Origin of the sequence: Streptomyces roseolus (assembly GCF_014649855.1) — a bacterium.
In the GTDB taxonomy this organism is placed as follows: domain Bacteria; phylum Actinomycetota; class Actinomycetes; order Streptomycetales; family Streptomycetaceae; genus Streptomyces; species Streptomyces roseolus.
The window spans coordinates 1-47,929 of the sequence record NZ_BMTV01000045.1 but is presented as its reverse complement, the minus strand read 5'-3'; the positions used below and the strand labels follow the sequence as shown (position 1 = coordinate 47,929).

Annotated in this window: 37 protein-coding genes, 2 pseudogenes and 1 riboswitch; of the genes and pseudogenes, 23 read left to right on the top strand and 16 right to left on the bottom strand. The window is 74.1% G+C overall.

Translation table 11 applies throughout. From position 1 onward, the window contains the following. The 9 genes from IE245_RS34225 to IE245_RS34185 all read left to right on the top strand — a co-directional run. On the top strand, positions 1-3,714 hold a 3,714-nt coding region (locus tag IE245_RS34225), incomplete at its 5' end, for a non-ribosomal peptide synthetase (protein ID WP_189954892.1). Next, positions 3,714-10,868: a non-ribosomal peptide synthetase gene (locus tag IE245_RS34220; protein WP_189954890.1), complete on the top strand. Its 7,155-nt coding sequence runs from the start codon at positions 3,714-3,716 to the stop codon at positions 10,866-10,868. The genes IE245_RS34225 and IE245_RS34220, both read left to right, overlap by 1 nt. Positions 10,869-10,870: 2 nt before the next feature. Next, positions 10,871-11,107: an MbtH family protein gene (locus IE245_RS34215; protein ID WP_189954899.1), complete on the top strand. Its 237-nt coding sequence runs from the start codon at positions 10,871-10,873 to the stop codon at positions 11,105-11,107. Positions 11,108-11,221: 114 nt separating this feature from the next. Beyond that, the gene (locus tag IE245_RS34210; RefSeq protein WP_189954887.1) at positions 11,222-12,016 is read left to right on the top strand and encodes an alpha/beta fold hydrolase; all 795 of its coding nucleotides are present in this window, start codon (positions 11,222-11,224) and stop codon (positions 12,014-12,016) included. An 11-nt stretch (positions 12,017-12,027) separates the two neighbouring features. Continuing rightward, positions 12,028-13,026, top strand: coding sequence for a TauD/TfdA family dioxygenase (locus IE245_RS34205; RefSeq protein WP_189954885.1), 999 nt, complete (start codon positions 12,028-12,030; stop codon positions 13,024-13,026). Beyond that, a complete protein-coding gene (locus IE245_RS34200; protein WP_189954877.1) occupies positions 13,023-13,811 on the top strand; it encodes an FkbM family methyltransferase in 789 nt (262 codons plus the stop codon). The genes IE245_RS34205 and IE245_RS34200 overlap by 4 nt, the downstream gene beginning before the upstream one ends. Before the next feature lie 68 nt (positions 13,812-13,879). Beyond that, a complete protein-coding gene (locus IE245_RS34195; protein WP_189954875.1) occupies positions 13,880-14,839 on the top strand; it encodes a TauD/TfdA family dioxygenase in 960 nt (319 codons plus the stop codon). Beyond that, on the top strand, positions 14,839-15,900 hold the full coding sequence (locus IE245_RS34190; RefSeq protein WP_189954868.1) for an ATP-binding cassette domain-containing protein: 1,062 nt from the start codon (positions 14,839-14,841) through the stop codon (positions 15,898-15,900). The genes IE245_RS34195 and IE245_RS34190 overlap by 1 nt, the downstream gene beginning before the upstream one ends. Then, the gene (locus IE245_RS34185; protein ID WP_229851970.1) at positions 15,897-16,745 is read left to right on the top strand and encodes an ABC transporter permease; all 849 of its coding nucleotides are present in this window, start codon (positions 15,897-15,899) and stop codon (positions 16,743-16,745) included. Before IE245_RS34190 ends, IE245_RS34185 begins: the two co-directional genes overlap by 4 nt. A 64-nt stretch (positions 16,746-16,809) precedes the next feature. Here IE245_RS34185 and IE245_RS34180 read toward each other — a convergent pair whose 3' ends face one another. Next, a complete protein-coding gene (locus IE245_RS34180; protein WP_229851968.1) occupies positions 16,810-17,421 on the bottom strand; it encodes a DedA family protein in 612 nt (203 codons plus the stop codon). 962 nt (positions 17,422-18,383) lie between these two features. Between IE245_RS34180 and IE245_RS34175 the strand changes: the two genes are divergently transcribed. The 4 genes from IE245_RS34175 (at position 18,384) to IE245_RS34160 (ending at position 22,874) form a co-directional block, all read left to right on the top strand. Then, the gene (locus IE245_RS34175) at positions 18,384-19,325 is read left to right on the top strand and encodes a class I SAM-dependent methyltransferase (protein ID WP_229851966.1); all 942 of its coding nucleotides are present in this window, start codon (positions 18,384-18,386) and stop codon (positions 19,323-19,325) included. A 365-nt stretch (positions 19,326-19,690) separates the two neighbouring features. Further along, a riboswitch (cobalamin riboswitch) is annotated at positions 19,691-19,840 on the top strand. Positions 19,841-19,885: 45 nt separating this feature from the next. Continuing rightward, positions 19,886-20,920, top strand: coding sequence for an ABC transporter substrate-binding protein (locus IE245_RS34170; RefSeq protein WP_189954857.1), 1,035 nt, complete (start codon positions 19,886-19,888; stop codon positions 20,918-20,920). Further along, positions 20,917-22,032, top strand: a complete 1,116-nt coding sequence (locus IE245_RS34165) for a FecCD family ABC transporter permease (protein WP_189954855.1) — start codon at positions 20,917-20,919, stop codon at positions 22,030-22,032. Before IE245_RS34170 ends, IE245_RS34165 begins: the two co-directional genes overlap by 4 nt. Continuing rightward, positions 22,029-22,874, top strand: a complete 846-nt coding sequence (locus tag IE245_RS34160) for an ABC transporter ATP-binding protein (RefSeq protein ID WP_189954853.1) — start codon at positions 22,029-22,031, stop codon at positions 22,872-22,874. Before IE245_RS34165 ends, IE245_RS34160 begins: the two co-directional genes overlap by 4 nt. 64 nt (positions 22,875-22,938) lie before the next feature. On the opposite strand, the gene IE245_RS34155 is transcribed toward IE245_RS34160, so the two are convergent. After that, positions 22,939-23,370: a VOC family protein gene (locus IE245_RS34155; protein ID WP_189954851.1), complete on the bottom strand. Its 432-nt coding sequence runs from the start codon at positions 23,368-23,370 to the stop codon at positions 22,939-22,941. Between the two features lie 600 nt (positions 23,371-23,970). Here IE245_RS34155 and IE245_RS34150 point away from each other — a divergent pair. From IE245_RS34150 to IE245_RS37520, 3 genes and pseudogenes are all read left to right on the top strand, one after another. Further along, positions 23,971-25,149 (top strand): lycopene cyclase family protein, encoded by a 1,179-nt coding sequence (locus IE245_RS34150; RefSeq protein ID WP_189954849.1) that lies wholly within the window; start codon positions 23,971-23,973, stop codon positions 25,147-25,149. A gap of 89 nt (positions 25,150-25,238) precedes the next feature. Next, positions 25,239-26,786 carry an FAD-dependent oxidoreductase gene (locus IE245_RS34145; RefSeq protein WP_189954847.1) on the top strand — a complete coding sequence of 516 codons (1,548 nt, stop codon included), beginning with the start codon at positions 25,239-25,241 and terminating at the stop codon, positions 26,784-26,786. A gap of 244 nt (positions 26,787-27,030) precedes the next feature. Beyond that, positions 27,031-27,186 (top strand): annotated as a pseudogene (locus IE245_RS37520) (oxygenase MpaB family protein); the annotation flags it as partial. A 192-nt stretch (positions 27,187-27,378) separates the two neighbouring features. Here the strand turns inward: IE245_RS37520 and IE245_RS34140 are convergent. The 4 genes from IE245_RS34140 to IE245_RS34125 form a co-directional block, all read right to left on the bottom strand. Next, on the bottom strand, positions 27,379-28,350 hold the full coding sequence (locus tag IE245_RS34140) for a Rieske (2Fe-2S) protein (RefSeq protein ID WP_229851964.1): 972 nt from the start codon (positions 28,348-28,350) through the stop codon (positions 27,379-27,381). Positions 28,351-28,538: 188 nt separating this feature from the next. Continuing rightward, positions 28,539-29,546: a phytoene/squalene synthase family protein gene (locus IE245_RS34135; protein WP_189954843.1), complete on the bottom strand. Its 1,008-nt coding sequence runs from the start codon at positions 29,544-29,546 to the stop codon at positions 28,539-28,541. Continuing rightward, a complete protein-coding gene (gene crtI, locus IE245_RS34130) occupies positions 29,543-31,147 on the bottom strand; it encodes a phytoene desaturase family protein (RefSeq protein ID WP_189954841.1) in 1,605 nt (534 codons plus the stop codon). Before crtI ends, IE245_RS34135 begins: the two co-directional genes overlap by 4 nt. Then, positions 31,144-32,319: a polyprenyl synthetase family protein gene (locus IE245_RS34125; RefSeq protein WP_189954838.1), complete on the bottom strand. Its 1,176-nt coding sequence runs from the start codon at positions 32,317-32,319 to the stop codon at positions 31,144-31,146. The genes crtI and IE245_RS34125 overlap by 4 nt, the downstream gene beginning before the upstream one ends. 205 nt (positions 32,320-32,524) lie before the next feature. Between IE245_RS34125 and IE245_RS34120 the strand changes: the two genes are divergently transcribed. The 6 genes from IE245_RS34120 (at position 32,525) to IE245_RS34095 (ending at position 39,072) form a co-directional block, all read left to right on the top strand. Beyond that, positions 32,525-33,232 carry a class I SAM-dependent methyltransferase gene (locus tag IE245_RS34120; protein WP_189954836.1) on the top strand — a complete coding sequence of 236 codons (708 nt, stop codon included), beginning with the start codon at positions 32,525-32,527 and terminating at the stop codon, positions 33,230-33,232. A gap of 332 nt (positions 33,233-33,564) precedes the next feature. After that, a complete protein-coding gene (locus IE245_RS34115) occupies positions 33,565-34,053 on the top strand; it encodes a 2Fe-2S iron-sulfur cluster-binding protein (protein ID WP_229851972.1) in 489 nt (162 codons plus the stop codon). Then, positions 34,050-35,030, top strand: a complete 981-nt coding sequence (locus IE245_RS34110; protein ID WP_189954832.1) for an FAD binding domain-containing protein — start codon at positions 34,050-34,052, stop codon at positions 35,028-35,030. Before IE245_RS34115 ends, IE245_RS34110 begins: the two co-directional genes overlap by 4 nt. 13 nt (positions 35,031-35,043) lie before the next feature. Continuing rightward, on the top strand, positions 35,044-37,164 hold the full coding sequence (locus tag IE245_RS34105) for a xanthine dehydrogenase family protein molybdopterin-binding subunit (RefSeq protein ID WP_189954830.1): 2,121 nt from the start codon (positions 35,044-35,046) through the stop codon (positions 37,162-37,164). Positions 37,165-37,729: 565 nt separating this feature from the next. Beyond that, positions 37,730-38,173, top strand: coding sequence for a peptidase inhibitor family I36 protein (locus IE245_RS34100; protein WP_189954829.1), 444 nt, complete (start codon positions 37,730-37,732; stop codon positions 38,171-38,173). After that, positions 38,158-39,072 (top strand): hypothetical protein, encoded by a 915-nt coding sequence (locus IE245_RS34095; protein WP_189954827.1) that lies wholly within the window; start codon positions 38,158-38,160, stop codon positions 39,070-39,072. Before IE245_RS34100 ends, IE245_RS34095 begins: the two co-directional genes overlap by 16 nt. Before the next feature lie 2 nt (positions 39,073-39,074). Here the strand turns inward: IE245_RS34095 and IE245_RS34090 are convergent, their stop codons facing one another. The 7 genes and pseudogenes from IE245_RS34090 to IE245_RS34060 form a co-directional block, all read right to left on the bottom strand. Continuing rightward, complete coding sequence (locus IE245_RS34090) at positions 39,075-40,079, bottom strand: ArsR family transcriptional regulator (protein ID WP_189954824.1); 1,005 nt, start codon at positions 40,077-40,079, stop codon at positions 39,075-39,077. 443 nt (positions 40,080-40,522) lie between these two features. Further along, positions 40,523-40,771 carry a hypothetical protein gene (locus IE245_RS34085; protein ID WP_189954822.1) on the bottom strand — a complete coding sequence of 83 codons (249 nt, stop codon included), beginning with the start codon at positions 40,769-40,771 and terminating at the stop codon, positions 40,523-40,525. A gap of 374 nt (positions 40,772-41,145) precedes the next feature. Further along, the gene (locus tag IE245_RS34080; RefSeq protein ID WP_189954820.1) at positions 41,146-41,493 is read right to left on the bottom strand and encodes a PRC-barrel domain-containing protein; all 348 of its coding nucleotides are present in this window, start codon (positions 41,491-41,493) and stop codon (positions 41,146-41,148) included. Between the two features lie 208 nt (positions 41,494-41,701). Further along, positions 41,702-41,875: a CsbD family protein gene (locus IE245_RS34075; protein ID WP_189954818.1), complete on the bottom strand. Its 174-nt coding sequence runs from the start codon at positions 41,873-41,875 to the stop codon at positions 41,702-41,704. A gap of 209 nt (positions 41,876-42,084) precedes the next feature. After that, a complete protein-coding gene (locus IE245_RS38200) occupies positions 42,085-42,489 on the bottom strand; it encodes a DDE-type integrase/transposase/recombinase (RefSeq protein WP_373305450.1) in 405 nt (134 codons plus the stop codon). A gap of 129 nt (positions 42,490-42,618) precedes the next feature. After that, a pseudogene (locus IE245_RS38195) lies at positions 42,619-42,786 on the bottom strand (IS3 family transposase); the annotation flags it as partial. A 190-nt stretch (positions 42,787-42,976) separates the two neighbouring features. Continuing rightward, entirely contained in the window at positions 42,977-43,204 is a 228-nt protein-coding gene (locus tag IE245_RS34060) for a condensation domain-containing protein (protein WP_189954902.1), read from the bottom strand. Positions 43,205-43,880: 676 nt separating this feature from the next. On the opposite strand from IE245_RS34060, the gene IE245_RS34055 reads away from it, so the two are divergent. Then, positions 43,881-45,749, top strand: a complete 1,869-nt coding sequence (locus tag IE245_RS34055) for a glycoside hydrolase family 18 chitinase (protein WP_189954813.1) — start codon at positions 43,881-43,883, stop codon at positions 45,747-45,749. A gap of 500 nt (positions 45,750-46,249) precedes the next feature. On the opposite strand, the gene IE245_RS34050 is transcribed toward IE245_RS34055, so the two are convergent. From IE245_RS34050 to IE245_RS37515, 3 genes are all read right to left on the bottom strand, one after another. Continuing rightward, positions 46,250-46,852 (bottom strand): class F sortase, encoded by a 603-nt coding sequence (locus IE245_RS34050; RefSeq protein WP_189954811.1) that lies wholly within the window; start codon positions 46,850-46,852, stop codon positions 46,250-46,252. A 6-nt stretch (positions 46,853-46,858) separates the two neighbouring features. Next, a complete protein-coding gene (locus tag IE245_RS34045) occupies positions 46,859-47,536 on the bottom strand; it encodes a DUF4142 domain-containing protein (RefSeq protein ID WP_189954809.1) in 678 nt (225 codons plus the stop codon). A 189-nt stretch (positions 47,537-47,725) separates the two neighbouring features. After that, the coding region (locus IE245_RS37515; RefSeq protein ID WP_229851962.1) for a hypothetical protein at positions 47,726-47,929 on the bottom strand (204 nt) is incomplete at its 5' end.

The following is a 47,929-nucleotide window of genomic DNA, read 5'->3' as shown; positions in this document are numbered from 1 at the left end:
GAGTTGCTGGAGCGGGTGCGGGCCACCGACCTGGGGGCGTACGCGCACCAGGACCTCCCCTTCGAACGCCTGGTGGAGCTCCGCGATCCGGAACGCTCGCTGGCCCGCCACCCGCTCTTCCAGGTCTCGCTGAACTACGACACGGCCGAGACGGCCCGGGCACGCGACGCCGCACCGGAACTGGACGGGCTGACCGTGAGCGGGCGGCGGCTCGGCGTCACCACGTCCAAGTTCGACCTCACCTTCGCGCTCACCGAGACCCGTGCCCACGACGGCGGCCCCGCCGGACTGCGCGGGGTGCTGGAGTACAGCACCGACCTGTTCGACCGCGGCACCGCCGAGCGCCTGGCGGAGCGGTTCGGCCGGGTCCTCGAAGCCGCGGTGGCCGCGCCCGGCGCCCGGCTCGACGAGATCGACGTCCTGCTGCCGGGCGAACGCGCGCTCCTGGAGGGCGCGTGGAGCGAGCCCGGCCCCGGAGCAGTCGCCCCCGCGGACGACGCCCGCTTCCCCGACCTGTTCGAGGCGCAGGCCGCCCGCACCCCGCACGCCCCCGCCGTCCGCCACGGCGACCGGGAGGTCTCCTACGCCGAGCTGAACGACCGGGCCAACCGGCTGGCCCGGCTCCTCGCCGCCCGTGGAGCGGGCCCCGAGGACACCGTCGCCGTCCTGCTGCCGCGCGGCCCCGAACTGATCACCGCCCTGGTGGCCGTCCAGAAGGCCGGGGCCGCCTACGTCCCCCTGGACACCGAGCTGCCCGCCGAGCGGATCGCCCACATGCTGGAGGACGCCCGCCCGGTGCTCGTCCTCGCCCACACCGGGACCCAGGACTCCCTCCCGGCGGGAGCCGGCCCCGTGGTCCGCCTCGACGCCCCGGCCACCGAGGCGGCGCTCGCCGGGCTCGACGGCGGCGACTGCACCGACGCCGACCGCCGCGCACCGGCCACGAGCCACGACCCGGCGTACGTCGTCTACACCTCCGGGTCCACCGGCACGCCCAAGGGCGTCGTGGTCGAACAACGCTCCCTCGCCGCCTTCCTGGTCCGCTCGGCCGCCCGGTACCGGGGAGCCGCCGGAACCGCGCTGCTGCACGGCTCGCCGGCCTTCGACCTCACGGTGACCACCCTGTTCACCCCGCTGATCGCCGGCGGCTGCGTCGTGGTGGCGGACCTCGACGCACCGGAGCGGGACGCCCCGGCCCGCCCCGACCTGCTCAAGGTCACCCCCTCCCACCTCGCCTACCTGGACACGATCGCCTCCTGGGCGGCACCCGCGGCCGACCTGGTCGTCGGGGGCGAGCAGCTGACCGCGGCCCGTCTCGCCCGGCTGCGCCGGGCGCACCCGGACATGCGCGTCTACAACGACTACGGTCCCACCGAAGCCACCGTGAGCTGCGCGGACTTCGTCCTGGAACCGGGCGACGCCCTGCCCCCCGACATCGTGCCGATCGGCCGCCCCCTGGCGGGACACCGGCTGTTCGTCCTGGACGAACGCCTGCGCCCGGTCCCCGCCAACGTCCCCGGCGAGCTGTACGTCAGCGGCGTCGGGGTGGCCCGGGGCTACCTGGGCCGGCCGGGACTGACCGCCGAGCGGTTCGTGCCCTGTCCGTTCGGGGAGCCGGGGGAGCGGATGTACCGCACCGGCGACCTCGCCCGCCGGCGCGCCGACGGCAACCTCGAGTACCTGGGCCGCCGCGACGGCCAGGTGAAGGTGCGCGGTTTCCGCGTCGAGACGGGCGAGATCGAGACCGCCCTGCTCGACCGCCCGGAGATCGGCCAGGCCGCCGTCGTCCTGCGCGGCGAACGCCTCCTCGCCTACGTCACGGCCCCGCCGGAGCGGTTCGACCTGGACGCCCTCCGGCAGGCGCTCGCGTCCCGGCTGCCCCGGTACATGGTCCCCGCCGCGTTCGTCCGGCTGGACGCCCTGCCGCTGGCTCCGGGAGGCAAGCTCGACCACCGGGCGCTGCCCGAGCCGCCGGCGCCCGCCGGCACCCCGCACGCGAGCAGGCCGCCGCGCGACGCGTGGGAAGGCGTGCTGTGCGAGGCGTTCCGCGAGGTGCTGGGGCTCGCGGAGGTCGGGACCGACGACGACTTCTTCACCCTCGGCGGCGACAGCATCGGCTCCATCCGGCTCGTCGGCCGGGTGCGCGCGGCGGGCGGCCGGATGACCGTCCGCGACGTCTTCGAACAGCGCACGCCCGCCGCCCTCGCCGCCCGCTCGCGGCCCGGCGGCCCGGCGACCGAGGTGCTCGGCGGCCGGGGGACCGGGCCGGTGGCGCCGACGCCGATCAGCTCCTGGCTGGCCGAGCTGGGCGGCGAGGTCGACGGGTACAACCAGTCCGTGCTGCTGCGCGTCCCCGCCGAGGCCGACGCGGCCGTCGTGACCGGCGCCCTCCAGACGCTCCTCGACCACCACGACGCGCTGCGGATGCGGGCCGAACCGGAGGACGGCCACTGGCGGATGGAGATCGCCGAGGCGGGTGCGGTGGACGCGGCCACCGTACTGGAGCGGGTGGACGCGGCGGGCACGGAGCAGGAGGAGCTGGACCGGCTGGTGCGGACGCACTGCGCCGCGGCCCGCGACCGGCTCGCCCCGCGGAAGGGCTCCGTCCTGCGCGCCGTCTGGTTCGACCGGGGGCCCCGGGAGCCGGGACACCTCGCGCTCGTCGCCCACCACCTCGTCGTGGACGGAGTCTCCTGGCGCATCCTCACCGCCGACCTCGGCAGCGCGTGGCAGGCCCTCGCCGAGGGCCGGGAGCCCCGCCTCGACCCGGTGGGCACCCCGCTGCGGACCTGGGCCCGGCAGCTGGCGGAGCTGGCGGCCGACCCGCGCCGCGCCGAGCGGTGCGCCCACTGGGAGGAGCAGTCGCCGCGGCCCTGGGAGACCGGCCGCCTCGACCCCGCCCTCGACGACCGGAGCACCGAGGAGGCCCTTTCCCTGACCCTCCCGGCCGCCGCCACCCGCGCCGTGCTCGGCCCGGTGCCCGCCGCGCTCGGCGTCGGGGTGAGCGAAGTGCTGCTCGGGACGTTCGCCGCCGCCGTGCGGCGCTGGCGTCCGGCGGAGGCCGCGGACGGCGTCACGGTGGACCTGGAGGGCCACGGCCGCGAGGAGGACGTCGTCCCCGGAGCGGACCTCTCCCGCACGGTCGGCTGGTTCACCGCCGCCCACCCGGTCCGGGTGCCCGCCGCCGGGCCCGGCGACGACCGGACCGGCGCGCTGCGGGCGCTGGGCGCGATCCTGGACCGGGCGCCCGACGCCGGTCTCGGCTACGGCCTCCTGCGCTACCTCAACCCGCGCACACGCCAACGGCTCGCCGTCCTGCCCGTCCCGCGCTTCGGCTTCAACTACCTGGGCCGGTTCGGTGGTTCGGGCGCTGACCGGGACGCGGCCGACCGGACCCCGGACTGGTCGCCGGTGGCCGGCGGGCTCGCCGGCCAGCCCGCCGGGCTCCCCCTGGCCCACGAGATCGAGGTCACCGCGGTCGCCGTCGAGGGGCCCGAGGGCCCGCGTCTGATCGCCACCTGGTCCTGGGCCGGCCGGCTCCACCGGGAGCGGGACGTCCGCGAACTCGCCGGACTCTGGTTCCGCGAGCTGGAGGAGCTCGCGTCCGCCGAACCGCCCCCGGCCGGCCCCCCGCCCCTGTCGGACCCGGCCCCCCTGGTCGAACTCTCCGACGCCGAACTCGACCAGCTCGAAGCAGAGTGGAAGGCCGGCTGATGCGCGGATCCCTACAGGACGTCCTGCCCCTGTCCCCGCTGCAGGAGGGCCTCCTCTTCCACAGCGAATACGCCGGGGACGAGGCCGTCGACGTCTACACCGTCCAGACCGAGGTGGAGCTGCGCGGACCGCTGGACGTCCCGGCGCTGCGCGCGGCGGCCGAGGCCCTGCTCCGCCGCCATGACAACCTGCGGGCGGGCTTCGCGACCCGCGCCCTGAAGAACCCGGTGCAGTTCGTCCCCCGGGAGGTCGGACTCCCCTGGGAGGAGGCCGACCTGCGCGCGGCCGACGACCCGGACGCGGAGGCGGCCCGACGCCTCGAGGAGCACCGCTGGCGCCGTTTCCGGCCCTCCAAGCCGCCGCTGGTGCGGTTCCTGCTGCTGCGTACGGCCCACGACCGCCACCGCTTCGCCCTCACCAACCACCACATCCTGCTGGACGGTTGGTCGATGCCGATGCTGCTGCGCGAGCTCATGCTGCTCTACCGCACCGGGGGCGACGCCTCCGCCCTGCCGCCGGTGCGCCCCTACCGGGACTACCTCGCCTGGCTGGGGGGCCGCGATCACGGGGCCGCGCGGGAGGCCTGGAGCGGGGCCCTGGCGGGCCTGGAGGCCCCCACCCTCGTCGCCCCGCGGGCCGACCGGGCCGCGGAGGCGCCGACGTGGCTCGACTTCGCGCTGTCGGAGACCGCCTCCGCCGGACTGACCGCGGCCGCGCGAGGCGCAGGCCTCACGCTCAACACGGTCGTGCAGGGGCTGTGGGCCCTGACCCTGGCCCGCACCACCGGCAGCCAGGACGTGGTGTACGGGGTGGTCGTCTCCGGACGCCCGCCGGAGCTGGACGGCGTCGAATCCATGATCGGTCTGTTCGCCAACACGGTCCCGCTGCGGGCCCGGATGCCCGCCGACGAACCCCTGACGGGTTTCCTGCGGCGGCTGCAGCGCGAGCAGAGCGCGCTCCTCGACCACCAGCACCTGCGGCTGGCAGACATCCAGCGCCTGGCCGGCCGGGGCGAGCTGTTCGATTCTGTGATGGCGTTCGAGAACTACCCGGACGGCCCCGCCGACGAGCCCTCCGACGCTTCCGCCGACACGCCGGGACGCGTACGCGTGGCGGCCTCCAGGATGCGCGACGCCATGCACTACCCGCTCGGCCTCCTGGCCTCCCCCGGACCGCCGATGCGCTTCCGCCTCGGCCACCGGCCCAGCGCGGTCACGCCGCGCAGGGCGGCCGCCCTGCGCGACCGCCTGCTGCGGCTCGTCGACGCCTTCCTGGCCGCCCCGGACCTGCCGCTGGGCAGGCTCGACGTCCTCGACGACACCGAACGCGCCCTGGTGCTGGACGAGTTCAACGACACCGCGCGCGAGGTCGAGGACACCACCGCCATCGAGCTGTTCCTCCGGCAGGCCGCCCGCACCCCCGGCCGGATCGCCGTGGAGACGGCCGACCGCTCCCTCGACTACGCCCGGCTCGCCGACCGCTCCGGCCGCCTGGCCCGCCTGCTGGCGAAGCGCGGGGCGCGGGCCGAGCGGTTCGTCGCCCTCGTGCTGCCGCGCTCGCCCGAACTGGTCGAGACCGCGCTCGCCGTGTGGCAGACCGGAGCCGCCTACGTGCCGGTGGACCCCGCCCACCCGGCCGACCGGGTGGCCCGGCTCCTGCGGGAGGCCGACCCCGTCCTCACCGTCACCACCGCCGACCTCGCCGACCGGCTGCCGGCCGGGCTCCCGCTGCTGGTCCTGGACGACCCGGGCACCACCGCCGCCCTCCAGGGCCTGCCCGGCGGCCCGCTGGCCGCGAGCGAACTCCCCGCACCCCTGGACCCCCGGAACGCCGCCTACGCCATCTACACCTCCGGGTCCACCGGCCGCCCCAAGGGCGTGGTCGCCACCCACCGCTCCCTCGTCGGCTACCTGCTGCGCGGCTCGGACCAGTACCCGTCCGACGGACGCTCCCTGGTGCACTCGCCGGTCTCCTTCGACCTCACCGTCGGCGCCCTGTACGTCCCGCTGATCAGCGGCGGCACCGTGCGCCTCGCCTCCCTGGACGACGAACCGGTCCTGCGCCCCGGCGAGGCGTCCCCGGACTTCGTGAAGGTGACCCCCAGTCACCTGCCCGTCCTCGAAGGGCTGCCGGGCGAGGTCAGCCCGACCGGGGCGATCACCTTCGGCGGCGAACAGCTCACCGGCCGCCACCTGCGGCGCTGGCGCGCCGACCACCCGGACGTCACCGTCTACAACGTCTACGGACCCACCGAGACGACCGTGAACTGCTCCGAGCACCGCATCGCCCCCCGTGACCCGGTCGGCGACGGACCGGTCCCCATCGGACGGCCCCTGTGGAACACCCGCCTGTTCGTCCTGGGCCCCGGCCTCGCCCCGGTGCCGGTCGGCGTGCCTGGCGAGCTGTACGTCGCCGGCGCCGGCCTGGCCCGCGGCTACCTCCGCGACCCGGGCAGGACCGCCGAGCGCTTCGTCGCCTGCCCCTACGCCGCCGGGGAGCGGATGTACCGCACCGGCGACCTCGTCCGCTGGAACGACGACGGCCTGCTGGAGTACCTGGGCAGGGTGGACGACCAGATCAGCCTGCGCGGCTTCCGGGTGGAGCCCGGCGAGGTGGAGGCGGCGCTGGCGGCCCACCCCGCGGTCCGCCGCGCCGCGGTGGTGCTGCGGGAGGACACGCCCGGCGACGCCCGGCTGGTCGCCTACGCCGTCCCCACCGAGCCGGAAGGAGCGCGGGGTGGGCCGCCGGCGCCGCTCCCCACCGAGCAGATCCTGGAACACCTGCGCGGGACCCTGCCGCCCTACATGGTCCCCGCCCACCTCGTGGAGCTGCCCGCGCTGCCCGTCACGCCCCACGGCAAGATCGACCGGGCCGCGCTGCCGGAACCCTCCGCCGCCGGCGCCCCGGCCGGGGGAGCGCCCCGCTCCCCCCGCGAGGAGATACTGTGCGGCATCTTCGCCGACGTGCTGCGGCGCCCGCGGGTCTCCATCGACGACGACTTCTTCGCCCTCGGCGGGCACTCCCTGCTGGCCACCCGGCTGGCCAGCCGGGTGCGGGCGGCCCTGGACACGGAGATGCCGGTGCGCCGCCTCTTCGAACACCCCACGGTGCGCTCCCTGTCCGCGCTGCTGGACCCCCATGACGGCAGGCGCCCCCCGGTGACGCCCGCGCGGCGACCCGAGCACGTCCCGCTCTCCTACGCCCAGCAGCGGCTGTGGATCATGCACCGGCTCACCGGCCCCGACGCCACGTACAACATCCACCGGGCCCTCCGGCTCGACGGCGACCTCGACGTCCCGGCGCTGCGGGCCGCGCTGCACGACGTGACCGAACGGCACGAGACGCTGCGCACCGTCTTCCCCGAGGGCCCCGAGGGCCCGTACCAGAAGGTGCTCCCGGCCCGGCCGGCGGCCCGGGCCCTCACCGTCCTCCCGGTCGCCGACCAGGACGTCGACCGCACCCTCGCCGAGCTGGCGGCCCACCGCTTCGACCTGGAGTCCGAACCGCCGATGCGCGCCTGGCTCCTGGAGAGCGGCCCGCGCAGCCGGGTCCTCGTGCTGGTCCTCCACCACATCGCCAGCGACGGCTGGTCGGGCAGGCGGCTCCTGCGCGACCTGTTCACCGCCTACACCGCGCGCCGCGCGGGCCGGGCGCCCGACTGGCGACCCCTGCCGGTGCAGTACGCGGACTACGCCCTGTGGCAACGGCGCCACCTCGGCGACCCCGCGGATCCCGCCAGCCCCGCCGCCGTCCAACTGGCCTACTGGGAGAAGCAGCTGGCGGGGCTCCCCGAGGAGCTGAGGCTGCCCGCCGACCGGCCGCGCCCCGCCCGCCCGACCCGCACCGGCGGCCAGGTCTGGCTGACGCTCCCGGCGACGGTCCACTCCGCCGTGACCGAGCTGGCCAGAACCTGCCGGGCCAGCGCGTTCATGGTCGTCCAGGCCGCCGTCGCCGCCTTCCTCACCCGCATGGGCGCCGGGGAGGACATCCCCATCGGCGCCCCGGTCGCCGGGCGCACCGACGAAGCGGTGGAGGAGCTGGTCGGATTCTTCGTCAGCACCCTCGTCCTGCGGACCGACACCTCCGGCGACCCCACCTTCGCCGAACTCGTCGGCCGGGTCCGCGAGACCGCGCTGGCCGCCTACGCCCACCAGGACCTGCCCTTCGAACAGTTGGTGGAGCGGCTGAGCCCGACCCGGTCCCTCGGCCGGCACCCCCTCTTCCAGGTCGCCCTCTCCTGCAACAACACCGAGGAGCAGATGGACCGCCAGGGCGGCCGGCCCCCCGGACTCTCCGTCACACCGCACCACGTGGACGCCGCCCGCTCGAAGTTCGACCTGATGTTCACCTTCCTGGAGAACCACGGGGAGGACGGGCGGCCCACGGGCATCGAGACCGCCCTCGAATACAGTGCCGACCTCTTCGACCGGGAGACCGCCCAGAGCCTCCTCGACCGCTTCGCCCGGATGCTGGCGATCTGGACGGCGGAACCGGCCGCCGCCATCGGCGCACGAGAACTTCTCGCGGCCGACGAGCGGCACACGGTGGTCACCGCGTGGAACGCCACCCGGCGCGCGGACCTGGTCGCGACGCTCCCGCGGATGTTCGAGGAGCAGGTCGCCCGCACCCCGCACGCCACCGCCCTCGAACACGCCGGCCACCACCTGACGTACGCCGAACTCAACGCCCGTGCCAACCGGTTGGCCCGAGTGCTGGTGCGGCGCGGCATCCGCCCCGAACACCGCGTCGCCACCCTGATGCCGCGCTCCCCCGGGCAGATCACCGCCCTGCTGGCCATCGCCAAGGCCGGCGGCGCCGCCGTACCGGTGGACCCCGGCCACCCCGGACGGCGCATCGCCTTCATGCTGCGCGACAGCGCCTGCGCCCTGGTCCTGGCGGACGCCCCGTACGCGGCGGGACGCGAGGAGATCGCCGGCGTCCCGGTCCTCGTCCCCGGCGACGAACCGGCCCCGGAGCAGGCCACCGATCTCACCGACGGCGACCGCAACGCCCCCCTCACCGCAGGTCACGCCGCGTACGTCGTCTACACCTCCGGTTCCACGGGCCGCCCCAAGGGCGTGGTCACCGAACACCGCGGCCTGCTCTCCCTGGCCACCGCGCAGCGCGAGCGGTACCCGGTGGAGCCCGGCAGCCGCGTGCTGCAGATCGCCTCGCCGTCCTTCGACGGCGCCGTACTGGAACTGCTCATGGCCCTCACCACCGGCGGGACCCTCGTCCTGCCCGACGGGCCCCTCCTCGCCGGGGAACCGCTCGCCGACATGCTGGCCGAGCACCGCATCAGCCACGCCTTCATCCCCCCGGCGGTACTGAGCGGCCTCCCCACCGAAGGGCTGGAGGACCTGCGCTGCCTCGTCGTCGGCGGCGAGGCGGTCACCTCCCCCCTCGTCGACCGCTGGGCCCCCGGCCGTCGCATGCTCGACATCTACGGCCCCACCGAGGCCACCGCCGTCACCCTGACCAGCGAGCCCCTGACCCCCGGTGGCCCGCCGCCCGCCATCGGCACCCCCGTGCCCAACACCAGGGCCTACGTGCTCGACGACCGGCTGCGCCCCGTCCCGCCCGGCGTGACGGGCGAGCTGTACCTGGCCGGCGCGTCACTGGCGCGCGGCTACGGCGGCCGCCCGGCGCTCACCGCGATCCGGTACGTCGGCTGCCCGTTCGGAGAACCGGGGGAGCGGATGTACCGCACCGGCGACCTGGCGCGCCGGGACCGGGAGGGCCGCGTCCACCACATGGGACGCGTCGACGAGCAGATCAAGCTGCGCGGCTTCCGCGTCGAGCCCGGTGAGATCCGGGCCCGGCTCACCGAGCACCCCGCCGTGCGGGAGGCGGCGGTCGCCCTGCGGGAGGACGGGCCGGGCGGACGCGCGCTGGTGGCCTACGCGGTACCGGCCGACGGCCCGCCCCGCCCCACCGCGGCCCAACTCCGCGCGCACCTGGCGGCCCTCCTCCCGCCCCCCATGGTGCCCGCCGCCTTCCTGGTGCTGGACGCCCTGCCGACCACCGCCAACGGCAAGCTCGACCGGGACGCCCTGCCCGCCCCGGAACCGCTCGCCGAGGAAGCCGGACGGCCGCCGCGCGACGAACGCGAAGCCGCCCTGTGCGAGGTGTTCGCCGAGGTCCTGGAGCGCACGTCGTTCGGCGCCGACGACGGCTTCTTCGAGAACGGGGGGCACTCGCTGCTCGCCGTCCGCCTGGTCGCCAGGGTCCGTGAGCGCCTGGGCGTGCCCCTGGCCGCACGGGACCTGTTCGAGGCTCCGACCCCGGCCGCCCTGGCCGCCCACATCGCCCGGGGCGCCGAGCGCCGCGCCCCGGCGCCCCTGCTCACCCTGCGGGGCCGGGGCGACCAGCCGCCCTTGTTCTGCGTCCACCCGGCCGTCGGCCTGGGATGGGCGTACGCGAGCCTCCTGCCGTGGCTCCCCGCCGACGTCCCCCTCCACGCCCTGCAGGCCCGCACGCCCGCCGGCGGCACAGGCCTGCCGAGGAGCGTCGAGGAGATGGCCGAGGACTACGTCCGGCTGATCCGCCGCGTCCGCCCCCACGGCCCCTACCGGCTGCTCGGCTGGTCGCTGGGGGCCCACGTGGCCCACACCGCGGCGGGCCTGCTGGAGCGCGACGGACAGCGGGTGGAACTGCTCGCCATGCTGGACGCCTATCCCCCCCACCGCACCGGGGACCCCGGCGGACGGGCCGAGGGGTCCGATGCCGAGATCGTGGCGGCCAACCTGCGGGAGTCGGGGTTCGCGTGGGAGGAGGACGACCAGCGCGCCGGGCGCTTCCCGCTGGAGCGGTTCCGCGCCCACCTGCGCCGGGTGGACAGCTCGCTCGGCCACCTCGACGACGCCGAACTGACGGCGGCCAAGGACGTCTACGTCAACAACGTCCGGCTCATGCGCTCCTTCACCCCCGGCCGCGTCCGGTGCGGGATCGTCCTGATGACCGCGGAACGCACCCGCACCCTCGACCCGGCGGCGTGGGAGCCGCACACCGAAGGAGGCGTCGAGGTGCACCGGCTGGACGCCTCCCACATGTCCATGCTCACCGAACCGACGTCGGTCGCCGAAGCCGGCCGCGTCCTGACCCACCGACTGGACTCCCTGCGGGGAGCCACCACGAAGAAACGAGAGGGATGACGATGACCAACCCCTTCGACGACGCCGAGGGCGTCTTCCACGTCCTGGTCAACGACGAGAACCAGCACTCGCTGTGGCCCCACTTCGTCGAGATCCCCGACGGCTGGCGGGCCGTGGTGCGCGAGCGCCCGCGCCAGGAGTGCCTGGACTACATCGAGGCGAACTGGACCGACATGCGTCCCCAGAGCCTCATCGACGCCATGGAGGCCCACGAGAAGTCCGAGGGCGCGACCAGGTGACCCCGGGGGGCGCGGGCGGGCGGCCCGGTGCGAGACGCCCGCCCGCGCCCCCGCGCCCGTCCACCGACCCGACCCCGGTCCTGGAGACCACCGACGAACTGCGAGGAAGCCCGGATGCTGGCACGGATCAACGGGATCGACCTGGACCACGAACGCACCGGCAGTGGTCCCCCCGTCCTCCTGATCATGGGGAGCGGCGCCGCCGGAACGGGCTGGCACCTGCACCAGGTGCCCGCGCTGGTCGCCGCGGGCTTCGAGGCCGTCACGTTCACCAACCGGGGCATCGCCCCCAGCGGCGGGGGACCCGGTTTCACCCTCCAGGACATGGCCGCCGACACCGTCGGCCTGATCGAACACCTCGGCCTGGGCCCCTGCGCGGTCGTGGGGACGTCCCTGGGGGCCAGGGTCGCGTGCGAGGTCGCCCGGACCCGCCCCGACCTGGTCTCCCGGTGCGTCCTGATGGCGCCGCGCGCACGCGCGGACCGGATGAGGGCCGCCGCCACCGAAGCCGAGGCCGACCTCGCCGACAGCGGCGTCACCGTCCCGCCCCGCTACCGGGCGGTGGTGCGGGCCATGCAGAACCTGTCGCCCCGGACGCTCGCGGACGACGAGCGGATCGCCGACTGGCTCGACCTCTTCGAACTGGCGGCGACCGCGGGCCCCGGTGTCCGCACCCAGCTGGAGATCAGCGCCGCCGACGACCACGGGGAGGACCTGGCCCGGATCACCGCCCCCTGCCGGGTGATCGCCTTCGCCGACGACATCGTGGCCCCGGCGCACCTGGCCGAGGAGATCGCCGACGCCCTGCCCGAAGCCGACTACCACGTGGTGCCCGACTGCGGCCACTACGGCTACCTCGAACAGCCCGACCGGGTCAACCGGCTCATCACCGAATTCCTCGACGCATGAAAGAGCCCTCCATGGAACCGACCGCCCCCTGGCGGCCCGCCGTGATCAGCCCGGACAGCCACGCGCTGCCCGCCACCGCCGACGCCCTGGCCGGCCTCCTCCAGGACTCCGCGCACACCGACGAACTCCTGGCCGCCCACAAGGTGCTGGTCCTGAGCGGCTTCGGAGTGGACCCGCGGGAGCTGGAGAAGATCATGCCGCTCCTGCTCCCCGACCGCCTGCCCTACGTCTTCGGCAACTCCCCGCGCACCAAGGTCGGCCACAACGTGTACACCTCCACGGAGTACCCAGCGGAGTACACCATCTCGATGCACAGCGAGATGTCGTACGCCGCGCAGTGGCCGGCCCGGCTGCTCTTCTACTGCGAGCGGGCGGCCGACAGCGGCGGCGCGACTCCGGTGGTGGACAACGCCGCCTGGTACCGGGCCCTGGACCAGGACGTCCGCGACGCCTTCGCGGGCGGCCTGCGCTACACCCAGAACCTCCACGGGGGACGCGGGCTCGGCAAGAGCTGGCAGGACACCTTCGAGACGGAGGACCGCTCGGAGGTCGAGGAGTACCTCTCCCGCACCGGGGCCACCTGGCAGTGGAACGCCCGCAACGGACTGCGCGTCAGCCACGTGCGGCCCGCGACGATCGAGCACCCCGTCACCGGCGAGCGGCTGTGGTTCAACCAGAGCGACCAGTGGCACCCCGCCACGCTCGGCGACGAGGCCGCCGCCGCGCTGATGGAGATGCTGCCCCCGGAGGAACTGCCCCAGTCGGTCGCCTTCGCGGACGGCTCCCCGATACCGGCCGAGCACGCACGCCAGGTGCGCGACCGCGGACTGGAACACGCCGTGGACAACGACTGGCGGCCCGGCGACCTCATGCTCGTCGACAACGTCCAGGCGGCCCACGGCCGCAGGCCCTTCACCGGCGACCGCCGCATCCTGGTCGCCATGTCGGACCACGGCCGCTCCCCCCGCGGCGGACAGCCGCCGCGCACCCCGCGGGAAGGCCGCCGATGACCATCGCCCTCGCCGACGTGGAAGGCCTCAACCGGCACGAGACCGAGTTCCTCTACGACGAGATCTTCACCCGCCGCGCCTACCTGCCCGAGGCCCTGCGCCTGCCCGAGGCCCCCGTGGTCTTCGACGTCGGGGCCAACATAGGCATGTTCACCCTCTTCGTACGCTCCGAGAGGCCCGGCGCGACGGTCCACTCCTTCGAACCGGTCCCCCCGGTGTACGACGTCCTGCGCCGCAACCGGGAGCGCCACGCGGTGGCGGGGCTCGTCCATCCCTACGGCCTCGCCGAGGCGGAACAGCAGGTCGAGTTCACCCACTATCCCGGCTACTCGACCATGTCCACGCGCAGCACCCTGGCGGACACCGAGGCGGAACGGGCCTTCGTCCGGGGGCAGGTGCGGACCGACCACCTGCCCGAGGCCGAGCGGATGCTGGACGAACTCCTCGCCTTCCGGTTCCGGGAGGAGAAGGTGACCTGCCGGCTCCGCCCGCTCTCCGCCGTCCTCGACGAGCATCCCGTCGACCGGATCGACCTGCTGAAGATCGACGTCCAGCGCGGCGAGCGGGAGGTGCTGCGGGGACTGGAGGACCGTCACTGGCCACTCGTCCGCCAGATCGCCATGGAGGTGCACGACAGCCCCGGCGGCAGCACCGCAGGCCGGCTGCGGGCGGTGGCCGACGAGCTGGAGCGGCGCGGGTTCACCGTCTTCACCGAGCAGGAGGACCGGTACGCGGGCAGCGACCGCCACAGCGTGTTCGCCGTCGCGGAACCGCGCCGCGGCTGAGGCACGTCCCCGCCCGGCCGCCCACCGCACATCCGAACCGAACGGTTCCCCACCCCCGGAGAAACAGCATGGAACCCGAGAACACCTTCACCCTGTCCGAAGCCGAACGCGGCGACGTGGCGGCCCTGGCCCTGGAGTTGACGCGCACGCGCCCCGGCCTCGTGGACGAGAGGGAATGGCTCGACCGGTGCCGCACCCTCTCCTGCCACCTGCCCGCCCGTCTCCAGGACCGGCTCCGCGCCTTCCGCCACGACCCCGGCCCCACCGGCAGACTGCTCCTGCGCAACCTCCCCGCCGCCGACAGCGTGCCGGCCACTCCGCGGGAGGCCGACTCCGTGGAGCGCAGGGCGACGCTGAGCGCCTCCGTGCTGTGCGCCCTCTCCATGGAACTGGGCGACGTCATCGCCTACCGCAACGAGAAGCAGGGCGCGCTCGTGCAGAACGTGGTGCCCGTGCCCGGCCGGGAGGGCCAGCAGTCCAACGCCGGCTCCGTCCCGCTGGAGATGCACACCGAGAACGCCTTCCACCCCCACCGCCCCGACTACGTGGGCCTGTTCTGCGTCCGCAGCGACCACGACCGGGCCGCGGGACTGCGGGTCGCCTCCGTCCGCGCCGCGATGGACCACCTGGACCCCGGGACGCGCGAAACGCTGCGGCGGCCCCTGTTCACCACCGAGCCGCCCCCTTCCTTCGGGCGGCCGGACAGCGGGACCAAACCGCACGCCGTGCTCACCGGGGACGCGGAGGACCCGGACATACGCGTCGACTTCCACGCCACCCACACGAGCGACCCCTGGGGCAGGCAGGCCATGGAGGCCCTGGCGGACGCCGTCCGCACCGTCTCCGAGGAACTGGTCCTGGAACCGGCCGACCTGGTGTACGTGGACAACCGCGTCGCGCTGCACGGCCGTACCGCCTTCGTCCCCCGCTACGACGGACAGGACCGCTGGCTCCAGCGCACCTTCGTCCACCTGGACCACCGGCGGTCCCGCGCGGCGCGCGCGCACCACGGGCGCGTGCTGAGCTGATGGCGGTGGACCAGGTGATCCGCGCCACCGGCCTGCGCAAGCGCTTCGGCGCGGTCCAGGCCCTCGACGGCGTGGACCTGACGGTGGCGCGCGGGGAGATCATGGGCCTGCTGGGCCACAACGGGGCGGGCAAGACCACCCTCGTCAACGTCCTGTCCACCCTCACGCCCCCCACCTCGGGCACCGCCTCGGTCGCCGGCTTCGACGTGGCCGGCCGGCCCGACGAGGTGCGTCGGCGCATCGGCGTCACCGGGCAGTTCGCCGCGCTCGACGAGGAGCTCTCCGGTCACGACAACCTCGTCCTGGTGGCCCGGCTGTGCGGGGCCTCCAAGGCGCAGGCGGCCGGCCGGGCGGACGAGTTGCTGGAGGCGTTCGGCCTCCGTGCCGCCGCGGGGCGCAGGGCGGCGACGTATTCGGGCGGGATGCGCCGCCGGCTGGATCTGGCGCTCGGGCTGGTCGGCCGTCCCGACGTCCTGTTCCTGGACGAGCCGTCCGTGGGGTTGGACCTGCCCAGCCGTCTCGGCCTGTGGGAGAGGGTGCAGGGGCTCGCGCGGGACGGGACGGCGGTCCTGCTGACGACGCAGTACCTGGAGGAGGCCGACCGGCTCGCCGACCGGATCACCGTCCTGGGGGCGGGCCGGGTCCTGGCGTCGGGCACGGCGGTGGAGCTGAAGGCACGGGCCGGCAGCGGTTCCATCTCGCTGCGGGTCGGACCGCAGGGCGACAGGACCGTGGCCGCCGAGGCCCTGGGCCGGGCCGGCTTCCCGTCGGACGTGGACGACGGGCGCGGTGAGCTGACCGTGCCGGCGGGGGATTCGGCGGATCTGGCCGTGGTGATCCGGGTGCTGGACGCCGTGGGACAGAACGTCACGGAGATCCGCTACGCGGAGCCCTCCCTGGACGACGTCTACCTCGCCTTCACCGCCACGGCCCCCGACGCCCCCGCCCCGGCGGCGGCTGCCCTCGACCGCCCTCCCGCCCCCGCTCCGGCGCGTGCGGCCCCCCGGATCACCCTCCCGGAGGCCGAACGGCGCACCGGCGACACCCCGGAGACCCCGTGAACGCACCTGGGACGATGACGCCCTCGGCCGGGCCCGCGACGGAGGAGCGGGTCCCGCGCTGGAGACCGGCGGGCAGGGCCGCGCAACTCCGGGTCCTCACCGCACGCCAGATCCGCCTGGTCTACGCGGACCGCAGGGTGGTGCTGTTCAGCGTGGCGCAGCCGGTGGTGATGCTGCTGCTGATCAGCCAGGTCTTCGGCAGCCTCGCGGACCGCTCGATCCTGCCGCGCGGAGTGTCCTACATCGAGTTCCTGCTGCCCGCTCTCCTCGTCACCACCGGGATCGGCACCTCGCAGTCCGCGGGGGTGGGTCTGGTGCGGGACATGGAGGGCGGGATGGTACGCCGCTTCCGCGTCCTGCCGTTGTCGTTGCCGATGGTGCTGGTGGCGCGCTCGATCGCCGATCTGACGCGCTCGGGAATGCAGCTGCTGGTCCTGGTCGTCGCGGGCCACCTGCTGTTCGGCTACCGGGCCGGGGGAGGGGCGGTGGGACTGGTGGCGGCGTTGGCGCTGTCCACGGTGGTGATCTGGTCGTTGATCTGGATCTTCATCGCGCTCGCCGCGTGGCTGCGGAAGGTCGAGGTGCTCTCCAGCATCGGATTCTTCGTCAGCTTCCCGCTGATGTTCGCCTCCAGCGCGTTCGTGCCGGTCGACGTGCTGCCCGGCTGGCTGGCGGCCGTCGCCACCGTCAATCCGGTGAGCCACGCGGTGGAGGCGTCGCGGAGCCTCGCCCTGGGAGGGCAGGTCGGAAGCGAGGTGACCGCGGCGCTGTGCGCGGCCCTGGGCCTGATGGCGGCGATGACGGTCCTCGCCGCGCGCGCCGTTCGCCGGCCCCCCGACGAGTGACGTGACGACCCACCGACGGACCGCGTCGTCCCCGGCGAGCGGCACGGGACGGGGCGACGCGCGGTCAGGAGCTGCGGCGGCGGTGCCTGCGCCGCCACCACACGGTCGCGAGCGTGAGGGCGGCCGCCACGCCCAGCAGGGACCACAGGATGGTGGAGAGCAGGGTCTCGGCCTCGCGCAGGGAGGCCGAGACCAGCGTTCCCGCGGACACGTAGAGCGCGGACCACATCGCGGCTCCGGCGAGGGAGGCGGGCAGGAAGCGGAGGTAGCGCACGGAGCCGACTCCGGCGGTCGCGGGGGTGAGGGTGCGCACCACGGGCAGGAGCCGGGTCAGGAAGACGGCGCGCGCCCCGTGCCGGTGGCAGAGCTCCTGCGCGCGGTCCCAGTGGTGCTGCCCGATCCGCCGTACCAGGCGCGTCTCCCTCATGCGCTGCCCGTAGCGGATGCCGAGGAAGTAGCCGACGTGGTCGCCGGCCGAGCTGCTGAGCGTGACGACGAGGAAGAGGGCCAGCAGCGGGCGCGTCCCCTCCGTTCCGGCGCTCAGGGCCAGGACCGCGACCTCGCCGGGGACGACCATGCCGGCCCCGAGACCGGATTCCGCGAACGCGAACGCGGAGGCCAGGGCGAACCTGGCGACCGGGCTCATGTCCGACACCGCTGTCAGCACATCGTTCATCCACGACATGACAGCCCCGTTCCGCCTCTCCTCGCTCGTGGAGCCCTCCCGGCGGCGCCCCTGGGATTCCCGCGTCCTTCTTCCGAGAACTCGCCGAAGGGAACAGGGAAACGACTTCCCGGTTTCACCGGGCGCACACCCGGCCGACCGGTACGGGCGCGCGGGGAAGAACGAAGGGACGCCAACCTACCAGGGAACCGCCGGACGATTCCTTCCTCCCGGCCACGACCACCCCCACGACGGACCCCGAAGACCGCCCCCCGACGACCGCTCCCCTTCCCGCCCTCTCCGCCGCAAGGCGGCGGGAAGAGGGGATTCGTCGACCGGATCCCGACCGGAAGGGGAATTTCGGGGGATATCCGTCTGGACCGGAGGCGAAAAGTAAACAACGGTCACGCCTCACGACACGAATCGACCACTCCGGGGCCGGTCCGACGTGCGACCGGCCCCGACGCGCCGACGGCATACCTCCGATATGGGTGAATTCATACCTCCGGAATCCCCTGCGTACCGCCCCTGCCCGCCGGGCATGAAACACGGGGACCGAATCCCGGCAGAAGCCCCGCCCCTTTCCCCGGAGTTCGCGCCGTCGACAGGAACGGCCGGTACGACTGGCCTCGGAGGGGGCACTCCCGCGTGAGCACCCTTGACGCGGGATCGGCGCCCTGAAAGGGTGCGACGGTGAAACTGCGGACCGGACTGGCCGAGCGCCGGCGCCCCCGAACTCCGCCCGGCGCGCACCCCGGTGCCGCCCGATGGAATAACGGGCCGCTCATGGATTGCGGAGGGTGAAGACCCCGCATGCGGAACGACCAGTCGTCCGCGACGACATCCATCGACTGACCGGATTGGTGGAAATGCAGGAGGATGCACCGGCGGGAACGGAAACCTACTTACCGTCCCTGACCCTCGAAGATTATCTGCGCGACACGGTTCCGGCCCACCCGGTCCTGAAATCGTCCGTGGATTTCGGCCGCCCAGGTTCCGACAAAGCGCTCAGAGCGCTGGCCGCGACGACCACGGAATTCGATTCCGACGACACCGGGCGCGGCGACACCTACCGCAGGGCCCAGCAGGACTCCTCCGTCCGCTGGAAGGGAATGCGACAACTGCTCGAACTGGCCGCTCCCTCCCGCGCGGCCTCCGACACGGCCGCCCCCCGCACCGTCCTCGACGTTCTGGGCGGCGACGGAACCATCGCCCGCGCCGTCCACGACCACGCCCCCGACCTGCGCGACCGCCTCCACATCCTCACGGGCGACCTCTCGGGGGACATGGTCGAACGAGCCCTCGCCCAGGGCCTGCCCGCCATCCGGCAGTCCGCGGACCACCTCTTCCTCGCCGACGGCACCATGGACGCGGCACTGCTCGCCTACGGAACCCACCACATCGCGCCGCAGGAGAGGCTCGACGCCGTCACCGAGGCCCTGCGCGTCGTCAGGGACGGGGGCCACGTGGTCCTGCACGACTTCGACGACACCAGCCCCATGGCACGGTTCTTCACCGACATCGTCCACCCCCACACCACGGCCGGCCACGACTACCGCCACTTCTCCCGCGGCCTCCTGACCGAACTCTTCGCCGAGGCGGGCACGGCGGCCCGCGTCGTCGACCTGTACGACCCCCTCGTCGTCCGCGGCACCACCCGGGAAGAGGCGTGCCGCCGCATGTGCGCGTACGTGGAAGACATGTACGGAGTCGGCGCGTTCTTCGCCACCCTCGGCGGAACCGACGCCCGCTGGCGACTCCTGGAGCAGTACTTCCAGCACGACGCGTACCTGGCGACCCTGCCCGAGAAGACCGGCTTCACACCGGCGCCGGTCGTCTACCGCTCCGACGACGCCTTCATCGCCGAGGTACCGCGCGCGGCGATCGTCGCCGTCGCCCACAAACCACCCACCTGACCCCCCGCTTTCGGCCCGGCCGCCATTGCCGAAGACCGCTCGTGGAGAGGCCCCCGTCAAGTGTCACCGACCACACCGTGATCGGTGCGGACGGTCGGTGGACGGGGGCCGGGCCGACGGGCGAGGCCTCGCGACTCCGCCCCGGCTCACGGAGGAGGGACGGCTCGTGGCCGCCGTCGCCGCGACGTTCCCCCTCTCCGACCCGGAGCGGCCTCCGCCCTCGGCCAGAGGCGGGTCACACCCCGGGGAAGACCGTCGTGCGGGGACGGATCCTTCCGTCGCGGGCGCACCGGAGGCGTGCCGGGTCGTGGACGTCGGCGGGGGCCGCGCGATCTTGACCCGGGCGCGGGGGGCCGTAGGATCAGCAGGTCATCACCGCGACGGGAGACAGGAAGCCGGTGCGATTCCGGCACGGTCCCGCCACTGTGACCGGGGAGTGCACCCTTCGACATGCCACTGCGCCGCGCGTGGGAAGGCAAGGGGAGCGTCGATCCGGGAGTCAGGACACTGGCCTGTCGCGGGCCCGATCCGAGGAGCGCGGACTCCCCAGGAGGCTTCACTTGTACGACCGTTCCCCGCTGTTCACCCCTGCCCGCCGACGCCGAGCCCTTCGTGCCACGGCCACGGCCGTCGCGCTGTCGGCCGCCCTGCTCACCGCCGGGTGCGGCACGCCGCAGGACACCGTCCGGGACGCGAAGGCCACGTCCCCGTCGGCAGGCGCCTTTCCCGTCACCATCGACAACTGCGGCGTGAGGACGACGTACGACAAGGCGCCCGCCCGCGTCGTCACCATCCACCAGCACCCGGCGGAACTCATGCTCTCCCTCGGTCTGAAGGACCGCATGGTCGGCACCGCCTTCCCCGACTCCGCCGTCCTGCCCGAACTGGAGAAGGACTACGAGTCGATCCCGGAACTGGCCGAGAAGGAACCGTCCTTCGAGACCGTCCTGGACGCCGAGCCGGACCTCGTCTACGGCGGCTACGGCAGCGCCTTCGCCGAGAACGAGGGCCGCTCCCGCAAGGCGTTCCAGGACGCGGGCGTCGACACCCACCTCAACCGCGAGTACTGCGGGAAGAAGCGGGTGACGATGGACGACACCTACGAGGAGATCCGCACCGTCGGCAAGATCTTCGGAGTGTCCGACCGGGCGGACGAGCTGGTCTCCGACCTCCGGGCACGCGTCGGGAAAACCTCCGCCGCCGTCCGGGGCAAGCCCCCGGTGTCCGTCTTCGTGTACGACAGCGGTGACAAGTCCGCCTTCACCGCGGGCGGCAAGAGCCTGGGCACCGAATTGATCCGGCTGGCCGGCGGCACGAACGTCTTCGCCGACCTCGACGACGTCTTCGGCGACGTCTCCTGGGAGCAGGTCGTCGAACGCGAGCCCGAGGTCATCGCGATCTACGACTACGAGGGCGCCGGAAGCATCGAACAGAAGAAGAGGTTCCTGCTCGGCCGGCCCGCTCTGAAGGACGTGCCCGCCATCAGGAACAAGCGGTTCGTCGTCCTGCCGCTGACCGCCACCCTCGTCGGCGTCCGGTCCGCGTACGCCGTGGAGGACATGGCCCGCGGCATCCAGCCCGAGAGCTTCCGTTGACGGCCCCGGTCACCGGCGCCGCCCCCGGGCGAGCCGCGCGACCGGCCGGACACGAGGACAGGCGGGCCGGCCCCGCCGCTCTCACCGTCACCCTCGCGATCCTGGCCGTGCTGCTGGTGGTGTCCGCCACGGCGGGCCTGGCGATCGGCTCGGTCCAGGTGCCGCCCGGCCAGGTGTGGGGCATCGTCACGCACGCGCTGGGCGCCGACTGGGCGGAGCCGGACTGGTCGCGGGCACGCGAGACCATCGTGCTGGACGTCCGCGCGCCCCGCGTGCTGCTCGGGGCCGTGGCCGGCGCCGGTCTCGCGGTCGTGGGCACCGCCCTGCAAGCCCTGATCCGCAACCCGCTCGCCGAGCCCTACCTGCTCGGAGTCTCCTCCGGGGCGTCCCTGGGCGCCGTCGCGGTGATCGTGTTCGGCGTCACCCTGTTCGGGCCGGTGTCGCTGTCGGCCGCCGCGTTCGCGGGCGCGCTCGGAGCGCTGCTGCTCGTCTACGCCACCGCCCGCACCGGCGGCAGGATCACCTCGGCACGGCTCGTCCTGTCCGGCGTGGCCGTCGCGGCGGTGCTCACCGCCGTACTGGACCTGCTGCTCCTCACCACCGACCGGGGCAACGAGGCCCGTGCGGTCCTCGCCTGGACCCTGGGAGGCCTCGGCGGCGTCGACTGGGGAACGCTGTGGCTGCCCGGCGCCGCCCTGATCCTGGGCATCGCCGTCCTCCTGGCACAGGCGCGCAACCTGAACCTGCTGCTCGCCGGCGAGGAGGCGGCCACCACGATGGGCCTGGACGTGCCCCGCTTCCGCGCCCGCATGTTCGTCCTGCTCTCCCTCGTCACCGGCGTCCTGGTCGCGGCGTGCGGGCCGATCGGCTTCGTCGGCCTGATGCTGCCGCACGTCGTCCGCCTCGCCGTCGGCGGCGACCACCGCCGCGTCCTGCCGACCGCCGCGCTCGGCGGCGCCGTCTTCCTCATCTGGGCCGACATCGCCGCACGCGTCGTCGCGGCCCCCATGGAGATCCCCGTCGGCGTGCTCACGGCCCTGTGCGGCGGACCGTTCTTCCTGTGGCTGATGCGCCGTGACGCACGGCGGACCACCGACCGAGGAGGGGCATGAGCGCCACCGAACTCGTCGTCGACGGAGTCACCCTCACCGCCGGCGCCCACCGCCTGGTCGCGGACGTGTCCCTGACCGCCCGCCCCGGCGAGGTCATCGGCCTCGTCGGACCCAACGGCAGCGGCAAGTCCAGCCTGCTGCGCGCCGTCTACCGCGTCCTGCGCCCCGCAACCGGCCACGTCAGGGTCGACGGTGCCGACGCCTGGTCGCTGCCCGTGCGGCGACTGGCCCGGACCGTGGCCGCTGTGGTGCAGGAGTCCGGCGCCGACTTCGACCTCTCCGTGCGCGAGGTCGTCGCCATGGGCCGGACCCCGCACAAGCGGCTCCTCGACGGGGACACCGCCGAGGACGCCGAACTGGTCGGGCGGGCCCTGGACGCGGTGGACGCCACCGACCTGGCCCACCGCCCCTTCGACCGGCTCTCCGGCGGCGAACGCCAACGCGTCCTCATCGCCCGCGCCCTCGCCCAGCAACCGTCCCTCCTCGTCCTGGACGAACCGACGAACCACCTGGACATCCGGCATCAGCTGGATGTCCTCGGCACCCTGCGGAAGCTGCCCGCCACGGTCGTGGTCGCCCTGCACGACCTCAACCTCGCCGCGTACTACTGCGACCGCCTCTACGTCCTCAGGGACGGCAGGGTCACCGCATCGGGCCCGCCGGTGGAGGTCCTCACGCCCCGACTGCTGTCCGAGGTGTACGGAGTGACGAGCGAGGTGACCGTGCATCCCCGCACGGGCGCGCCGCAGGTGACCTTCCTCCCGGGGGAGCCGCACGCGACCGGACCGGCCGAGGCACCGGCTCGTCCGGCTGTCGGATCACCCCCGCTCGCGCGGGGGTGATCCCTTTGCCCCGATGCTCCCCGAGGCCGGAGACGGCTCCGCACCTCGCAGCCCCGGAGGAGGATCAGGTGAGGCAGAACTCGTTGCCCTCGATGTCCTGCATCGTGATGCACGACTCGTTGACGCCGTCGGCGCGCTGGGTCAGCACGTGCTTCGCGCCGAGCGCCATCAGCCGTGCGCATTCGGCCTCGAGCGTGGCAAGGCGTTCCTCACCCACGAGCCCGGCTCCGGTCCGCACGTCGAGATGCACCCGGTTCTTGACGACCTTCCCTTCGGGAACCCGCTGGAAGAGCAAGCGCGGGCCCGCACCCGAGGGATCGGTGCAGGCGAAGTAGATCTCGTCCTCGGGCGGCAGCGAGCGGTGGTGCTCCTCCCACGTGGCGAAGCCCTCCGGGACCGGCGGCAGGACGTACCCCAGCACCTCGCACCAGAAGGCGGCGAGGCGCGCGGGCTCCGCGCAGTCGAAGGTCACCTGGAACTGTTTGATCGTTGACATCGGCGCACGATAACAGGGACCCGCTCATCTCCCCAGGTCGGGAGCCCGCACGCGGTCGGAAGGAGGCGTCCGCCACCCGCTGTTGTGTGGTGATCGCGGCTCGGGCGGCGGCCGTCGGTCGGACTGCCGGGTGGCCCGGTCACCTCGACGCCGTCATCGCCGTAGGCGTCGGGGGCGCGGCGCCGAGGATCGCGCGGTGCGGAAGGAGCCCTCAAGGTCCGCACCGCCACCCGCCTGACGGCCCCGGGGGGACAGGTGCATCCGAAAGCGGCGCTCGCGGCGAACGAGGTGGACAGGCGATGACGTGAGGGGGAGGACGTGAGGGGGCGGAGGACGTGTGCTGAGGAACACGCCCGGAACACCGAGCGCGCAAGGGACACGAGAGACAGCGGGCCCGCCGGCCGGTGGCCCCACCGGCGAGCGCGCCGCCGGACGCGGGCGGTGCCGGATCCGGCACCGCCGACCGGGTGAACGGGACCATCCAGGGGGCCGAACGCGCCGACGCGGCGATCGGCACGCCGCCTCCGGTGGAACGACTCTGCCGGACGACCCCGCGACGGAACACGCTCCGCCTGGCGGAGGACCGTGGAAGGAGACGCGTTGCCGGACAGCGACGTCCTGATCATCGGTGCGGGCGCCGCAGGCCTTTCCCTGGCCTGGCGCCTGCTCACCCCTCCGCCGGGCGTCCCCGCCCCGCGCGTCACGCTCGTCGACGCGCCTCCCGGCCCGCTGCGTCCCCCGGAACGCACCTGGTGCTACTGGGAGAAGGGGGCCGGCGACTACGACGGCGCGCTCACCGCCTCGTGGCAGCGGCTCCGGGTCCGAGGAGCCGACGGAGAGCCGTACAGCCGGGGCATCGGAGAACTGCGCTACAAGATGCTCCGTTCCCCTGCCTTCGAGCGGGCGCTGCGGCCGGCGCTGGCCCCGCTGCACCGGACCGAGGCGGTCGTCGGGGAGGTCCGCGACCTGCCCGGCGGCGGCGCCGAAGCCCTGTGCCGCACCGCCGACGGCGCCGACCTCCGGCTCCGTGCGCGCTGGGTCTTCGACTCCCGCCCGCCGGCCGTCGCCCCCCGTGCCGCCCGCGTGCGGCTCCTGCAGCACTTCAAAGGTTGGTTCGTCCGGACGGAGAGGCCCGCGTTCACCCCGGACACCGTGGAGCTGATGGACTTCCGCACCCCTCAGCCGGACCACGGCCTCGCCTTCGGCTACGTCCTGCCCCTCGGCCCCCACGAGGCGCTGGTCGAGTACACCCAGTTCAGTTCCTCGGTCCTCGGTGACGCGGCCTACGACCAGGCGCTGCACCACTACACGGACGCCGTGCTCGGACTCGGACCCCTGCGGATCCGCGGCGTGGAACGCGGGGTCATCCCCATGACGGACGCCCGTCACGCCCGCCGCGCCGGCCGGCACGTCTTCCGCATCGGCACGGCCGGCGGTGCCGTCAGACCCTCCACCGGCTATGCGTTCGCCGCCGTGCAACGCCAGACCAGGGCGGTCGCCGAGGCCCTGCACCAAGGGCGGGAACCCGTGCCGCCGCGCGCCTACTCCGCGCGCTCCCACCTGATGGACACCGTCCTGCTGCGCGGTCTCGACACCGGCCGGATCGCCGGACCCGACTTCTTCACACGGCTCTTCGCCCACGTCCCCGCCGAACGTCTGCTGCGGTTCCTCGACGGCGACACCCGTCCGGGCGAGGACCTGCTGATCGGGCTGCGCACACCGGTCGCCGCCATGCTGCGCACCGTCGCGGAGCTTCCCTTCACGACCCGCCGGACCTGACCGCCGCCCGCCCCCGACCCCGCGGTCCCCGCCACCCTCTCCTCCCGACGCCCCCTCATCCCGCGACCACACCACAGGAGTACGCCCCGATGACCCCTCCCGACCGGGCCCCCGTCCCCCGCCGAGGCCGAGACCGCAGAGCCGCCCTCGTACGGGCCGCCGACGGCGCCGCGCGCGCCGCAGACCCCGCCCCGCGCTGCGCCGTCGTCGGCGGAGGCATCGCGGGGCTCGCGGCCGCCACGATCCTCGCGGAGCGAGGGGTGCGGGTCACCCTCTACGAACGCGAGGAGACACTCGGCGGACGCCTCGCCGGATGGTCCACCACGCTCTCCGACGGATCCGCCGCCACCATGAGCCGCGGCTTCCACGCCTTCTTCCGGCAGTACTACAACCTCCGGGGACTGCTCCGGCGTACGGATCCGGGCCTGGAAGGGCTCACCGGCCTCGCCGACTACCCCCTGCGGCACAGCTCGGGCCTCCACGACAGCTTCGCCCGCGTCCCCCGCACCCCTCCCTGGAGCGCGCTCGGCTTCGCGGCCCTCAGCCCCAGCTTCGGCTGGCGCGACCTCGGACGCCTGAACGCCGGCGCCGCCCTGCCCCTCCTCGACGTGCGCCTGCCCGACGTGTACGAGCGCTACGACGACCTCAGCGCGCGCGAACTCCTCGACCGGATCCGCTTCCCCCGGGCCGCCGAACACCTCGCCTTCGAGGTGTTCTCCCGCAGCTTCTTCGCCGACCCCCGCGAACTGTCGGCGGCCGAACTCGCGCTGATGTTCCACATCTACTTCCTGGGCTCCTCCGAAGGCCTCCTCTTCGACGTGCCGAACGAGCCGTACCCCCAGGCCCTGTGGAACCCCCTCGCCCGCTACCTCGACGGCCACGGCGTCGACATCCGCACGGGCACGCCCGTGGAGTGCCTCGCCCCCGCGCCCGGCGAGGGCCACACCGTGGTCACCCCCGCCGGCGCACAGCACGCCGACGCCGTCGTGCTCGCCCTCGACACGGCGGGCCTGCGGGACCTGGTGGCGCGTTCACCCGCCCTGGGCGACACCGAGTGGCGCGCGCGCGTCGGCCGCCTCAGGACGGCGCCGCCGTTCCTCGTCTCCCGGCTCTGGCTCGACCGGCCGGTGCGCGCCGACCGCCCCGGCTTCCTCGGCACCAGCGGATACGGGCCTCTGGACAACATCAGCGTGCTCGAACGGTGGGAGGGCGAGGCGTCCCGCTGGGCGCGACGGACCGGCGGTTCGGTCGTCGAACTGCACGCGTACGCCGTCGACGCCGGGGTGACTCCCGGCGAACTCCGGGAACGGCTGAGCCAGGTCTATCCGGAGACCCGCGGCGCGCGGATCCTCGACCAGCGCCACGAGCGGCGCGCGGACTGCCCCCTCTTCCCGGTCGGCGGCCACCGGGACAGGCCCACCGTCCCCACCCCGGACCCCACCGTCACCCTGGCGGGAGACCTCGTGCGGACCGACCTGCCGGTCGCCCTGATGGAGCGCGCCGCCACCACGGGGTTCCTCGCCGCCAATGCCCACCTGCGGCGCTGGGGGCTGCGCGGCCAGACCCTGTGGACCGTCCCGCGCCGCGGCCGCTCCACGCCCCTGCGCACGCTGGCCCGGCTCTCGGCGAGCGGCTGACCCGGGCCCCGGTGCCATGGCTCCGGCCGGACCGCCCGATCACGGTGGCGGCGACACGCGCGGTGACGCCCCCCGGCCGGTGCCGCGCACGTCACCCGGCGGACCGCGGCGGTGATCGCCCGCCCACCCGGGCGGGCCACCGGCGGCAGGAGGCGGGTGACGAAGGGCAGGCCGGCCGTGGCCCCGGTCCACGGCGGCAGAAGCTTCCGTCGCGCTGCCGCCCCGGTCGCCCCACCCCGTGGCCATGGCGGCCGTCTCGGCCCGCTCCGGGTTCCGGGGAGACCCCTGGGGCCGGCTCCAGCGCACCACCTTCCCCGCCGTGACCGCCTTCGGCACGGGCGAGGACCCCGAACGCGCGGTGCCGCGGGTACGCCGGGCGCACGAACGCGCCGCCGCGCACGCCCCGCACGGGGCCGAGCCGGCGGGCCCCGGGCGCGCCGTGGACGAGGGCGCGCTTCCCGTGTGCGGAAGGGCCCGTTGGGCGGAAGGGCCCGCGGCCCGGCGCGGCACCGCCCCTCACCGGCTCGGCGCCGCGCTCCCGGCACGCCCGGAGGCGGAAGGGACACCTTCGGCGGGGCACCGCCCGCCGGTGTCAGCCGGGGAACCGGCCGGTGCTCCGCAGCGTCCAGCGCCGCTCGGCATAGGCCAGGTCGTCCTTCCACAGGCGCCGCGCGGACGCCCTCATCGCGGGGCGCAGGAGCGGCGCGACCGCGCGGGCGAACGCGAAGCCCCGGCGGTCCGAGCCGGCCACGACCGCCTCGACGACAGCGGTGCGCGGCCGGGCGTCGCCCGCGCCGGTCAGCGGCGTGGCGTGGGTCTCCACCACCGAGCCCGCGCCCTCGCCGGCCACGATCCGCATGACGACCGTCCGTGGATCGGGAGCCGTGAACGCGGCGGTCACGGGGACCACCGCCCGCCCGGCCACCTTGAACGACACGTCGACGACCAGCTCGTCGTCCTCCTCCGCGGCCTCGTCCCCCGGCACGGAGACGACCTCCAGGTCGACGAACGAGTAGGGGTGCAGCCAGGCGCCGTGCCACGGATCGAGCCGGTTCGCCACGACGTCCTGCGGCTCGCACCTCCCCACGCCCGTGTACACCGCGTCGACCGCGCCCGCCGTCGGGGGCCGCTCCGGCACCACGGGCGCCTCCGTGGGCTCCTCGCCGCCGACATGGTCGAGCCGTACCCACACGAGGACGCCGTCGTCGTGCGCCGGCCACGGCTCCCAGCCCGCGAAGGGCCGGCCGTCCAGGGCGAGCCCGTGCCAGTGGCAGACGAGCCTCCCGCATCGGACGGCACTGTCCTTGAGCGGTGCGCCGAGATGGGGGCAGGCCCCGGGACCCGCGTGGGCCACGCCCTCCCCGTCCCGCCAGAGGACCACCTCGGTCCCGGCGACCACGCGCCCGAGCGGCCGGTCGTCGCGGACGTGGCGGCTGTCGGCGACGACGTACCAGTTGCCCGACGGGCGGGACGTCGCCCGCGCGAGCGCGGCGGCGATGGACGCCGGCCGCGCCTGCCGCCACGTCGGCCGCTGCTCCTCCCACGCCACGCGCGCACGACGCATCCGCAACGGAATCCGCCCCCCGTCACCCGCCCCGGACCCGCCCGGCCCGCCGCTCGACCGCCATCCCCTTCCGTCCACCGTGCCGCCCGCCCCCGTCCGCTCTCCGCCGCTCATGCCGTCCGACCCCAACCGCTCTCCGTCGCCCACGCCGTCCGCCGCCGTTTCCGCTCCGCTCCGCTGTCCGCCGCTCACCCCGCCCCTCCCGGAGCCCCGTCACCGACGCCGATCCCTTCGACGGCACGGGGCCGCTCCGGCTGCCGCTTCCTCCACCCCCGACGCGCCGCCACCGCCTGGACCAGGCCGGACAGCGCCACGGACGCCCTGCGCCCGGTGCCGACGACCGCACGCCGGTGGACGGTCGCGTAGCCGTCCTCCTCGATCACCCGCAGGATGTCGCTGTACAGCACGAACGCCGCGCGCACGCACGGGGCGGAGACCGGCTGGAGCTGGGCGATGCCCGGCTCGGCCTCCCGGTACACCTCACGGGTCAGGGCGGCGGCCGCGGCGAGCGCCGCTGTGATCCGGGCGTCGCGGCGCCCCGTGAGCCTGCTCCAGCGCAGGAGCTCCCGGTCGACCCCGTGCGAGGCCAGCAGATCCGCCGGGAGGTAGACCCGGTCCCGGTCCAGGTCCTCCCCGACGTCCCGCAGGAAGTTGGTCAGCTGGAACGCCACGCCCAGGGCGGCGGCGTGCGGCTCCGCCTCCTCCCGGGGCACCACCGTCCCGAGGACGGGAACCATCTGCAGCCCGATGACCGCCGCCGAACCGTGCATGTACCCGCGCAGGTCGGCGTACGTCGGATAGTCCCGCACGGACAGGTCCGCGCGCATCGAGGCGAGGAAATCGGTGAAGTGCTGTTCGGCGATGCCGTATCTGGCCACCGTGTCGGCGGCGGCCATGACCACCGGGTCCCGGGCCGCGCCGCCGCGCGAAGCCGCCCGCCAGTCCGCCTCCAGCGCGTCGAGAGCCGCCGCGCGCTGCGCCGTGGAGGCGTGCCGGCCGAGGTCGTCGACGATGTCGTCGGCCCGCCGGGCGAAGCCGTACAGCGCGTGCACCGCGCAGCGGCGGTCGACGGGAAGCAGCCGGGTGGCGAGGAAGTACGTCTTCCCGTGGCGCGCGTTGAGCCGTCGGCACGTCGTGTAGGCCGCCCGCCGGGCGGGGTCCCTGACGCCCGCCGCGTCGAGTTCACGTGCCGTCACGGCCTGCCCCCCTTCGGAGAGGGAGACGGAGACGGGGGCTGAGGAGGAGGCGGAGCAGGAACGGAGAGCGGATCCCGCGCCCGCGCCCTCCCGACCGGGCCGCCCCGCCCGGCCCGCCGCGGGGCACCTCCCGTGACCCGCGCCGCGGCCAGCTTCCCCGAGATCAGAACCGTCGGCACGCCCACGCCCGGCGTGGTGCCGCAGCCCGCGAGGACGACGTTCTCGACCCCCCGCACGAGGTTCCCCGGGCGGAACGGCCCGGTCTGGGCGAAGGTGTGGGACACCGAGAACGGCGTCCCGGCGGCATGTCCCGCCGCCGTCCAGTCGGCCGGGGTCACCAGGGACTCCTCCTTGATGGAGGAGCCCAGCCCGTCCAGGCCCCGGCGTTCGAGCTCGCCGACCAGCGCGTCGCGGTACCGCCGGCCCAGTTCGCCCCAGTGGGCGGCGCCCGGCCCGACCTCGGTGTTCGGGCACGGCGCCAGGACGTAGTGCAGGTGATGCCCCGGCGGGGCCAGCGAGGGGTCGGTGGCCGTCGGCGACGTGATCAGCAGCGAGGGGTCGCTCATGAGCCGTCCCGTCCGCGTGAGTTCGCGGAACGTGCGGGACCACGCCCCGCCGAAGGAGATCGTGTGATGGCGGAGGTGGGGCCACGTCCGGTCCGTACCCGCGTGCAGGACGACCGCGCTCGGCGAGTGCCGGAGGCCCGCCGGACGTCGCGGGGTGCGCCCCAGCAGCCCGTAGGCCGCCGGAAGGTCGGGGGTGAGCACCACCGCGTCGCACGGGATCCGCTCCCGGTCGGTGACGACGGCGGTGACCCGGCCGCCGACGCGCTCCAGTCTCCGCACCGGTTCGCCGTACCGCAGCACCGCCCCCGCCCCCTTCGCCGCCTCCGCCATCGCGGAGGGCACCGCGTGCATCCCGCCGCGCGGGAAGTACACCCCGGCGACGGTGTCCATGTACGCGATCACCGCGTACGCGGCCAGCGCGCGCGAGGGGGCCACCCCCGCGTACAGGGACTGGAAGGAGAAGACCCTGCGCAGCCGCTCGTCCGAGACGAAACGGCCGATGGCCCGGTCCAGCCGGCCGAAGCCGCCGAGCGCCGCCAGCCGGACCAGGTCGGGATGGAGCAGCTGCGCCGGGGAGTCGAAGTTGGCGTCGATGAAGCGCCGCCTCTGTACGGCGTACAGCTCGGTCAGCCAGCCGCGCAGCCGGAGGTAGCCACCGGCCTCGCGCGCGCCCGCGAACCGTTCGACCTCGGCCGCCATGGCATGCGCGTCCGTGTGCACGTCGATGCGGCTGCCGTCGGCGAACAGGGCCCGGTAGGCCGGGTGAAGGCCGATCAGTTCCACCCGGTCGCGGAGGGACTCGCCGACGGCGGCGAACGCCTCGTCCAGGATGTCGGGCATCGTCAGCACCGTCGGGCCCGTGTCCAGGGAGAACCCGGCCAGTTCCTCGCGTCCGGCGCGCCCGCCCGGCCGCGCGTCCCGTTCGACCACGGTCACCCGACGCCCCGCCCCGAGCAGGTGCAGGGCGGCCGACAGGCCGGCGAGGCCCGCTCCTACGACGACGACGTGGTCGGTCCTGCCGGGCAGCGTCCTCAACGGCTTCCTCCGATCAACAGGCCGGCGTCCCGCGAGCCGGCGGGGCCGGTACTCTCCTCCGGCGGCGTTTCCGTCCCGTCCGCCGGGCCGCACAGGTCGGCCAGGAGCCGGCCGAGGCGGCGGGTCGCCTCGGGGGCCAGACCGGCGGCGCCGAGGACGGCCGTGGCCCGCCGGCGCAGTTGCTCGATCCGGGCGACGACCCGGTCGAGGGCGCCGCTGGACACGAGCACGTCGCACACCCGGCGCAGCTCGTCCTCCGTGGCCTCCGGCGCCCCGACGACCTGGTCGAGCAGGCGTGTTCCCTCGGCGTCACCGCGTTCGGCACAGTGGGCGCGGGCGAGGGTGACGAGATACGTGGCCTTGCCCTCGCGCAGGTCCTCCCCGGCCGGCTTGCCCGTGACGGACGGATCCCCGAAGGCGCCTTGCAGGTCGTCCCGGAGCTGGAACGCCATGCCGGCGCTCCGCCCCGCCTCGTGCAGCGCGGCCACCCGCTCCGGCGGCGCCCCGGCCAGCGTGGCGCCCAGCACCAGGGGATGGGCGACGGAGTAGAGACCGGTCTTCAGCAGAGCCGTCCGCAGGGCACGCCCGGGGGAGCAGCCCCCGGTGGCCTGGGCGTGCAGGTCGAGGTACTGCCCGGCGACCATCTCGGTGCGCATGCGGCGCCAGACCCGAGCGGCCTCCCGGGCGTGGGCAGCGCCTTCGACGGCCTCCGCGAAGACGTCGTCCGCCCAGGCCAGCGCGAGGTCCCCGGCCAGCACGGCGGCCGAACCGCCGAACGTGCCGTACGGCCGGCGGCGCCCGGCCGTCCCGTAACGGGCGTCCAGGGCGACGTGCACGGAGGGACGCCCCCGGCGCAGCGGAGAACCGTCCATGACGTCGTCGTGGACGAGCGCGCAGGTCTGGATGAGTTCGAGGGCCGCGGCGGTGCGCAGGACCGCGCCCGCTTCCGGTGCGCCTCCGCCACAGGCCCGCGCCGACCACCACAGGAGCTGGGAGCGGCGCCGCCGGCCGCCCGCCAGGGTGAAGGCCGCCACCCGTCGGGCGAGGTCCGCGGCGAACACGGGGTCCGCCGCCTCGGCGTCGTCGAGACGGCACCCCAGGACGTCGTCGAGCACCAGCCCCACGGCTGCCGGGACGTCCCGGTCGATGACGAACGGGTCGAGTATGCGCATCGGGCTCCCCTTGCTGCCAGGCGTCGGCGGGTGCGGTTGTCTGTGTGGTTCCGTACCTTCGTGCGGTACGGATGCACCGCGTCTTGGGCCGTCCGGCCCAATGACCCGTCGCGTCTCCCGCGCCCCGCCCCGCCCACCCGGCGGAGGGCGCGGAGCGGTGCGACGATGGCTCCGGACCAGGACGGCCCTTACGGGAGGAGAGCGCGTGACCCTGTTGCGTGACGCCGAGCTCGCCGGCGCGTTCGACCACGCGTCGCGGACGTACGACCGCATGACCTCCGCCAGCCCCGGGTACCACGCGCACCTGCGCCGTTCGGCGCGCCGCCTCGGCCTGCCGGACGGCGGGGCGGGGGCGAGGGTCCTGGACCTCGGGTGCGGCACCGGCGCCTCGACCCGCGCACTGCTCGCGGCGGCGCCTTCGGCGACGGTGACGGGCGTCGACGCCTCCGCCGGGATGCTGGCACGGGCGCGCCGCAAGAGCTGGCCGCCGGGGGTCTCGTTCGTCCACGCACCGGTCGAGGCCATGACGGCGGCCGGGGTGGCCGGCCCCTACGACGCGGTGTTCGCCGCCTACCTCTTCCGCAACGTCGCGGATCCGGACGCGGTCCTCGACGTGGTGCACCGGCTGTTGCGACGGGGCGGGAGGCTGGCGGTCCACGAGTACGCCCTCGGCGGCCACCCGCTGCACCGGGCCGTGTGGTCGGCCGTCATGGGCGGCCTCGTGGTCCCGTGGGGCCGCCTCCACGGGGACGCGCGCCTCTACGCCCACCTGCGGCGCAGCGTCCTCGACTTCGACACGGCGGACCGGTTCGCGGACCGGCTGCGACGCGCGGGTTTCAGCGGCGTCAGGATCCTGCCCCAGCCGGGCTGGCAGACGGGCATCACCCACACCTTCACGGCCCGTCGCCGCTGACCCCCGCCCATGAGGTCCCGGCGGACGACCGACGCGCGTGCCGGGCGGACGGACGACCGTCCGCCCTCCGGACGGGTGACCTCCGGTCCGGAGGCGGGGCAGACGCGACCCGCGGGGAAGGCAAGTCCGGGACGGGGCACGCGCCCCCTCCCACCCACCGACGGAAGGCGGACCCAGTGGACCGCGACGGAACGGCCGGCCCGGACCCGGCCGGACACGACGACCGCGGCGACGAACGCCGTCACGGCCACGGCCCCGGGAACAGCCGTCACGACGGCCCCGACCGGCCGGGGGAGTCCACGTCGTCCACCGTCCTCCAGGTCAACGGGAGCATCCACCACCTCCGGCTCGACCACCGCACGACCCTCCTGGACGCCCTGCGCGAGCACCTGGACCTCACCGGCGCCAAGAAGGGCTGCGACCACGGGCAGTGCGGGGCCTGCACCGTCCTGGTCGACGGCCGGCGCGTGAACAGCTGCCTGGTCCTCGCGGTCGCCTGCGACGGGCCCGTCACCACCGTCGAGGGCCTTGCCGAGGGCGGCCGGCCCCATCCGCTCCAGGAGGCCTTCGTCGCCCGCGACGCCCTCCAATGCGGCTACTGCACCCCCGGACAGCTCTGCTCCGCCGTCGCCCTCCTCGCCGAGGCCGCCGCCGGACACCCCTCACACGTGACGCCACCGCGCGCCGCCCGCGCCGGGGGCCCCGCGGAACTCACCCGCGACGAGATCCGCGAGCGCATGAGCGGCAACCTCTGCCGCTGCGGCGCCTACCCCCACATCGTCGACGCCGTCACCGACGCGCACCGGGAGACGGTCCGGTGAAGCCCTTCGCGTACGTGCGCGCCGAGCGCACCGAGCAGGCCCTCGCCGCCTGTGCCCACCGCCCCCGCGCCCAGTACCTCGCGGGCGGCACCAACCTGGTGGACCTGATGAAGCTCGGCGTGGCCGACCCGCCGCTCCTCGTGGACATCGGCCGGCTGCCGCTCGACACCGTCGACGAGACGCCCGACGGCGGCCTCGGCATCGGCGCCACCGTCCGCAACAGCGACCTGGCGGCCCACCCGCTCGTCCGCACCCGCTACCCCGTCCTGTCGCAGGCCCTCCTGTCCGGCGCCTCCCCCCAACTCCGCAACGCCGCCACCACCGGCGGCAACCTCCTCCAGCGCACCCGCTGCCCGTACTTCCAGGACGTCTCCCACCCCTGCAACAAGAGGGAACCGGGCACCGGCTGCCCCGCCCGAGACGGCGTCCACCGCGACCTCGCCGTGCTCGGCCACTCGCCGCACTGCGTCGCCACCCATCCGTCGGACATGGCCGTCGCCCTCGCCGCCCTCGACGCCCGGGTGCACCTGCTCGGCCCCGACGGCCCGCGCGTGGTCCCCCTCACCGACTTCCACCGGCTGCCGGGCGACCACCCGGAACAGGACACCGTCATCCGCCCCGGAGAGCTCATCACCGAGGTGGTCCTCCCGCCGCCGGCCGGAGCCGGCGCCTACCGCAAGGCCCGCGACCGCGCCTCGTACGCCTTCGCCCTCGCCTCCGTCGCCGCCGTCCTCGACGTCGCGGACGGCCGCGTCCGGCACGCCGCCCTCGCCTTCGGCGGACTCGCCCACCGGCCGTGGCGCGCCCGCGCCGCCGAGGAGGTCCTGCGCGGCGCGCCCGCCGTCGAAGAGACCTTCGCCCGGGCCGTCGACGCGGAACTGGAGGCCGCCCGACCCCTGCGCGACAACGGCTTCAAGGTGCCGCTCGCGCGCGGCCTCGCCGTCCGCGTGCTCACCGACCTCGCCGCCGCCAGCTGAGGAGCCGCTCCGCATGTGCCCCCCGCCGACACCTCCCGCACCGGCCACAGGAACCGACGCCGAGCGCCGCGACGCCTGGCACAAGGTCACCGGGACCGCCCGCTACGCCGCCGAGCGCACCCCGCCCGGCTGCCTCCACGCCGTGCCCGTGCCCGCCACGATCGCCAGGGGCCGGGTCACCGCCGTCCACGCCGACGAGATCCTGCGCGGACCCGGCGTCCACGCCGTCCTCAGCCACGAGAACGCGCCCCGCCTCGCCGAGGCCGACGACCGGACCCTGGCCGTGCTCCAGAACGACCGCGTCCCGCACCGGGGCTGGTACGTCGCCCTCGTCGTCGCCGACACCCCGGAGAACGCCCGCGCGGCCGCCGACGCCCTCCGGATCGAGTACGCCGCCGAGGACCACGACGCCGGACCGGCCGACGGCCACCCCCGCCTCCGTACCCCCGAGGAGGTGAACGGCGGCCACCCCGCCGTCCGCGAGCGGGGCGACTTCGACGCCGCGTACGCCACCTCGGCGTTCCGCGTCGACGCGACCTACACCATGACCGCCCTGCACAACCACCCCATGGAACCGCACGCCTCCACGGCCTGGTGGACCGACGGCGCTCTGACCGTCCACGACTCGAGCCAGGGGTCCACCACCGTACGGGACGTCCTCGCCCGCCTGTTCGCCCTGCCCCGGGAGCGGATCACGGTCGGCTCCGCGCACGTCGGCGGCGGTTTCGGCTCCAAGGGCACCCCGCGCCCCCAGGTCGTCCTCGCGGTCATGGCGGCGCGGCACACCGGACGCCCCGTCAAGCTCGCCCTGCCCCGCCGCCACCTGCCCGCCACCGTCGGCCACCGCGCCCCCACCGTCCAGCGCGTCCGCATCGGCGCGGACGCCCACGGAGCGATCCAGGCCCTCGCCCACGAGGTCACCACGCAGACCTCCACCGTCACGGAGTTCGTCGAGCAGGCCGCCGTCCCCGCCCGCGTCATGTACGCCTCGCCGCACAGCCGCACCACGCACCGCGTGGTGGCCCTGGACGTCCCGACGCCCTCGTGGATGCGCGCCCCCGGCGAGGCGTCCGGCATGTACGCCCTCGAAGCCGCCATGGACGAACTCGCCGTCGCCACCGGCCTCGACCCCGTCGAACTCCGCCTCCGCAACGACCCCGACCGGGAGCCCGACAGCGGCCGGCCGTTCAGCAGCAGGAACCTCGCCGGCTGCCTCCGCGAGGGCGCCCGGCTCTTCGGCTGGGAGGACCGGGACCCCCGCCCCGGCGTGCGGCGCTCCGGCGACCGCCTCACCGGCACCGGCGTGGCCTCCGCCACCTACCCGTACCTCGTCAGCCCGTCGACGGCGACCGCCCGCGCCGCACCCGACGGCACGTACGTCGTGCGGCTCAACGCCACCGACATCGGCACCGGGGCACGGACCGTCCTCGCGCAGATCGCCGCCGACGCCCTCCAGGCGCCCCTGGACTCGGTCCGGGTGGAGATCGGCAGCAGCGCCCTGCCCGACGCCCCGCTGGCGGGCGGCTCCTCCGGCACCTCGTCGTGGGGCTGGGCCGTCCACCGGGCCTGCACCGCCCTCGCCGACCGGCTGCGCGCCCACTCCGGCCCGCTGCCGCCCGAGGGCCTCTCCGCACGGGCCGACACCGCGGAGGAGGCGGGAAAGGAGTCCCCGTACGCCCGGCACGCCTTCGGCGCCCACTTCGCGGAGGTCGAGGTGGACGCCGTGACCGGAGAGGTACGGGTGAACCGGCTGCTCGGCGTCTTCGCCGCCGGCCGGATCCTCAACCCCCGTACCGCCCGCTCCCAGTTCATCGGAGGCATGACCATGGGCATCGGCATGGCGCTGACCGAGGGCAGCACCCTCGACCGCCGGTACGGGGAGTTCGTGGAACGGGACCTCGCCTCCTACCACGTCCCCGTCAACGCCGACGTGCCGTCCCTGGAAGCGCACTGGCTGGACGAGGACGACCCCCACCTCAACCCCATGGGCAGCAAGGGCATCGGGGAGATCGGCATCGTCGGCACCGCGGCCGCCCTCGCGAACGCCGTGCACCACGCGGTGGGCGTCCGCCTGCGCGACCTGCCCCTCACCCCGGACCGCCTGCTGCCGCACCTGCCGGGACGCCCGGACTGACCGCCACCCGCAACCCTCCTCCACTCCCTCCCGCCGCCGCCCCCACGTGACCTTGTCAGGCCGGCGGAATGCCGGCGCCGGAGCGGCGGGAACGCGGCGGGCCGGCCGCCCGGGGGAGACGGATCGCGTCCGTACGGGGCTGGGCGCGCGACTGCCGCAGCTTGCACCGGCGGTCCCCCCATGGGCGAAGACCAGCGCCGTCACCCGTTCCACGAGGGCGTGGGGGAGGGCCGGATGCGGCGGAGCAGGAGACCGACAAGGCCTCGGTTCGCGGCGGTCGAGAGGGCGGACATCTCGAACCACTGCCCGAAGTCCTCGCCGGCTGTCCGCTTCCGGTGGCGCAGGGGTTCCCATGAGGGGCCGGTCCGGGGGCCGGCCCCGCACGGACCGCCCGCACTGGGTGGCCGGCCCCACCTTTCGGGGTGGGCCGAATGGATCGACCCGGTGCCCGGCGGCCCGGGAAGGTGTCACTCGCCAACGACGACACGGCGTGCGAACGGGGCTTGCCGCCCGCGCGGCGAGATCACTGCGGAGCGCGCCGAAGACCGAGAGGGGATCCGCCCCGATGACACTGACAGGGAAGACCACGGCGAAGCTGCTGGGAACCGCCTCAGCCCTCGCGCTCGCCTTCTTCGGAGCCGCGCCCGCCGCCCACGCGAGCGCAGGCGCTCAGGCCGAGGCGTGCCCGGCGAACAGCGGCTACGCCTGCTTCTGGGTCAACAACTACCGCGGCGGCACGATGGGCAAGGTCTCCGGCGACAACCAGAACTACCGGAACCTGTCCAACAGCAGTGGCTGCACCCGCTACCCGGGAACCTGGAACGACTGCATCAGCTCGGTCGAGAACCAGGGCAGGCAGTGCACGGTCTACTTCTGGACCGACGCCAACTACCAGGGCAGGTACCACAGTCTGAGCATCGGCGACCGGGTCGACGACATGGCCGTCGGGTGGAACGACTCGTCCTTCAACGACGCGATCAGCTCCAACCACTGGTGCTCGCCCAGGTGAGGCGACGGGCGGTCGGCGTCCTGATCGGCTGCCTGATCCTGGCCGGCTGCGCGGAGGCGCGGCCGGCCGGGCCCGGCCTCACGGCGACCCCGGTCATGATCGACCTGGCGACCCGCTCGGGCCGGTGGACGGCGGACGCCGAACGGCTGCAACGGGCCGTCGACGCACTGGACCGGGCCTGCCTGCGCGGGGCGGGTCTGTCCCCGCCGGCTGCGCCCCGAGTGCGGCTGCCCGTCCCCGAGGACGAGGCCGCGGTGATCGGCATGGCAGAACGCAGACGTGTCGGTTACGGCATCGTGGACGCCGTCACGGCCGGAACGCGAAGTCCGGAGGCCGAGCCGGAGCACTCCACGACCGCGCTGTCGCAGGAGGAGCAACGACGTTACACGGAGGCGCAGTTCGGCCTCGGAACGCCCAAGACCTCCGTGCCTTTGCTGGGTGAGGCGAAGGCGTACGTGCCCGCCGCCGGCTGCATCGCCCAGAGCCGCCGGAAGCTCGCCGGAGACGTCGACGCGTGGGCCCGACTCGACTACCTGCCCCAGCAATTCGACGACCGCGTGACGAACGGGGCCGAACGCGAGCCGGTGTACACGTCGGCCCTCGCCGCGTGGCGGTCCTGCATGGAGCGAAGCGGCCGTCATCATGCCGATCCCGACGCCGCCCGCGCCTCGGTCCGTGACGCGGCACGGCGACCGGGCGACGCGGCGGACCTGAAGAGGAAGGAGGTCGAGCTGGCGGTCGCCGACGGTCTCTGCGCGGCGCGCAGCCATCTGCCCACCGCCCTGCTCCAGGCCCGGCGCGCCAGGGTCGCTCACCTTCCGCAGCACGATCTCGCGGTGCTGCGGGCGTTGAGCGAGGAGTGGCTCACCACCGTCGCGCGGGCCCGTTCGACGCGCTGACCTCAGGCGCCCGAAGCTTCGAGCAGGGCGTGAGCGGCGGCGGTGGCGTTGTGCGCGACCATCTTGCCGAGCCGGACGGTGTGCAGCAGCCCGGCGCCGCGCAGGGCGGCCGCGTGCTCACTCGCGCTCGCCGCGGCGATGCCCACGGTCGCCGCCAGCTCGGTGGTGGAGCAGCCCGGACGGTTCGCCACGGCCATCAGCACGGTGGCGCGGGTGGGACCGAGGACGGCGGCCAGCGAACGGGAGGCCGTGGGCGGGCAGCCGAACAAGACGTCGTGGAGGAGGCGCACGGGCGAACGATCCGCGCCGACCGGATAGGTGAGGAAGGGCTGGGGTTCGGCATCGGGATCGATCACGGGGCCGTCGACCCCGAACACCGACGGGACCAGCAGCAGCCCACGACCCTGCAAGTACAGGTCTCCGTCGAGCCCGGAGGCCATGGCCACCTCCAGCACGGGGGACTTCCATCGCACTCTGCGTGGATTCAGCCGGGGCAGGACGTCCTCCATCCCACCGGACAGCAGCTGTTGTGCCCGTAAGGCACTGTCCGCCGCGGTGAGGGCCGTGATACGCGGCCAGTACGGCCGTAACAGGGAGTCGTACGTGTGGTACAGGGCGGCGCCGAACTGGCGCCGTACCTCCGGGTCGTGCGGCAGGTGCCGCAGCCAGTTCGGCAGCCGTCGGTGTGCGGCCAGACCTTCGAGTTCGGCCCGTATCCGGGCCCGAGGCGTCGCGAGGACCTGTTCGAGCAGTTCCTCCGGCGTGCCCGTTCCGGCAGGGGCGAGGAAACCCGGTACCCATCCCTGCGCGGGGATCAGGTCCAGCACCATGCGGGCTCGAGGATTCAACGCGTCGGCGGCCTCGCGGCGCCAGGTACGCAGGCGTACAGCATGTTCAGTGCATTGCAGTTGCCGGACGGCAGTGCTGAGTTCCAGCATGGGGTTCGCTCTCGCCGCGATCCGGGTGCGGGCGAGATCGTCGATGGTGAAGTGGATCCTGTACGGCACGTGTTCCCCCATGTCCTGTGGTCGCCCCCATTGTTTGTGCGCCGACGGGGGAGCGGCAGGTCGGAACTCGCCGTGCCGCACGGAGTCGCTGGGGGAGCCCGCCCTGCTCACCGCTCGCGCGAGAGGGGCCCAGGCGGGTGGGAGCCGTCAGGGTCGGATCACCCCGCTCCCCGCGAGCGTGGACGGCCCTCCGCTCCCGCCCTGCACACTTTCCCGGCCTCTGCGCAGCGACCGGGGACCGGTGCCGCCGGCCACACATCCGGGCCGCAGCCCGTCGGCGAACCTTGGTGAGAACCCCGTCGGACGCTGTCCAATTACCACCCTTACGCCCGTTCTTTTTCGCGCTCGTCCCCGGCGGGCGCTTCCTGAAGGGGACTGCTCCCCGCGTACGCGGGGATGGATCCGTGATCGTAAGGAGAATCTGAGCTTGTCGTTCAACCCCATCAGGGGGTGACGCAGTCGCCCCAGCCGAAAGTGGCGACATAGGCCCGTCGAACTGCTTCCCTGCCGCGTCCGCCCCTGATGTGGATGACGGTGAGCGCGAGGACGAACCAGGCGGTGAAGCCTCCTGCGACGATCAGAGTCCAGCGAGCGCCGGAGAAACCGGCGACAGCGATCAAAGCGATGATCGTCACGGCCAGTCCGATGTGACCGCCGCCGATATCCGTGCTGGACCTGTTGTTGCCTGTCATGAGAGCCCCCGCCGAAGATCACGCTGTCCTGCGTCAGAGCAGATTACGGGGCTCTGCCGATGGTGTCAGAACCGCTTCCGCGACGGGGTTCGGTGCCTTGCTCGTGGTGGGCGGGGCGGCTGTACGCCTCGCCGGGGGCAAGGGCCCTGCCCACGTCGTGACGAGTGGCCGGGCAGCGGTTCCTCGAGTCCGGCGACCTGCCTGGCCCGCCCGGACAGGGTCGGGACCAGCCCGTGCCGACAGGGCGTGCACGGACCGGGCCCGGCGCCCGGACGAGCTCGGGGGGCAGTGCCACCGGGCCGCCCTGCCCTTCCCCCTCCGTCTGTACATACGGGCTGCCTTGTCCTGCCGAGTCGGTGCGGCTCCGGGCGGGCTCAGTGGCCCGAACCGTAGTACCCGCCGAGCTGGTCGCGATGGGCGGGGTCGCCCAGGTGCTTCTCCTGGTCGAACTCCGGCGCGTTCTTGATCTGCTCCTTGGTGAGCGAGACCAGGATCCGCCGCTCCTCGTTGTCGATGGCCGTCACGGTGCCGGCGGGCAGCAGGACTTCCTTGCCGAAGATCCATACGCCGGTGTCGACGACGATGTACTGGTCGGTGACCTCGTTGGAATGCTTGTCGACCTTGCCGATGTGCCCGTCGACGGCTTCGACCTTGTATCCGGTGAGGTCACTGTCGGGGCCGTGACCGGCTGTCGGAACGTAGCTCCACATGTCGTTGCTCATTCAGGCCTCCATGGTCGATCCCTGCAGAAGGTCCCGGGCTCGGTGCCCGTCTGGTTCGTCATTGCCGTGGTCGCCCTCGCCGCCGTGGGAGTCGGCCGGGTGGCGCTCCGCGAGAGGCGGTGAGCCCTTCGGCGTGTCCGGACACGCCGCGAGGCCCGGACCGGGGGAGTGGCCGGGGCCTCACGGGTATACGGGGAGGGTTCCGGTTCTAGTGCCGGAAGGTGTCCTTGATGCCTTCCTTGGCCTGGCGGGCGTTGCCCTTGGCCTGCTCGGTCTGGCCTTCGGCGGTCATCCGCTCGTTGCCGACGGCGCGGCCGACGGTCTCCTTGACCTTGCCCTTGGCCTGCTCGGCGTGGGCCTTGCTCTTCTCCGTGCCCGACATCGGGACCTCCTGGTGAAGTAACCGGATTGGTCTTGACCCCCGCCTGCTCGTGATGGCGAGGCGTAAACCGCGGAGGTGCCGACCCGCTTCGGCGGGGGTGCGGACGCGGGTCGCACGGCAGCCCGACGCAAGCAGGTCCGTGTGCCTGGCTTTGTTCACGACTTCGGCTTCTGGCCCAGGGCGCCTTGACCCCGAATCCTGAACACGGGTCATGCGGCCGGTGTCGACGTGGTCGGTGTGAGGTGGAAGTCGTTCTCGAAGGCGATGGGTGATCGCTGTCCGAGGCGGGAGTGTCGGCGCCGGGCATTGGGGCGGTGGGGCCGTCGGAACGCGTCGAGTCGGGCCTCGTGCTCATCCGGCCGGCTCTTTCGTCCCTGCGGGGTCTCGTGTTTGAAGGTCGCGTCGAAGGACTCGGCGAGTGCGTTGTCCGCGCTGGACCCGACCGCGCTCATGCTTCGCCGAACCCCTGCTGAGCTGCGGGCTTCGGCGAAGGCCCTGCTCGTGTACCGGGCTCCGTGGTCGGTGCGCGTGATCGGTTCCGCGAGAGTTCCGCGGGTGTGGACGGCCGCGGCCAGAGCGTCGGTCACGAGGTTCGCGCGCATGTGGTCGGCGATCGGCCAGACGGCGCGAAGCGAGGTGGATGACGGTAGCCGGGCAGCAGAACGTCCCGCCGTCGATGGGCAGGTAGGTGATGTCGCCGACGTACTTCTTGTTCGGCTTGTCCGCGGTGAAGTCGCGGCGGATCAGGCCAGAGCCTTGGCCGCAGCCGGATCGGGGACGGTGGTGCGGTGCCGGCGGCGCAACCGGATCCCTTCGATCCCGGACGCCCGCATGTTCCTGGCGACCCGCTGGTGGTTGACCGCCTCACCGCTCGTCTCGCGGAGTTCGGCGGTGATTCCGGGGGCTCCGTAGGTGCCGTCCGATCACTGGAGCACCGCACGTGTCCGGACGGTCGGCTGTGCGTCGGCCGCCTGCCGGGCGGCCCGGTCGGCGGCTGTCTCGGGCGCCAGTAGCAGAAGCTCGAACGGCTGACGCCGAGGGCGCTGCAGAGCCGCTTCACGCCGTGGCGGAGCTGTAGGCCGGCGACGCACTGGAAGCGGTTCACCAGCGCGTCTCCCCGGCGAAGTACTTCGCCGCCTTCCGCCGGATCTCGTGTTCCGCCTCCAGCCGCAGGGCCTCACGGCGGGCCACGGCGTCGTCGAGCGCACGCCCCAGGGCCGTGGCGTCGAGCGCGCCGCCGAGCCGCAGCACGTACGGAATGTCGTACGCGGGGTCTCCCGGCTCCAGCCGGTCCAGGAACCAGAGCCGTTCCTGCCCGACGGACGACACCCCGGCGTTCCCGTCCACGACACGGGTCGGCGGCTCGACTCCCGAAGTCGCTGCATGGACTTCTGTTCGGCGCGGGGCGCGACGCCGCCGAGGGCGCCGCACGGCAAAGAACCGGGCGCACCTGAAAGGAACGATTCCGGCCATGGAGAGAAGGGTGCCCGGGGGAACGGGAGCCCTCGTGGGACGGCCGCCGCGACGGCACCGACGCAAGGGAGCAGCCCGAGGAGAGGTCAATGATCTGGACCACTCGCTCGCGGCGACTTCAGGCGGAGGGAATCGATCGCCGCAGCTGAGAGCGCTGGGCGGATCGTGGAGTTCGGACGCCGCCCCATCGGCGGCGACGCCCCTCCCGGGCGCCCGCATCCAGGACCCCCATCTGCCGCGAGGTGGGAGCGGTCGACGCCGGGACGCACGCCGAGAAGATCGCACCATGGCCGGAACCGTACCCCGCCGAACGTGCCACCAGAGGTGCGCGCGACGGGCGATCGTCGCCGGGGGCGGGCATTCCGTACACAACGGCCTTGAGGTCCGTACCACTTGACGATTGGTCTAGTCCTTCCTAAGGTCGCGGCAACACTGCGGTGGGTGCAAAGGAGGGACACCACGCACCCAGGGACCCGCAGGGTCGACAGGCCAGGGACCCCCCTGTCCGCCGAACCCCTCCCGAGGAGCACCCTTGAGCACTCACACGCGGTGGCGCGGTACCGGATCGCCACGGAGCAACGTCCCCCGCACGCGGTCCAAAGCCCTTGCGGGCGCCACCGCGCTGCTTCTCCCGCTGGCCGCCATGGTCGGCCTCGCCGCGCCCGCGGAGGCGGCGACCTCGGCCACCGCCACGTACGCCAAGGCATCCGACTGGGGTTCCGGCTTCGAGGGCAAGTGGACGGTGAAGAACACCGGCACCACCACCCTCACCTCTTGGACCGTCGAGTGGGACTTCCCCTCCGGCACCAAGGTCACCTCCGCCTGGGACGCGACCGTCACCAACTCCGCGAACCACTGGACCGCCAAGAACCTCGGCTGGAACGGCACGCTCGCCCCCGGCGCCTCGATCTCCTTCGGCTTCAACGGCAGCGGGGCCGGCGCCCCCTCCGGCTGCAAGCTCAACGGCGCTCCCTGCGACGGCGGCACCACCAACCCCGGCGACAACGCCCCCTCCGCCCCCGGCACCCCGGTCGCCTCCGACATCACCGACACCTCGGTGAAGCTCACCTGGGCCGCCGCCACCGACGACAAGGGCGTCAAGAACTACGACGTCAAGCGTGACGGCACCACCGTCGCCACCGTCACCGGCACCACCTACACCCACACCGGCCTGACCGCCGGCACCGACTACAGCTACACCGTCGTCGCCCGTGACACCGCCGACCAGACCGGCCCCGCCTCCGGCGCCACCCCGGTCCGCACCACCGGGGGCGGTGGCGGCGGCGAGAACCCCGGCGGCAACGGCAAGATCAACCTGGGCTACTTCACCAACTGGGGCTCCTACACGGTGAAGAACCTCGTGACCTCGGGCTCCGCTGCGAAGATCACGCACATCAACTACGCCTTCGGCAACGTGCAGAACGGCAAGTGCACCATCGGCGACCCCTACGAGGACTACCAGAAGTCCTACACCGCCGCCCAGTCCGTCGACGGCGTCGCCGACACCTGGGACCAGCCGCTGAAGGGCCACTTCAACCAGCTGCGCAAGCTCAAGGCCCAGTACCCGCACATCAAGGTCCTGTGGTCCTTCGGCGGCTGGACCTGGTCCGGCGGCTTCGGCCAGGCCGTCCAGAACCCGGCCGCCTTCGCCCAGTCCTGCCACGACCTGGTCGAGGACCCGCGCTGGGCCGACGTCTTCGACGGCATCGACCTGGACTGGGAGTACCCGAACGCCTGCGGCCTGACCTGCGACAGCAGTGGTCCGGCCGCCTTCAAGAACATGATGCAGGCCATGCGCGCCGAGTTCGGCCCGACCAACCTGCTCACCGCCGCCATCACCGCCGACGGCTCCAGCGGCGGCAAGCTCGACGCGGCCGACTACGGCGGCGCCGCCCCGTACATCAACTGGTACGACGTGATGACGTACGACTACTTCGGCAGCTGGGCCGCGCAGGGCCCGACCGCCCCGCACTCCCCCCTCACCTCGTACCCCGGCATCCCCGCGCAGGGCTTCAACTCGGCCGACGCGATCGCCAAGCTGAAGGCCAAGGGCGTCCCGGCCTCGAAGCTGCTCCTCGGCATCGGCTTCTACGGCCGCGGCTGGACCGGCGTCACCCAGTCCGCCCCCGGCGGCACCGCAACCGGTCCCGCCGCCGGCGTCGAGCCCGGCAACCAGTACTACAAGGTCCTCAAGACCGCCTGCCCCGCCACCGGCACCGTCGGCGGCACCGCCTACGCCCACTGCGGCTCCGACTGGTGGAGCTACGACACCCCGGCCACCGTCGGCACCAAGATGACGTGGGCCAAGAACCAGGGCCTGGGCGGCGCGTTCTTCTGGGAGTTCAACGGCGACACCGCCGACGGCGAACTCGTGAACGCGATCAGCAACGGCCTGAAGTAACCCGCGGAGCGACCAACCGGCCCGCCCGTCCCGGCCAGGGGACGGGCGGGCCGCCGCATGTCCGCGACCGGGCCAGGACGCAGCCGGTCTCCTTGAGACCGCGGGTGCCCACGTGGCCGGTCTCACAGACGCACTCACCCCGTCCGAGGGGGACGTCGCGTCTCCCTGCGCTGCCCCTGCGAACGCGCGGGCTCACCTGCCCGAACGCAAACCGTGGTGGCCCCCGACCGTACGTTGACCAGCGAAGACGTCGCCATGTGGGCACGCGGACAACGGCCGAAGAACCACCGGCAGGGACGACGGCCGCCCGTTTCCTCAACGCCTGCCACGCGGCCGAGGCCGCGGCACAGGCCGTGGCCGGCTTCGCCACCGCCTTCGTCGCTCCGGGCCCCGCCGACGCGAAGACGCGGCTCGACCGGCACGCGGCGTCCACCGCCCCCGAATCCTTCCTCGCCGCCTTGCCTCCGGCGTCCGTCTCGGGGCCGCGCCGCTTCCGGGTGTCACGCGGGTGTGACGGGAGCGGCGTAGAGGACGAGGGTGTCGCTGTAGTGGCCGGCGGCGGTGTCGTAGGTGCCGGAGCAGGTGAGCAGCGCGAGTCGGGGCGGGCCTTCGGGGGAGAAGAGGTCTGCGGGGAGTTCGTCGCGCTCGTAGGTACGGCGGGCGGTGACGCGGTACGGGTGGACGTGCCCGTCGGCGCCCGTCACGTCGACGCGGGTTCCGAGCCCGGTGTCGTGCAGGGCCGCGAACGCGCCGAGTCCGGCCTCGGTGTCGACGTGTCCCACGAGCAGGACGGTGCCGCGGGCTGCTCCTGGGGAGGCTCCCAGGGCCCACCAGCCGACCCGGCCGCCGTCCGCGGGTGGCTCCAGGTCTCCCTCGAGGGTGGCGGCCACGGCGCTGACGGCGGCACGGACCGGATGCGGTCCTGCGACCCTGACGGCCACCGGCGGCGAGAAGGGCGCGGTCCGCGGACCGGCCGGGGAGGCGGGCAGGGCTCCTTCGTTCCTCGGCGGCTTCGACCCGTCGAGGAGCATCCCACCCGCCACCACCAGCACCGCGCCGGCGCCGAATGCCGCCACGACGCCGACGCGGCGACCGGACCGCACGTCCGGTCAGCTCCTGCCGGAACCGCGGCGCGCCCGTACGGTCCACCATCCGGCGCCGGCCGCGAGGGCGAGCCCGCTTGCGACAGCCGTCGCGGCGAGAACGTCACGGTCGTGGGCGGAGGCCGCGAGTCGGCCTCCGCTGCCCGCGTCGACGGTCTCGGGAGCCTTCGCGGCGTGACAGGATCCGCCGCGCACCATGTCGAGGTGCATCGCGACGACGGGGCGGGCGGCCCGCGCGGCTGCGAACACCTCGCTGTTCTCGCCGGCCTTGAGCTCATGGTCGATCAGGGCGAGGGTCTTGACGTGCGCGGCCTCCTGAACGGCCAGCCACGCGGTGTCGTACGCGGGTGTCCCGGCCTTGGCCCGGACCGCCTTCAGCTTGTTCGCGTCCTCGGGCGCGGGCCCGTCCGGCAGAGCGACCCCGAGCTTGCCCGCCAGCGCGGTCACGTCCGCGTCCAGCTTCCCGTGGTCCCGCACCAGCGCGGCGCCGACGGACTTCACGCACGAGCTGGTCGCGTGCTGCCGCGCGTCCTCTCCCGCGGCCACCTCGGCCAGGTTGCCCTGGTGCGCCGCCCTGAGGAACACCCGGTCCTGGTCGCTGACCTCGGCGGCGAACGCCTGAGGTGCGCCGAGGAAGGCCGTGGCCGCTACGAGCGCGCCGGTCGATATGAGCCTGATCCGCATGGGAGAACTTCCTTCCGCCCGCGACATCGCCGCCGGCACGACAGCAGGTGCCCCTTTAGCACCAGCACGCCATATCTCCCGGCACGCCACACCAGTGAACCACTCAAAGTTACTGTTTAGCTACAAAGAGTGAATCTCCGTTGTGCTCGAGGCTCTCCAGCCCTGTCCCTGACAGCATCAGATCCAGGTTCAAGGGCTCACCTCGAACAGCAGGCCCGACAGGCAGACCTTCGGGAGCGTCTTCTCGACCTGTCCCGCAGCCGGCTCCGCCGAGCCGGGATCGGCCACCGGCTCGGCTTCCAGACGGAGACCGTGTACCGGCTCGCGGGCAGCTATGCGCAGCGGGCGGACCCGGTGGTGCGGGCGCCGCAGGCCGGGGTGCCGGTGATGCTG

Bases quoted from the DNA above. Each gene is read 5' to 3' on its own strand.
- IE245_RS34220 (WP_189954890.1), top strand. From the start codon at position 3,714: ATGCGCGGATCCCTACAGGACGTCCTGCCCCTGTCCCCGCTGCAGGAG.
- IE245_RS34215 (WP_189954899.1), top strand. From the start codon at position 10,871: ATGACCAACCCCTTCGACGACGCCGAGGGCGTCTTCCACGTCCTGGTC.
- IE245_RS34210 (WP_189954887.1), top strand. From the start codon at position 11,222: ATGCTGGCACGGATCAACGGGATCGACCTGGACCACGAACGCACCGGC.
- IE245_RS34205 (WP_189954885.1), top strand. From the start codon at position 12,028: ATGGAACCGACCGCCCCCTGGCGGCCCGCCGTGATCAGCCCGGACAGC.
- IE245_RS34200 (WP_189954877.1), top strand. From the start codon at position 13,023: ATGACCATCGCCCTCGCCGACGTGGAAGGCCTCAACCGGCACGAGACC.
- IE245_RS34195 (WP_189954875.1), top strand. From the start codon at position 13,880: ATGGAACCCGAGAACACCTTCACCCTGTCCGAAGCCGAACGCGGCGAC.
- IE245_RS34190 (WP_189954868.1), top strand. From the start codon at position 14,839: ATGGCGGTGGACCAGGTGATCCGCGCCACCGGCCTGCGCAAGCGCTTC.
- IE245_RS34180 (WP_229851968.1), bottom strand. From the start codon at position 17,421: ATGAACGATGTGCTGACAGCGGTGTCGGACATGAGCCCGGTCGCCAGG.
- IE245_RS34160 (WP_189954853.1), top strand. From the start codon at position 22,029: ATGAGCGCCACCGAACTCGTCGTCGACGGAGTCACCCTCACCGCCGGC.
- IE245_RS34155 (WP_189954851.1), bottom strand. From the start codon at position 23,370: ATGTCAACGATCAAACAGTTCCAGGTGACCTTCGACTGCGCGGAGCCC.
- IE245_RS34145 (WP_189954847.1), top strand. From the start codon at position 25,239: ATGACCCCTCCCGACCGGGCCCCCGTCCCCCGCCGAGGCCGAGACCGC.
- IE245_RS34140 (WP_229851964.1), bottom strand. From the start codon at position 28,350: ATGCGTCGTGCGCGCGTGGCGTGGGAGGAGCAGCGGCCGACGTGGCGG.
- IE245_RS34125 (WP_189954838.1), bottom strand. From the start codon at position 32,319: ATGCGCATACTCGACCCGTTCGTCATCGACCGGGACGTCCCGGCAGCC.
- IE245_RS34105 (WP_189954830.1), top strand. From the start codon at position 35,044: ATGTGCCCCCCGCCGACACCTCCCGCACCGGCCACAGGAACCGACGCC.
- IE245_RS34100 (WP_189954829.1), top strand. From the start codon at position 37,730: ATGACACTGACAGGGAAGACCACGGCGAAGCTGCTGGGAACCGCCTCA.
- IE245_RS34085 (WP_189954822.1), bottom strand. From the start codon at position 40,771: ATGACAGGCAACAACAGGTCCAGCACGGATATCGGCGGCGGTCACATC.
- IE245_RS34080 (WP_189954820.1), bottom strand. From the start codon at position 41,493: ATGAGCAACGACATGTGGAGCTACGTTCCGACAGCCGGTCACGGCCCC.
- IE245_RS34075 (WP_189954818.1), bottom strand. From the start codon at position 41,875: ATGTCGGGCACGGAGAAGAGCAAGGCCCACGCCGAGCAGGCCAAGGGC.
- IE245_RS34045 (WP_189954809.1), bottom strand. From the start codon at position 47,536: ATGCGGATCAGGCTCATATCGACCGGCGCGCTCGTAGCGGCCACGGCC.